Annotated in this window: 52 protein-coding genes (1 of these 52 only partly in view); 29 read left to right on the plus strand and 23 right to left on the minus strand. The window is 49.0% G+C overall.

Annotation, left to right across the window (positions count from 1 at the left end):
* Window positions 1–109 precede the first annotated feature (109 nt).
* The 7 genes from QZ375_RS01855 (at window position 110) to QZ375_RS01885 (ending at window position 8,898) form a co-directional block, all read left to right on the plus strand.
* The gene (locus QZ375_RS01855; protein ID WP_295214361.1) at window positions 110–1,219 is read left to right on the plus strand and encodes a dockerin type I domain-containing protein; all 1,110 of its coding nucleotides are present in this window, start codon (window positions 110–112) and stop codon (window positions 1,217–1,219) included.
* A 176-nt stretch (window positions 1,220–1,395) separates the two neighbouring features.
* Window positions 1,396–2,535 (plus strand): exonuclease SbcCD subunit D, encoded by a 1,140-nt coding sequence (locus QZ375_RS01860; RefSeq protein WP_295214364.1) that lies wholly within the window; start codon window positions 1,396–1,398, stop codon window positions 2,533–2,535.
* Window positions 2,532–5,297: an SMC family ATPase gene (locus tag QZ375_RS01865; RefSeq protein ID WP_295214367.1), complete on the plus strand. Its 2,766-nt coding sequence runs from the start codon at window positions 2,532–2,534 to the stop codon at window positions 5,295–5,297. Before QZ375_RS01860 ends, QZ375_RS01865 begins: the two co-directional genes overlap by 4 nt.
* A 209-nt stretch (window positions 5,298–5,506) precedes the next feature.
* Window positions 5,507–6,271, plus strand: a complete 765-nt coding sequence (locus QZ375_RS01870; RefSeq protein ID WP_295214370.1) for an ABC transporter ATP-binding protein — start codon at window positions 5,507–5,509, stop codon at window positions 6,269–6,271.
* Window positions 6,268–8,277, plus strand: a complete 2,010-nt coding sequence (locus tag QZ375_RS01875; RefSeq protein WP_295214372.1) for an FtsX-like permease family protein — start codon at window positions 6,268–6,270, stop codon at window positions 8,275–8,277. Before QZ375_RS01870 ends, QZ375_RS01875 begins: the two co-directional genes overlap by 4 nt.
* A gap of 12 nt (window positions 8,278–8,289) precedes the next feature.
* A complete protein-coding gene (locus QZ375_RS01880) occupies window positions 8,290–8,427 on the plus strand; it encodes a hypothetical protein (protein WP_295214375.1) in 138 nt (45 codons plus the stop codon).
* Between the two features lie 6 nt (window positions 8,428–8,433).
* The gene (locus QZ375_RS01885) at window positions 8,434–8,898 is read left to right on the plus strand and encodes a hypothetical protein (protein ID WP_295214377.1); all 465 of its coding nucleotides are present in this window, start codon (window positions 8,434–8,436) and stop codon (window positions 8,896–8,898) included.
* 65 nt (window positions 8,899–8,963) lie between these two features.
* Here the strand turns inward: QZ375_RS01885 and QZ375_RS01890 are convergent, their stop codons facing one another.
* The 8 genes from QZ375_RS01890 to QZ375_RS01925 form a co-directional block, all read right to left on the minus strand.
* Complete coding sequence (locus QZ375_RS01890; protein WP_295214380.1) at window positions 8,964–10,028, minus strand: hypothetical protein; 1,065 nt, start codon at window positions 10,026–10,028, stop codon at window positions 8,964–8,966.
* A 25-nt stretch (window positions 10,029–10,053) separates the two neighbouring features.
* Window positions 10,054–10,950 (minus strand): trypsin-like serine protease, encoded by an 897-nt coding sequence (locus QZ375_RS01895; RefSeq protein ID WP_295214383.1) that lies wholly within the window; start codon window positions 10,948–10,950, stop codon window positions 10,054–10,056.
* Between the two features lie 19 nt (window positions 10,951–10,969).
* A complete protein-coding gene (locus tag QZ375_RS01900) occupies window positions 10,970–11,263 on the minus strand; it encodes a dockerin type I repeat-containing protein (protein ID WP_295214386.1) in 294 nt (97 codons plus the stop codon).
* A 145-nt stretch (window positions 11,264–11,408) separates the two neighbouring features.
* Window positions 11,409–12,401 carry a sensor histidine kinase gene (locus tag QZ375_RS01905; protein ID WP_295214389.1) on the minus strand — a complete coding sequence of 331 codons (993 nt, stop codon included), beginning with the start codon at window positions 12,399–12,401 and terminating at the stop codon, window positions 11,409–11,411.
* 56 nt (window positions 12,402–12,457) lie between these two features.
* Window positions 12,458–13,129, minus strand: a complete 672-nt coding sequence (locus QZ375_RS01910; protein WP_295214392.1) for a response regulator transcription factor — start codon at window positions 13,127–13,129, stop codon at window positions 12,458–12,460.
* 10 nt (window positions 13,130–13,139) lie between these two features.
* The gene (locus QZ375_RS01915) at window positions 13,140–13,952 is read right to left on the minus strand and encodes a DUF4253 domain-containing protein (protein ID WP_295214395.1); all 813 of its coding nucleotides are present in this window, start codon (window positions 13,950–13,952) and stop codon (window positions 13,140–13,142) included.
* Window positions 13,953–14,023: 71 nt separating this feature from the next.
* Window positions 14,024–14,695, minus strand: coding sequence for a tRNA (N6-threonylcarbamoyladenosine(37)-N6)-methyltransferase TrmO (tsaA, locus tag QZ375_RS01920; protein ID WP_295214398.1), 672 nt, complete (start codon window positions 14,693–14,695; stop codon window positions 14,024–14,026).
* A 109-nt stretch (window positions 14,696–14,804) separates the two neighbouring features.
* Window positions 14,805–15,485: a CHAP domain-containing protein gene (locus QZ375_RS01925; protein WP_295214401.1), complete on the minus strand. Its 681-nt coding sequence runs from the start codon at window positions 15,483–15,485 to the stop codon at window positions 14,805–14,807.
* Between the two features lie 171 nt (window positions 15,486–15,656).
* Between QZ375_RS01925 and QZ375_RS14225 the strand changes: the two genes are divergently transcribed.
* On the plus strand, window positions 15,657–16,007 hold the full coding sequence (locus QZ375_RS14225; RefSeq protein WP_365728022.1) for a helix-turn-helix transcriptional regulator: 351 nt from the start codon (window positions 15,657–15,659) through the stop codon (window positions 16,005–16,007).
* A 145-nt stretch (window positions 16,008–16,152) separates the two neighbouring features.
* The gene (eno, locus tag QZ375_RS01935) at window positions 16,153–17,454 is read left to right on the plus strand and encodes a phosphopyruvate hydratase (RefSeq protein WP_295214403.1); all 1,302 of its coding nucleotides are present in this window, start codon (window positions 16,153–16,155) and stop codon (window positions 17,452–17,454) included.
* A gap of 268 nt (window positions 17,455–17,722) precedes the next feature.
* Here eno and QZ375_RS01940 read toward each other — a convergent pair whose 3' ends face one another.
* The 5 genes from QZ375_RS01940 to QZ375_RS01960 form a co-directional block, all read right to left on the minus strand.
* Window positions 17,723–19,555 carry an ABC transporter ATP-binding protein gene (locus tag QZ375_RS01940; RefSeq protein WP_295214406.1) on the minus strand — a complete coding sequence of 611 codons (1,833 nt, stop codon included), beginning with the start codon at window positions 19,553–19,555 and terminating at the stop codon, window positions 17,723–17,725.
* Window positions 19,545–21,878 carry an ABC transporter ATP-binding protein gene (locus QZ375_RS01945; protein ID WP_295214410.1) on the minus strand — a complete coding sequence of 778 codons (2,334 nt, stop codon included), beginning with the start codon at window positions 21,876–21,878 and terminating at the stop codon, window positions 19,545–19,547. The genes QZ375_RS01940 and QZ375_RS01945 overlap by 11 nt, the downstream gene beginning before the upstream one ends.
* Window positions 21,871–22,332 (minus strand): MarR family transcriptional regulator, encoded by a 462-nt coding sequence (locus QZ375_RS01950; protein WP_295214413.1) that lies wholly within the window; start codon window positions 22,330–22,332, stop codon window positions 21,871–21,873. Before QZ375_RS01950 ends, QZ375_RS01945 begins: the two co-directional genes overlap by 8 nt.
* 172 nt (window positions 22,333–22,504) lie before the next feature.
* Complete coding sequence (locus QZ375_RS01955) at window positions 22,505–23,095, minus strand: putative ABC transporter permease (RefSeq protein WP_295214418.1); 591 nt, start codon at window positions 23,093–23,095, stop codon at window positions 22,505–22,507.
* 4 nt (window positions 23,096–23,099) lie between these two features.
* The gene (locus tag QZ375_RS01960) at window positions 23,100–23,600 is read right to left on the minus strand and encodes an HD domain-containing protein (RefSeq protein ID WP_295214423.1); all 501 of its coding nucleotides are present in this window, start codon (window positions 23,598–23,600) and stop codon (window positions 23,100–23,102) included.
* A 319-nt stretch (window positions 23,601–23,919) separates the two neighbouring features.
* On the opposite strand from QZ375_RS01960, the gene QZ375_RS14230 reads away from it, so the two are divergent.
* Entirely contained in the window at window positions 23,920–25,356 is a 1,437-nt protein-coding gene (locus QZ375_RS14230; RefSeq protein WP_365728029.1) for a glucosaminidase domain-containing protein, read from the plus strand.
* A 78-nt stretch (window positions 25,357–25,434) separates the two neighbouring features.
* Here QZ375_RS14230 and QZ375_RS01975 read toward each other — a convergent pair whose 3' ends face one another.
* Together QZ375_RS01975 and QZ375_RS01980 are read right to left on the minus strand one after the other, a co-directional pair.
* Window positions 25,435–26,919 (minus strand): PH domain-containing protein, encoded by a 1,485-nt coding sequence (locus QZ375_RS01975; protein WP_295214428.1) that lies wholly within the window; start codon window positions 26,917–26,919, stop codon window positions 25,435–25,437.
* Between the two features lie 47 nt (window positions 26,920–26,966).
* Entirely contained in the window at window positions 26,967–27,434 is a 468-nt protein-coding gene (locus tag QZ375_RS01980) for a hypothetical protein (protein WP_295214431.1), read from the minus strand.
* A gap of 269 nt (window positions 27,435–27,703) precedes the next feature.
* Here QZ375_RS01980 and QZ375_RS01985 point away from each other — a divergent pair, with 269 nt between their 5' ends.
* From QZ375_RS01985 to QZ375_RS02045, 13 genes are all read left to right on the plus strand, one after another.
* Window positions 27,704–29,068, plus strand: coding sequence for an amino acid carrier protein (locus QZ375_RS01985; protein WP_295214434.1), 1,365 nt, complete (start codon window positions 27,704–27,706; stop codon window positions 29,066–29,068).
* A gap of 696 nt (window positions 29,069–29,764) precedes the next feature.
* Window positions 29,765–31,606, plus strand: a complete 1,842-nt coding sequence (locus tag QZ375_RS01990) for a ribonuclease J (protein ID WP_295214437.1) — start codon at window positions 29,765–29,767, stop codon at window positions 31,604–31,606.
* A gap of 24 nt (window positions 31,607–31,630) precedes the next feature.
* Window positions 31,631–33,598 carry a DHH family phosphoesterase gene (locus QZ375_RS01995; RefSeq protein ID WP_295214440.1) on the plus strand — a complete coding sequence of 656 codons (1,968 nt, stop codon included), beginning with the start codon at window positions 31,631–31,633 and terminating at the stop codon, window positions 33,596–33,598.
* A 40-nt stretch (window positions 33,599–33,638) separates the two neighbouring features.
* Window positions 33,639–34,085, plus strand: a complete 447-nt coding sequence (rplI, locus tag QZ375_RS02000) for a 50S ribosomal protein L9 (RefSeq protein WP_295214444.1) — start codon at window positions 33,639–33,641, stop codon at window positions 34,083–34,085.
* A gap of 86 nt (window positions 34,086–34,171) precedes the next feature.
* Complete coding sequence (locus QZ375_RS02005) at window positions 34,172–34,810, plus strand: hypothetical protein (RefSeq protein WP_295214447.1); 639 nt, start codon at window positions 34,172–34,174, stop codon at window positions 34,808–34,810.
* Between the two features lie 16 nt (window positions 34,811–34,826).
* Window positions 34,827–36,170, plus strand: coding sequence for a replicative DNA helicase (gene dnaB, locus QZ375_RS02010; protein WP_295214450.1), 1,344 nt, complete (start codon window positions 34,827–34,829; stop codon window positions 36,168–36,170).
* Window positions 36,160–37,518 (plus strand): tRNA lysidine(34) synthetase TilS, encoded by a 1,359-nt coding sequence (gene tilS, locus QZ375_RS02015; protein WP_295214453.1) that lies wholly within the window; start codon window positions 36,160–36,162, stop codon window positions 37,516–37,518. The genes dnaB and tilS overlap by 11 nt, the downstream gene beginning before the upstream one ends.
* On the plus strand, window positions 37,511–38,065 hold the full coding sequence (gene hpt / locus QZ375_RS02020; protein ID WP_365728036.1) for a hypoxanthine phosphoribosyltransferase: 555 nt from the start codon (window positions 37,511–37,513) through the stop codon (window positions 38,063–38,065). The genes tilS and hpt overlap by 8 nt, the downstream gene beginning before the upstream one ends.
* A gap of 45 nt (window positions 38,066–38,110) precedes the next feature.
* Complete coding sequence (gene ftsH, locus QZ375_RS02025) at window positions 38,111–40,096, plus strand: ATP-dependent zinc metalloprotease FtsH (protein WP_295214460.1); 1,986 nt, start codon at window positions 38,111–38,113, stop codon at window positions 40,094–40,096.
* Between the two features lie 140 nt (window positions 40,097–40,236).
* On the plus strand, window positions 40,237–41,265 hold the full coding sequence (locus QZ375_RS02030; RefSeq protein WP_295214464.1) for a leucine-rich repeat protein: 1,029 nt from the start codon (window positions 40,237–40,239) through the stop codon (window positions 41,263–41,265).
* Complete coding sequence (locus QZ375_RS02035; RefSeq protein WP_295214467.1) at window positions 41,266–41,388, plus strand: hypothetical protein; 123 nt, start codon at window positions 41,266–41,268, stop codon at window positions 41,386–41,388.
* A gap of 221 nt (window positions 41,389–41,609) precedes the next feature.
* Window positions 41,610–42,104, plus strand: coding sequence for an S-ribosylhomocysteine lyase (locus QZ375_RS02040; protein WP_295214471.1), 495 nt, complete (start codon window positions 41,610–41,612; stop codon window positions 42,102–42,104).
* A 67-nt stretch (window positions 42,105–42,171) separates the two neighbouring features.
* Window positions 42,172–43,935, plus strand: coding sequence for a hypothetical protein (locus QZ375_RS02045; protein ID WP_295214473.1), 1,764 nt, complete (start codon window positions 42,172–42,174; stop codon window positions 43,933–43,935).
* Between the two features lie 60 nt (window positions 43,936–43,995).
* Here the strand turns inward: QZ375_RS02045 and QZ375_RS02050 are convergent, their stop codons facing one another.
* Together QZ375_RS02050 and QZ375_RS02055 are read right to left on the minus strand one after the other, a co-directional pair.
* Window positions 43,996–44,724 carry an MBL fold metallo-hydrolase gene (locus QZ375_RS02050; RefSeq protein WP_295214476.1) on the minus strand — a complete coding sequence of 243 codons (729 nt, stop codon included), beginning with the start codon at window positions 44,722–44,724 and terminating at the stop codon, window positions 43,996–43,998.
* A gap of 26 nt (window positions 44,725–44,750) precedes the next feature.
* A complete protein-coding gene (locus QZ375_RS02055) occupies window positions 44,751–45,515 on the minus strand; it encodes a YdcF family protein (RefSeq protein WP_295214480.1) in 765 nt (254 codons plus the stop codon).
* Window positions 45,516–45,739: 224 nt separating this feature from the next.
* On the opposite strand from QZ375_RS02055, the gene QZ375_RS02060 reads away from it, so the two are divergent.
* A complete protein-coding gene (locus tag QZ375_RS02060) occupies window positions 45,740–46,939 on the plus strand; it encodes a hypothetical protein (RefSeq protein ID WP_295214482.1) in 1,200 nt (399 codons plus the stop codon).
* 152 nt (window positions 46,940–47,091) lie between these two features.
* Here QZ375_RS02060 and QZ375_RS02065 read toward each other — a convergent pair whose 3' ends face one another.
* The 3 genes from QZ375_RS02065 to QZ375_RS02075 form a co-directional block, all read right to left on the minus strand.
* On the minus strand, window positions 47,092–47,937 hold the full coding sequence (locus QZ375_RS02065; RefSeq protein ID WP_295214484.1) for a metal ABC transporter permease: 846 nt from the start codon (window positions 47,935–47,937) through the stop codon (window positions 47,092–47,094).
* A 2-nt stretch (window positions 47,938–47,939) separates the two neighbouring features.
* Window positions 47,940–48,647, minus strand: a complete 708-nt coding sequence (locus QZ375_RS02070; RefSeq protein ID WP_295214487.1) for a metal ABC transporter ATP-binding protein — start codon at window positions 48,645–48,647, stop codon at window positions 47,940–47,942.
* A gap of 88 nt (window positions 48,648–48,735) precedes the next feature.
* Window positions 48,736–49,743, minus strand: coding sequence for a metal ABC transporter substrate-binding protein (locus tag QZ375_RS02075; RefSeq protein ID WP_295214494.1), 1,008 nt, complete (start codon window positions 49,741–49,743; stop codon window positions 48,736–48,738).
* 502 nt (window positions 49,744–50,245) lie between these two features.
* Here QZ375_RS02075 and QZ375_RS02080 point away from each other — a divergent pair.
* From QZ375_RS02080 to QZ375_RS02100, 5 genes are read left to right on the plus strand one after another with little or no spacing between them, the layout of a single operon-like run.
* A complete protein-coding gene (locus QZ375_RS02080; protein ID WP_295214497.1) occupies window positions 50,246–50,647 on the plus strand; it encodes a GntR family transcriptional regulator in 402 nt (133 codons plus the stop codon).
* Window positions 50,644–51,573, plus strand: a complete 930-nt coding sequence (locus tag QZ375_RS02085; protein ID WP_295214500.1) for an ABC transporter ATP-binding protein — start codon at window positions 50,644–50,646, stop codon at window positions 51,571–51,573. Before QZ375_RS02080 ends, QZ375_RS02085 begins: the two co-directional genes overlap by 4 nt.
* The gene (locus tag QZ375_RS02090) at window positions 51,560–51,718 is read left to right on the plus strand and encodes a hypothetical protein (RefSeq protein WP_295214503.1); all 159 of its coding nucleotides are present in this window, start codon (window positions 51,560–51,562) and stop codon (window positions 51,716–51,718) included. Before QZ375_RS02085 ends, QZ375_RS02090 begins: the two co-directional genes overlap by 14 nt.
* Window positions 51,715–53,847, plus strand: a complete 2,133-nt coding sequence (locus tag QZ375_RS02095) for a hypothetical protein (protein WP_295214506.1) — start codon at window positions 51,715–51,717, stop codon at window positions 53,845–53,847. The genes QZ375_RS02090 and QZ375_RS02095 overlap by 4 nt, the downstream gene beginning before the upstream one ends.
* A gap of 24 nt (window positions 53,848–53,871) precedes the next feature.
* The gene (locus tag QZ375_RS02100) at window positions 53,872–54,537 is read left to right on the plus strand and encodes a M15 family metallopeptidase (RefSeq protein ID WP_295214510.1); all 666 of its coding nucleotides are present in this window, start codon (window positions 53,872–53,874) and stop codon (window positions 54,535–54,537) included.
* 368 nt (window positions 54,538–54,905) lie between these two features.
* Here QZ375_RS02100 and QZ375_RS02105 read toward each other — a convergent pair whose 3' ends face one another.
* The 3 genes from QZ375_RS02105 to QZ375_RS02115 form a co-directional block, all read right to left on the minus strand.
* Window positions 54,906–56,192 carry an O-acetylhomoserine aminocarboxypropyltransferase/cysteine synthase family protein gene (locus QZ375_RS02105; protein WP_295214514.1) on the minus strand — a complete coding sequence of 429 codons (1,287 nt, stop codon included), beginning with the start codon at window positions 56,190–56,192 and terminating at the stop codon, window positions 54,906–54,908.
* A gap of 107 nt (window positions 56,193–56,299) precedes the next feature.
* Complete coding sequence (locus QZ375_RS02110) at window positions 56,300–57,250, minus strand: lysylphosphatidylglycerol synthase domain-containing protein (RefSeq protein WP_295214519.1); 951 nt, start codon at window positions 57,248–57,250, stop codon at window positions 56,300–56,302.
* 64 nt (window positions 57,251–57,314) lie between these two features.
* Window positions 57,315–57,671: the 3' end of a hypothetical protein gene (locus tag QZ375_RS02115; protein ID WP_295214523.1), read on the minus strand. The gene runs 714 nt beyond the window's last position; the window shows 357 of its 1,071 coding nt (coding positions 715–1,071); the start codon falls outside the window, past its right edge; its stop codon occupies window positions 57,315–57,317.

The following is a 57,671-nucleotide window of genomic DNA, read 5'->3' on the forward strand; positions in this document are numbered from 1 at the left end:
GATGCTGATGATGCTTATCTGATGCTGAAATATTACGCTGCAAAATCCGTGGGCAGCGATGCACAGTGGAGTGATATTTTGCAATAATTTTATGGAAAGGGTGATTTTTATGAAAAGAAGAAAGAGAACATTCACAGCCCTGAGCACCGCTGCGATTCTGACAAGTGTGTGCAGTATGCCCACATTTGTAGCTGGGATTCTGGCAGAGGGGAAGCCGATCCCACAGCTTCTGGAGGAAATGGCGCAGGATACAGATTCGTATTTTCTGCAAACATCCGCCGGCATGTATCATTACCTCACGGAGAATGACTTCTATGCCATTGAACTTACAAAGAAATACTATACGATCCAGTTGGAACAGGGTACTTCTCTCCCGGAGGATGCAGTAACACAGCTGGGAAAAGCACTTTATAAATACGGCAGTACAGATCCGGTTTCCTTGACAGAGGGCGCACCGAACATCACCAATCATTATGTGAATGATGCTTCACTGGAAGATTTGGGAGATGGAACGTATCAGCTGACACTTTCGAAGTATTGTGAAGTGGATGAAGTTGCGCTTATTACTTATTTGCAGACTATTCCCGGATTTGCGTCTATCACCTATGGTGCTGCCGGATATGAATTGACAGATAGCAGTCTTAACCTGGACTATGATTTTGAGGGAAGTGAAAAGCGTCCGGCGGACGGCACTTCGATCACATTGGATATCCAGACAGCAGAGAATGCTGCTTTGACAACGGGAGATTTTGAGGAAAGTCTGGGTGTGGTTTCTGTGGAAATGGTAAACAATAGTACCGAGTACAGAATATCCTTCGATTCGGCACTGTATCAAAGGATGACACGGGGCGAAAGGCTTCAACTAATAAAACAGATAGAAGCAATGGAACAGGTGAAAACAGTGGATCTTCACTGCCAGATGAATGAGCTTGCCTATGCTGTGGTGAACGAGCCAATCGACAACGGCGCCATTCCTTACATCACCCGAGGTGACTGCGATGAGAATGAGACCATTAACGCCAATGACGCTTACCTTGCTCTCCGGCACTATGCCGCAGGGTCTGTAGGCAATGCGTCTGTTCTCTCTGACCGGAATCGTTCTGCCGCAGATATCAACGGAAACGGCAAAGTGGATGCTGATGATGCTTATCTGATGCTGAAATATTACGCTGCAAAATCCGTGGGCAACAGCGCTCAGTGGAGTGATATTTTGCAATAAAAGAATACACCATAGCGCAAAGATGGGCGGATCCGATGGCTTCGGGTTCGCTCGCTTTTATTGGTTCTTCTATAAACACTGCAATGGACAATTTGGCTTCTCCACCCTTGCCTTTTTCCTTGCTTCATGGTATAATACAGATAAACTTTCGACCTTTTTCAAAAGGAGGGATTTCTATGAAGCTTATCCACCTGTCTGACCTCCATCTGGGGAAACGGCTCAACGAGATTTCCTTGCTGGAAGATCAGCGTTACATATTAGAAGAGATCTGCCAGATTCTTCGTCAGGAACACCCTGACGCTGTCATCATTGCCGGAGATGTTTACGACAAATCCATCCCTTCCGCAGAATCCGTGCAGTTGTTCGACCGTTTTCTCTCCCGGCTCGCCGCCATGGAACTGACCGTACTGCTTATTAGCGGTAACCACGATTCCCCAGAGCGTGTTTCTTTCGGTGCGAGCCTCATGCAGCGCAGTCGGGTTTATATTGCCCCTGTATTTGACGGCACCATTTCTCCTGTCATCCTTCATGACCAGTACGGCGAAGTGCGGTGTTATCTCCTGCCCTTTGTCCGTCCTGCCCACGTCCGTGCTCATTATCCTGACGAGGAGATCAATAGCTATGAGGATGCCATCCGTACAGTGCTGGCGCATATTCCTCTGGATCAGACGGTGCGCAATATCTTGGTGACCCACCAGTTTGTGGCCGGTGCCTCCCTGTGCGAAGCCCAGGAACGAGAGATCGGCGGTACAGATCAGGTCAGCGCTGCCCTCTTTTCCGATTTCGACTATACCGCCTTGGGGCATATCCACCGTCCCCAGTCCATCGGCACTGATACCATCCGCTACTGCGGTTCGCCTTTGCAATATTCCCTGTCAGAAATAGGCTATGCAAAATCCATTACCGCAGTGGGACTTGAGGAAAAAGGAAGCGTTTCCATCCGGGAAGTTCCTCTGAAACCGCTTCGGGCACTGCGGGAGATCTGCGGTACTTATCTGGAACTGACGGAGAAAAAGAATTACGAAAATACCAATACCGATGATTATTTGCATATCATCCTCACGGATGAAGAAGATGTCCCCGACGCCATCGGCAAGCTGCGCATGATCTATCCCAATCTCATGAAACTGGACTATGACAATCAGCGAACCCGAACCAGCCAGCAGATCACTGGTGCGGACGATGTACAGGAGCAGAAGCCCTTCGACCTATTTGCTGCATTATATGAACAACAAAACAACCAGCCCATGAGCGAGACCCAGCAGAAATTTTTGCAGAAGCTCATTGACGAGATCTGGGAGGAGGAAGACGCATGAGACCCATTCGCCTGACCATGTCCGCATTCGGTCCCTATGCGGGAGAAGTCCAGCTGGAACTGGAACAGCTGGGTACTCACGGACTCTATCTCATTACGGGGGACACCGGCGCCGGAAAGACTACTATTTTTGACGCCATTACCTTTGCCCTTTACGGCGAAGCCAGCGGCGAAAACCGGGAAAGCTCCATGATGCGCTCCAAATATGCTCTGCCGGAAACACCTACTTTTGTGGAACTGGAATTTCTCTACAGCGGCAAGCGGTATCGTATCCGCCGCAACCCAGAATATCTCCGCCCGGCAAAGCGTGGCGGCGGTACTACAATGGAAAAAGCCGATGCCGTTCTGGAATACCCGGACGGACATGCTGTTACCAAAACAAGGGAAGTCACTGCCGCTGTCCGGGAGATCATGGGCATCGACCGCAGCCAGTTCACCCAGATCGCCATGATTGCCCAGGGGGATTTCCTGAAACTTCTCCTGGCATCTACCGAAGAGCGAAAAAGTATCTTCCGCCAGATCTTCCAGACTGGACGCTATCAGAAATTACAGGAACGGCTTCGCAGTACACACAGTGCTTTACAGTCTCGGTATCAGGAATGCAAGCGTGCCATGGGACAATATTTGCAGCAGGTACAGCCTCCGGAAGATCCGGCACAGGCGGCAACTCTGGTGCTGGCACAACAGGATAGCCTGCCCCTGAGTGAGGCAATTGAACTGATTACATGTATGCTCCAGACCGATCAGGCGGCACAATCTGCACTGAAACAACAGGCGGATGCTCTGCAAAAATCCCATGCAAAAGCCATTGGACAGCTGACATGGGCAAAAGAACTGGAACAGATACAGGTCTCCCTTCGTGCTGAAATCTATGAGCGCCGTCAGCTTCTGGAAAAGCAAGCGCAGCAGCAGGCGAAATTACAGGCAGCACAGCAGGCATTAGAGAAAAACGCTGCCATTCCCGGACAGATCACACAGATCACCCAACAGCTGCCCCAATATGACGCATTAGAACAGAAAAATCGGCAGTTTCGGAAAAAACAGCACCAGTTTCAGGCACTGGAAAGCACCGTACAGCAGCTGAAAGCGCAGCAAGCGCAGATGCAGCAGAAGCTGACCCTTGCCCGTGAGGAATTGAAATCCCTTGCAGAAGCTGGCACACAGTATGAAAAATATAATGCCCGGTATCAGAGTACCGCAGAACAGCTGGAGCGGTTGGAAAATCTGCGCCGGGAAATACAGTCCCGTCAGACTGCGGCGGCAGAACTGGAAAGGGCACAGGAAGATTACGTAAGGAAATCCGGAAAAGCACAGGCGTTCCGGGAGGAATTTACCGCCCAGAACCGTGCATTTCTGGATGAACAGGCAGGCATTCTCGCTGCATCCTTGCAGGACGGCGTCCCTTGTCCCGTATGCGGTGCCACATCGCACCCTCATCCGGCAACTACCTCTGCACAGGCGCCCAGCGAAGCGGAATTGCAGCGGTTACGGGAAAAGAGTGACCAGGCACAACAGCAGGCTGCGGAGGCGAGTGCAGAAGCAGGACGGCTTCGGGGGACGGAAGAAGCCCTGGCGCAGCAGATTGCCCAGATGGCAGCGGCATTGTTGGGAGAGCTTGTTCCCGATGATTTGCCCACAGCGGTATCCCAGAAACAGACTGCGATACAGGCAGAGCGTACCCGGCTGGAACAGGAAATGCAGCTGGAACAGCGCCGCATGAAGCGGAAAGCTGTTTTATCCCGGCAGATCCCGGAACAGGAAGCCCAGCTGGAACAACTCCAACAGAAGTGCGCTGCATCAGAGCCGCAGGTCATCCGGCTGCAAACGGAACTGGAAAATGAAAAAACAACCGTAGTGCAGCTGCGCAGTTCTTTGCCCTACGCCAACCGTACCGAAGCGGAACAGGCAGCAGCTTCCCTAAAGAAAATATATGAACAATTGCAGGTGGCACAGGACAGTGCCGGAAAGCAATATCAGAAGATCGCCGACCAGATCCACACGCTGGACGGACAGATCCAGGCGCTGCAAAAACAGCTGGACGAAGCAGAGCCAATTGTGCCGGAAGAAGTGCAAAAGATGGTACAGGAATTGGAGGAAAAGCAGCGTACTCTGGAGGAAAACCAGAAGCATCTGCATTTCCGGCTGCACACCAATCGCCATGCCCTGGAACAAATTCAAGCGCAGGCGGCACAGTGCACGGAGTTGGAACAGCAGATCATGCAGATCGGTGCGCTGGCAGATACAGCAAACGGCACACTGGGCGGCAAGGAAAAGATCATGCTGGAGACCTTTGTGCAGATGACTCAGTTCGACCGAATTCTCATGCGTGCCAACACACGGCTTATGATTATGTCCGGCAACCAGTACGAGCTGAAACGCCGGACTTCGGCTGGGAATATGCGCAGCCAGAGCGGTCTGGATCTGGATGTCATTGACCATTACAACGGCTCGGAGCGCAGCGTCAAGACACTTTCCGGCGGCGAGGCATTTCAGGCGTCCCTGTCTTTGGCGCTGGGACTGTCGGACGAGATCCAGTCCAATGCTGGCGGCATACAGCTGGATACCATGTTTGTGGACGAAGGCTTTGGTGCATTGGACGAGGATGCTTTGGAACAGGCCATCCGTGCCCTCACAGGACTTGCCACTCAGAACCGGTTGGTGGGGATTATTTCCCACGTGTCGGAGCTGAAAGAAAAAGTGGACAGGCAGATTGTTGTAACAAAAGATCGCACCGGCGGTAGCCGGGTGGAGGTTATCCGATAGACATCACTATCTTACAAAAATGTAAGATTCACCACGGGAAATGTAAGCCAAATCGATGGCGGCACATTTCCCGTTTGTGGTATACTGAAGTTGTTAAAGCAATTCGGAATCGGGAGCTAGAAATGAAGAATTGCGGTTTCTGCTTTGTTACAGATTCCTCTTATCATTTTTCATTTCGAACTTCTCGTTCCAAAAAGGAGGTCATTGCAATGGCAATGTTAGAGGTATCCCATATCAAAAAAATCTATACCACCCGCTTCGGCGGCAATCAGGTGGAGGCACTCCGGGATGTGTCCTTTGTGGTGGAACAGGGGGAATATACCGCCATCATGGGGGAATCCGGTTCTGGAAAGACCACGCTGCTGAATATTCTGGCGGCACTGGATCGTCCCACCAGCGGCAGCGTTCAGTTGGATGGAAAGGATCTCACCCAGATCCGGGAATCCCAGATCGCCGCATTTCGCAGGGACAATCTGGGTTTTGTCTTTCAGGATTTCAACCTATTGGACACTTTTTCTCTGGAGGACAATGTCTACCTGCCCTTGGTGCTCATTGGCAGACCCTATGCGGAAATGCAGCAGCGGCTGGCACCCATTGCCCAGCAGCTTGGCATTACAGAACTATTGAAAAAATATCCTTATGAGGTTTCCGGCGGTCAGAAACAGCGTGCTGCTGTGGCACGTGCTTTGATCACCAATCCCAGACTGATCCTGGCGGACGAACCCACGGGTGCACTGGATTCTCGTTCTACCGACGAGCTGTTGTCTCTGTTCTCTGCCATCAACCAGTCAGGACAGACTATCGTCATGGTGACCCATTCCGTGAAAGCTGCAAGTCACGCCGGACGGGTTATGTTCATCAAGGATGGTCAGGTGTTCCATCAACTGTACCGGGGCAATGATACCAACGAACAGTTCTATCAGAGAATTTCTGCCTCTCTTGCACTTCTGACCACGGGAGGCGAGAACGCATGAAAATGAATTTGTACCCAAAGCTTGCTTGGCACGGCATTGTCAAGAATAAAAAGACCTATCTTCCTTTTCTATTGACCAGCGTTGGCATTGTCATGATGTACTATATTGTCGCCTATCTGACCTACAGCAAATCCGTTTATGAAATGCGCGGTGGTCGGAACTTGCAGATGATTTTGTCCTGGGGCATGGCGGTGACGGCAATTTTTGCAGTGATCTTCCTGTTCTACATGAATTCTTTCCTCATGCGCCGCCGCAAAACTGAGTTCGGACTGTACAACATCCTGGGTATGGGAAAGTGGAACATTGCCCGAATCCTGCTATGGCAGAACCTCATACTCTTTGTGGTCTCTCTGGTGGGCGGTCTGGGATTGGGTATCCTCTTATCCAAACTGGCAGAGCTTTGTGCCACACGAATGTTGGACAATGAAGCGGTTCTGGCATTTTCCATTGAACCTACGGCGGTACGCAATACGCTGCTGCTGACGTTGATTTGTTTTGCTCTGATCCTGCTGTATTCTCTGGGACAGATTCATGTGGCAAAGCCGGTGGAGCTGCTCCGGGGCGAAAAGGTTGGCGAAAAGCCCCCGAAAGCCCGGTGGATTCTAGCAGCGATCGGCGTGATCCTGTTGGGCATCGCCTATTATCTGGCAGTGACCACGGAAGAACCTATAGCATCGCTGAGTGTCTTTTTCATTGCCATTGTGATGGTCATCATTGCTTCTTATTTGCTGTTCATCTGCGGTTCTGTGGCACTGTGCAAAATTCTGCAAAAGAACAAACGGTATTATTATAAGACTAGTCACTTTGTTTCCGTTTCCTCTATGGCGTACCGCATGAAGCGCAACGGCGCAAGTCTCGCTTCCATCTGCATTCTGTCTACGGCGGTGCTGGTCATGATTTCCTCCTCCCTGTGCCTGCGCATCGGTGAAGAAGATATTCTGCTCAGCCGATATCCCAGAGATTTGGAGATGAATAGCTACTCTGCGGATGCAGAATATATCTCGTCCATAGACAATGCCACTGCAGAAGTTATGCATACTTATGACATAACACCGGAAAATGAAATACGCTATCAGGCGTTAAGCATCAGCGGTTTGCAGTATGGAGACAAACTCTCTATGAATCTTAGTGACAGTGGTGTTTATATTGATTATGACAATGTGATTGCTGTCGCAATTTTTACATTGGATGAATATGAAGCACTTTCGGGAAGAACGGAAACTTTGGCAGAGGGGGAAGTGTTGGCGTACATGTTCCGAGGTGAATATGATTATGATACCATCCAGCTAGGTGAACTTGCCCCTTTTCATATTAAGAAACAGGTGGACAATTTTATTGATCTTGGAAACAGCGTGGCCTCTGTCGTTTCCACGATGTATCTTGTAGTGCCGGATACAGATACAATGCAGGAGATTTATAATTACCAGAAGCAGGTATACGGCGACAATGCCTCTGAGATGGAAACCTACTATGGCTTTGACCTGGACTGCGATGAGGAAACCCAGATTGCCATTCTGGATGATATTGACAGCAGCATACAGGCGCTGCAATTGCAGGACGAAGCCTTTCCCAGAGTGGACACCGCCTGCCGTGCGAAACAGCGTTCCAATTTCTATTCTCTGTACGGCGGTCTGCTGTTTCTGGGAATCCTGTTGAGTATTGTCTTTTTGTTCGGCACGGTGCTGATCATGTACTACAAGCAGATCTCCGAGGGCTATGAGGACGCATCCCGGTTTGAGATCATGCAGAAAGTGGGCATGACGCAGAAAGAGATCCGGAAGAGTATTAACTCCCAGGTATTGACCGTCTTTGCTGCACCGCTTTTGGCGGCAGGGGTACACACGGGCTTTGCTTTTCCGCTCATACGCCGGCTGTTGATATTGTTCGGGATGACCAATACGCCGCTATTGGTAGGTGTCACAGTGGGCAGTTTTCTGGTATTTGCGTTGCTGTATGTGCTCATGTACAAACTGACCTCTCGGAGCTATTATCAGCTGGTGAAATAAATGGAGCGACTCATGCGTATGATAACCATGATAATTGGTTTTTCCCTGTTGGCAGTTGTGGCAGTTCCGCTGGGTGTGCTGCTGATTCTGGCGGCAGGCATCTGGAACGGCATGGATTGGATGCTGCAAAAGCTGACGAAAGAAAGGTGAGGGAATATGCGGTTACGAATCCTCTGGCTGCCGTTGTGCTGTATACTGCTGTGTAGTACGGGATGCAGCGGGAAAGATGCCATTTTGCATGGTTATGAAAAAGTCGTTTCTACCATGGGCGCACTGACACGCACCAAAAAATCGGACTTGATTGGAAACCGTACAGACGGCAAAGATGACTATACTGGTGCCTATGCCGCTGCTTGTAAAGCTGCACGAGGAAAAGATGTTGTATTCGGCGGCTGTGATTTACAAACACGTCAATTGAATATCACCGGTTCTGTATCTTGTCAGGCAGGAATCATACAGATTATGATAAAAAATGGAAGTGAAGAAATCTATGTCACCCCTGATGCAAAGGGAAATATTGCAGAAGAAATCACCGGAACAGGTGGTGACTGGTATCTGATCGTGGACTATGCAGACTTTACTGGAACAGTTTCTCTTTGCAGTTCCTATATAGCGTCATAAAAAACAAACCGGACAGTGCGGAAAAATCTCCGTCTGTCCGGTTTTTGATATTATGGTAAAACCATTTAGAATATGCTGTTCCAATCCGGCGCTTTCCCCACAGAAGCGGCCGCATAATAGCAGAGAATGCCATACGCATCGTCACCGTTTATCATGCCGTCGCCGTTCACATCCCCGGCGCAGAACGCAGCCGCTTCGGCAAATTCGTCAGCATCGGGTGCGGTGAGCTTTGCATCCGCTTTGCCCACGGACTGCTCTGCGTAGTAGGCAAGAACACGGTAGGCATCATCTGCATTGACAGCACCGTCACTGTCGATATCGCCGTAGGCGTCCGGGTCGGCAATGCGGGTGAGGGTGTAGGTGGTGGGGGTTGTCTCAGATGCATCACGCACAATGCATTGCGGTATTGCACAGTGCACCTTTTCCACCTGCTGTAAATCCTTGATCGTTTCAAAATACACTTTTGCTTGTTCCGCAGTTTCGCTCAATGAACCAGAAAAGCCGTTATTCACCTGAACTTCATATACGGATTGAGTATCGTTTGCTGTCTCCATTGCATCTCCCACAGAAACCACTTCTGGAATCTGAGAAAAATCCTCCAGCGTCAGCTGTACGCCAGAATCCGTATAGACAGCAAAGCCGCCCAAACCAAAGCTTGTTGTCTGAGAAACAACGCTGTTCATCTGGTATACATGCAAAACGCCGTCTGTTTCATACAATTTCTGTGGGTCAGCCACATCAGCCAGCACAACTGTATGTTCATCAAATTCCGAAAAGTCGAATGTCTGTTCTTCCCAAGGATGTATCTTAGTGACATCAAAACCGTCCTGCCCTGCCGTTTCCAATGCAACGACATTCCAATCTTCCGGCGCAGACGTACCTTCTTCTAATGTAACAGCATAATAATCTGTTGTGCGCTCTTTCCAATAGAAGCAGTTATTGTCAGCGCTGATCGTCAGATAGTCATAATCAATATCGCCTATCTGAAACGTGATCGTATCCTCTGATGCTTTCGTGATCTCTGCCCTGTCTCCATAAGCCGCAGAAACAGGCAAAGCCGAACCGAAGATGCAACAGAATGAAATCGCTGCGGCGAGTGTACTTGTAAAATACTTTCTTCCATTTTTCATAAATATCACCTTTGTCCTTTCTTACTTACCAATCGTATACACCAAGATAATCATTATTGTAGTAGAATTTCAACAAATCAGACGTCACTCTTGTTCCATAAAATCTTCCTAAAGGTTCATAAATACTTGTAAAAACACCAATCGCAGTTTTATACTCTTTCCCTAGACATGTAGTAGTTACATAAATTGGTCCACCGCTGTCACCACCACTGCCATAAGCGTTACAAAGTATCATATATGGGAACCAACGGACAAGGTCACTGACATTTCTTAAATCTTGAATTTGACCATCAGCATAATAACGTATTTGGCAATGAGCATTTGGATTAGATGCTGTATTATCTGGGAATCCACTAATCGTAACAGTTGAATTACTACTCATGAAATTATCCGTTGGAACTGCCAATGGGATTACACCGTATTGTGATAGATCTTCTTCTACATAAAGTAACGCATAATCGTATTCGCCCGAATCATATCCATCCTCATCAAATATATACTGATTAGGAACATGCACTTCTTTCGGTGTAATTGTTTTTAAAACAGCAGTGCAGTTTTCATTATATATTTTAATCCGCATAGACGAAATAAAACCATGATTATACACACAATGTGCCGCAGTTGCAATAGTATGATCATCCACAATAAAACCGCTTCCGCCCACGTCCATTAACTGCACTACTGCTACATTTTCATGATCTGGAACACGATCATCCACAGTGCCAGACCTAGAAGATACAGTTGAAACAATATCTTCTCCATACAGTGTATACGTATCACTTTCTCCTGTTGCATAGACATAATATTGATATGATCTACCATACTCCATCGCATTTACAGTATAAATTTTACCAGCCAAGCCCAATGAAATCGCAATAGTACAAAGCACCGCAGTTGCAAAAGCAATCAATTTTGTTCTCATATGATATCCCTCCTATCTTTTAATACGGTAAAGTGTTAATCGTACCGGTCAGAAACGCCAGCAAGACCTTGCTATCTACCACATCAATTACATAATTCGCATTCGTGTCTGCATTAGTCAGATTTGATAGTTCGCACATACCGTTTAAATAACGGTTCAATGCAACGTTGTCTGACAAGTTCACACTGCCGTCACAGTTAACATCGCCAATCAAATTTACAGCAGATACGGACATTGTGGGCATTGCACCAAGAATCGTACCAAGCAATGCAGCACTTGTGCAGACGGATAAAAGTCTTTTTTTGAATTTCATTTAAATTCCCTCCGATCTTTGTGAATAAGAATGTTTTCGTATACAAGTCATTCGCCGGCATTGACTTTCTGTTTACATTATATCATTTTACATTTTGTTTGTCAACACTCAACATTAAAATTCGTCAATATGCACAAAAATCATCCTATTCCATTTCCATCCGTTCCCGATGCAGATCCAGCCGCACCACAGTTCCCACGTCCACCTGGGAAGAAATTGTAATGGTATGGTTCAGATTGCGGCAGATTCGGCGGCATAGGTACAGACCTATGCCGCTGGCTTTTTTATCGGTGCGTCCGTTATAGCCCGTGTATCCTTTTTCGAAGATCCGGGGCAGATCTGCCGGCTCAATACCAATACCCGTATCCTGGATGCAGAGGATCTCGGGCTGTTCCAGAAAAATGGTGATCGTGCCGCCGGAGGGGGTATATTTCAACCCATTGGACAGCACTTGTTCCAGCACAAACAGCAGCCATTTTTTATCTGTCAGCACACTGCAATGAAGCGGTTCATATTCCAGCCGAATCTTCCGGGTAATAAATTGGGACGAAAACCGGCGTATTGCCTGATGCACGATCTTGTCCAGGTCATATTCCGCAAAGAGATAATCTGTGGAATCTGAGTCCAACCGCAGATAGCACAGTACCATTTCCACATACTGCTCTACACGCTGGAGATCTTCCAGTAACGCCCGGCTCTGGTGTGTATCCTCCGCCTGGAGATGGAGCCGCATGGCGGCAATGGGCGTTTTGATCTGATGCACCCACGCCGTATAATATTCCATCATTTCCCCATAACGCCCCTGCCAGTCTTGTTCCAGATGCTGCCGCTTGTGGAACAGATCGTGCAGCAGGATCTGATAGTCTTCTTCCAGAGGTGTGCACGCCTCCGGCAGATGTTCTAAGGTAATGCTTAGTTCTTGCTGGATCTGTTTCAGAATATGGTGCTTCTTTCGGAAATGTATATAATCCCATATCAAAAATGCAAGACAGCCAATGCCGCTCAGAAGCGCCGCATAGCCTATTGCCATGAGGGGCAGGTGGTATAAATAAAATATCAGGCAAAAGATGCCGCAGCAGAGAAGAAATACGGCAATGTTGCCTTTTTTTGTTTTGATATAATTCCAGAATAAATACATAGGGTTCTCCTGTTCAGGGGTGATTTTTGAGAAAAGCGATCATGATGCACTGCACTTCATTCCACCAGATATCCCATTCTCACTTTGGTGTGGATGAAGTCATGCAGTCCCGCCTGATCCAGCTTTTTTCGCAGTCGGTTGACGTTGACTGTCAGCGTATTTTCGTTCACAAAACTGTCTGTCTCCCAGAGCCGCTGCATCAGTGCCTCCCGGCTGACTACTTTGCCCTTGTGCTCCATGAGCATCTGTAGGATCCGGTATTCGTTTTTGGTCAGGTCAATGCGCTGTCCATGATAAGTCAGCACCGCATCGGCAATGTTCAGCATTGCCTCCCGATGTTCCAGCACAGAGACCTGTCCGCCGAAATCATAGGTGCGCCGCAGAAGTGCCTGGATCTTCGCCAGGAGCACATTCCAGTCAAAGGGCTTTGCAATAAAATCATCTCCGCCCATGTGGATCGCCATGATCAGGTTCATATTGTCCGATGCAGAGGATAAGAACACAATGGGTACTTTGGAAACCTGACGGATCTCCTGACACCAGTGATAGCCGTTATAACATGGCAGCGCAATGTCCATGAGCACCAGATGGGGCTGAAATGCGGAGAATTCCGCCAATACTTTCCGGAAATTTTCCGCCACGTGTATCTCAAAATCCCATTGTTCCAACTGATGCCGCAGTGCGTCGGCAATACTGCGGTCATCCTCTACCAGAAAAATTCGATACATACTGTTCTCCTCAATCCCACCAGAAATACCACACTGTGGACTGTTCCAGCGTTTTCGCCAGTGCCGGAACAGATTCTACGCCTTGGTACACAATATCCTCGCAAAACATGAACTGTTCCTGTGCGAGCTGTATGGCCGCTTCTCCTTCTCCCACCGGCTGCGGCACGTACAATTCCAGGGTATCATGTCCGATACAGCCTGGCACTGCGCCGTATTTCTCGTACCAATGCTTGAGAACTGCCATGGCTTCTTCTGGCATGGGACAGGCATTCCAGCCGCCGAAGGGAATCCATGCCAGAACTTCCCATGGATTTTTTGTGGGTATCTCTGCCAGGAGAACCGGTGCTTGTTTTTGCAGCATTTGCTTTAGCAGATTCATCCGCAAAGACAAAAAACGATGTGTAACCTCCATCTCTGCCGGCGCAGGTTCTGTCAGCACCTGCAATCCCTCCGGGTCATTGCTGCGCAGATCCGTTTCCCATTGTGTGAACATCTGTTCCAGCCATGCTTTACCGTCCAGCTGCGCCGGGATCTCCATATGGCTCTGTCCCTCCGGCAGATTTTCTTCCATCATCTCCAGCAGCAGATCATCGCAGATCATCAAAACCGGCGTAAAGCCCTGTTGTTTTCCCCATTTCAGTGCCTCCTGGTATGCGTCCCACATATCTTCCAGATCAATGGGATCTTCTGCCTGGGGCAATTCCGTCACGGGACATTGCAGCAAATCACTGATCTGCTGGGCAATAGTCAGCTCCGGTGTTTCTGGTGTCGGAGACGGCTGAGGCTCTTCGTTTTTGTGAAACAGATTCTTGAAAAATGACATGATAATTTTCCTTTCTGATTTATATTTCAGTCCAACATTTCATTCGTGAGCGCAGCGAACACCGCCATTCCTCATTGCAAATGTTCCACGCCACACACGGTCAGCACCTCTCCCTGGACGGTGAACTTTACTTCCAGATCGGCGAAGCGGAAACCATACACACGTTCCGGGTCATGTTGATAAGAAGGGCGTGGATCTTGGGCGAGCACCTGGGTCAGTCCCTCTTGCAAATGGGACGGCACTTGTTCCAGCCACACCGCCGGGAAAACCACTTCTAGTCCATGCGCCGCTGCATCCACAGCGAAGCCGCCCTTTGCTTCGGGATGGCTGTCAATGTGTGGCAGATAGGGCTTGATATCATAAATCGGCGTACCATTCATGAGATCTGCGCCGGAAATCACCAGAAAGGGTGCTTTGTTCCCATGGAGTACAATTTCGTCCAGCTGCACCACAGAGAGCCCCATGGGATTGGGGCGAAAGGGCGAGCGTGTGGCAAAGACGCCCATCCGGGTATTGCCGCCCAGTCTTGGCGGACGGACGGTAGGCGACCAGTTTTCACGGATAGCTTCGGAAAACTGCCAGATGAGCCAGATATGAGAGAAATCCTCCAACCCCCGGAACGCATCGGGATTACGGTACGGCGGTTCAAACACGATCCGGGAAGGAAGCTGTACTAGACCACTCTGCCGGGGAATACCAAATTTTGTGGGGAAATCGTTTTCAATGTGGGCGATAATTTTCATGGGGTGCTCCTTTTCAGTATGTTTATTTCATCATAGCATATTTTCGGGGAGATGTCCAGCAAACAGAAAAAAGCGTACCAGATCGGCACGCTCTTTGTGCGGTATTACCTTAGGTTTTCCGGCAAATAAGATTTACGATTCGTTGATATAATAGGCTTAATAAATTACCGCTATAATTCGGAACACCATATCCTACAATGTTAGAATATGTAAGAGGATAGCGATTTCTGGCAACGACATTTCCACTGGTATTTGCTTCAATTGTGTGCACATAGCCGTCAGAAACATCGGTAACAATTCCTGCATGACGATGGCTGTTGCTGGTAGAGGAATAAAAATAAATAATATCCCCACGCTGCGGCGTATAGCTTGCTCCATAATACGGACCATCGTGCCATACATCCTGGCTTTTGAAAAAATCAATCTCATCAATTGTCCCGGCAGTTCTCTTGATCACACTGCTTGAAACGCCTGCCTGTATTGCACACCAAGAGACAAAAGCCTGACACCATGCGTAATGATAAGAGCTGTCTATCTGGTATAGGTCTATATCATATTTCGTATCATTATTGTTTCCAGATGTTCTACCCTCCAGACCGCTTTCATGATAGCCAACCTGCGTTTCAGCTATAGCGACAATATCTTCCCGTTGGTTTCCAGTGTTGGTATGCGTGTTCTCATAAGCCGCACTGACCCACAATCCCGAATACATTCCCAACATCATGACTGCTGCAGCCATCATCGCAGTCCACTTCATAAACCAACGTTTCTGCCTTTGCGCTATTTTCATAAAAAATGCCACTCCTTTGAAAAATCCATCTTCCGACGTATTTCTACACTTTAAATACAACAAACGATGTATTCCCAAAATATAATACTACATTTGTTGTAAAAAATCAAGTGTCTGTCCGTGTTTGTGGTATAATTTTGGTGAAATCAATAAATGGGAGCGAGTGTTATTATGCAACATTACCAGCGGATTCGGGATCTGAGAGAGGACAGCGACCTGACGCAGGAGGCATTGTGCAAAAAGCTGTATATGCACAAAACCACGTATACCAACTATGAGCAGGGGAAACACACTGTTCCGTTGGATTTCGCTGTTTTGCTGGCGGATTTTTACGGAGTCAGTATCGACTATATTGCCGGCCGCACCAATAACCCAGGGGATAGTCACAGTCTCTCACTGCCGGATGATACCCTCAATGTGCTGGAAAAATACACTGCCCTCACAGAACGCAACAAGGGCAGACTGGAACAATTTCTGGACACATTATATGAACAGCAGGCTCAGCAAAAAGAAGCACAATGAAATTTTCCATATCATGAACAAGAAAAGCGTACTGCATCCCGACGGTATGCTTTTTTGTTGTCCTAGCATTCTGTATTTTCCTGCATATCTTTCCCAGATTCGGGCATACTCCTACTATCGCAGACATAGAAAGGAGCGTATTGCAATGAATTACTTGCAGATTGAAAAGATTGTAGGCAGAGAGATCCTGGATTCCCGTGGTAATCCAACCGTTGAGGCAGAGGTGACCCTCCTGGACGGCACAGTGGGCAGAGGCACTGCACCCAGCGGTGCCTCCACCGGGGAATTTGAAGCCCTGGAATTGCGGGACGGCGATTCTGCACGCTATCTGGGAAAGGGCGTCACCAAAGCGGCGGAGAATATCAGTACCATAATTCATGCCACCCTCCGAGGGATGGATGCCTCGGATATTTATGCGATTGATCGTGCCATGATTCAGGCGGACGGCACAAAGGATAAGTCCAATCTGGGTGCAAATGCCATTCTCGCCGTTTCTATTGCCGCCGCAAGAGCCGCATCCATTTCCTTGGATATTCCCCTATACCGGTTTCTGGGCGGCACTTCTGGGAACCGTCTGCCGGTGCCCATGATGAATATCCTCAACGGCGGTGCCCATGCAGCAAATACCGTGGATGTACAGGAATTCATGATTATGCCTGTGGGTGCACCCAGCTTCAAAGAAGCCTTGCGCTGGTGTGCGGAGGTGTTCCACGGTCTAGCATCCCTGCTGCGCTCTAGAGGTCTTGCGACTTCTGTGGGAGATGAAGGCGGTTTTGCGCCGGATCTGGCAAGTGATGAAGAAGCCATCCAGTATATTCTCATGGCAGTCCAGCAGGCAGGTTATGAGCCGGGCAGGGATTTTATGATCGCCATAGATGCCGCCGCCAGCGAATGGAAAAGCGGTAAGCCCGGAGAGTATGTGCTCCCCAAGGCGGGTACGCATTTTACGTCAGAGGAATTGATTCTCCACTGGAAGCATCTGGCGGAAAAGTACCCCATTATCTCCATTGAGGATGCTCTGGATGAAGAGGACTGGGAGGGCTGGAAAAAGCTTACCCAGGAACTGGGGGATAAGGTGCAGCTGGTAGGCGATGACCTGTTTGTGACAAATACAGAGCGCCTGGAAAAGGGAATCCGTTCTGGCTGCGGTAATTCCATTCTGATCAAACTGAACCAGATCGGTTCGGTTTCAGAGACGCTGGAGGCAATCAAAATGGCACATGCGGCAGGCTATACGGCAATTGCATCCCACCGCTCCGGCGAAACGGAGGACACAACCATTGCAGATCTGGCAGTGGCGTTAAATACCTGTCAGATCAAGACTGGCGCACCCAGCCGTTCTGAGCGTGTGGCAAAGTATAACCAGCTGCTGCGGATCGAAGAAATGCTGGGGGACAGTGCAGTGTATCCGGGCGTGAACGCATTTCATGTGAAGCGTGGTCAATAATTACAGAATATTGATGCCAAAACGGGCGAACCTGATAAAATGGGTTCGCCCGTTTTGTTATGGCAATACCACACAAAGATTGTGCGTCAGATGCGCAGTCAGATTTTTCGTCAGATGAAACAAAAAGCGGAGTGAATACTTTGTGTATTCACGAGCATTTTTGTGAAATATGACGGAAAAGATGCAAGCATATGACGTGCAAAGCCGTCAGGCGTTCTTTGTGCGGTATTGCCTTATAATTGATTTTGTATGGTGTTGCTTTTTGGATTTACGCAGTCTGTGCAAACTGTGACCGATACAGATCCGCATAGAATCCGTTCTTCGCCAGAAGCTCGTCATGAGTGCCCTGTTCGATAATGTCGCCGTCCTTCATGACCAGAATCAAGTCTGCATTGCGGATGGTGGAGAGCCGGTGGGCAATGACAAAGCTGGTTCTTCCCTCCATAAGATGATCCATTGCCTTTTGGATCTGGATCTCTGTCCGGGTGTCTACGGAAGAAGTCGCTTCGTCCAGGATCATGACCTTGTTGTCTGCCAGAATCGCCCGGGCAATGGTCAGCAGCTGCTTTTGTCCCTGGGAGACATTGCTTGCATCCTCGTTCAGCTCCATATTGTAGCCGCCTGGCAGCTGCCGGATGAAGCTGTCAGCATGAGCTGCCTTTGCAGCTGCAATGACTTCTTCGTCTGTGGCATCCAGTCTGCCGTAGCGGATGTTCTCCATAATGGTGCCCTGGAACAGCCAGGTGTCCTGTAAGACCATGCCGAATGCTTCTCGCAGATCATTTCGATTGAAGTCCTGGACATTGTGTCCATCCAGAAGAATAGCGCCGCTGTTGACATCGTAGAACCGCATGAGAAGCTTTACCATAGTGGTTTTGCCTGCACCCGTAGGTCCAACAATGGCGATCTTCTGTCCTGGCTTTACATCGGCGCTGAAATCGTGAACGATCAGCTGTTCTGGATGATAGCCAAAGGAAACGTGCTGGAAGGAGACTGTGCCGGTGATCTGTTTCGGCTGTACGGGATGTTCAGCAGTCTGTACCTCTTCTTCCTCTCCCAGAAATTCAAAGACACGTTCTGCTGCTGCTGCCATAGACTGCACCTGGTTCAGCACCTGGGCGATCTGCTGGATTGGTTGGGTGAAGTTCTTCACATATTGGATAAAGGCCTGGATGTCGCCGATGGTGATAGTACCCCGGATCGCCAGCAGACCGCCGGAAAGTGCCACAGCAGCATAGCCCAGATTGCCTACGAATACCATAATGGGGTGCATCAGACCAGACAAGAACTGAGATTTCCAGGCGGAACGGTATAGGGTGTCGTTGGTCTCCTGGAACTTCTGGATCGTCTCCTGTTCCTTGTTGTATGCCTTGATGACCGTGTGGCCGGCATAGGTCTCCTCTACCTGTCCGTTGATGTGTCCCAGATATTCCTGCTGCTGCTTGAAGTATTTCTGGGATTTCTTTACCACCAGGGAAATGAGGGCGATGGAGATGGGCAGAACGACAAGTGCGATCAGAGTCATGAGGGGCGAAATACGCAGCATCATGACCAGAACACCTATCATAGTCGCTACAGAAGTGATGATCTGTGTAATGCTCTGGTTCAGACTCTGTCCCAGAGTGTCCACATCGTTGGTGATCCGGGAGAGCACTTCGCCGTAGGTACGGCTTTCGAAGTATGCCATGGGCATCCGATTGATCTTTTCGGAGATATCCCGGCGCATCCGGTAGCACACCTTCTGGGTAACACCGGTCATGAGCCAGCCCTGAATGAAGCTGAACAGGGAACTGAACAGATACAGTCCCAGCACAAACAGCAGGATCTGTCCGATCTTGGTGAAATCAATGCCGCCAGTGCCCTGGATTTTTGCCATGAGTCCGTTGGACAGCTCTGTTGTTGCCTTACCCAGAATATCCGGACCAATCACGCTGAACACAGTGGAGAGAATGGCACACAGAATCACGACAACAACTGCTGCATGATATTTCTTGATATACACGAACAGCTTTCCGATAGAGCCTTTAAAATCCTTGGCTTTTTCCACGGGCATCTGACCGCCGCCGTGCCGGGGCATTCCATGTTTTCTTTCATTCGCCATCTGTTGTCACTCCTTCCTCGGATGTCTCTAATCCCAGTTCCTCTGCGGAGAGCTGGGATTTTGCGATCTGCTGATAAACCTCACAGTTGTGCAGCAGTTCCTCGTGAGTACCCTTTCCGACGATTTTTCCTTCTTCCAGCACCAGGATCTGGTCTGCATGGAGAATGGTACTGATACGCTGTGCTACAATAATGACCGTGCTGTCCTGTACCTGAGATGCCAGTGCTTTTCGCAGTGCTGCATCGGTTTTCAGATCCAGTGCCGAGAAGCTGTCGTCAAAGACGAACACCTTCGGCTGCTTTGCAATGGCACGGGCAATGGTCAGACGCTGTTTCTGACCGCCGGAAACATTTGTACCGCCCTGTGAAATGACGCTGTCGTATTTGTCCGGCTTTTCTTCGATAAAATCAGCCGCCTGTGCAATTTCAGCCGCCTGCCGGATCTCTGCGTCTGACGCGTCAGGACATCCGAAGCGCAGGTTCGTGGCAATGGTACCGGAGAACAGTACGCCCTTCTGGGGTACAAAGCCGATCTGCTGCCGCAGTTCCTTCAGTTCCATTTGCCGGATATCCACGCCGTCCAGGGTAATGCTTCCCTCTGTTACGTCGTACAGACGGGGGATCAGGTTCACCAGAGTGGACTTGCCGCAGCCGGTGCTGCCGATAATAGCAGTGGTTTTTCCTGGTTCTGCGGTAAAGTCCAGATCAGTCAGTGCGTCCTCTTCTGCATTGGGATAGTGGAAATGCACATGGTCAAACCGCAGCACGCCGTGTACCGGTTTTGGATTTTGAGGTTGTTCTGCTTCTTGGATGGAAGTTTCTGTTTGCAAAACTTTATCGATTCGTCCGGCAGCAACAGAAGCACGAGGCAGCATGACGGACATCATGGTCAGCATCAGGAATGACATGACGATCATCATGGAATAGGTGATGAATGCTGTCATGGAACCAACCTGCATCACACCGTCGTCGATACGGTGTGCACCGACCCATACAATGAGAATGCTCAGGCCGTACATGATCATCATCATGATGGGCATCATGAAGGTCATGACCCGGTTGACAAAGAGGTTTGTCTTGGTCAGATTACGGTTTGCCTGGTCGAAGCGTTCTTCTTCTGTTTTTTCCCGGCAGAAGGCACGAATGACCGGCAGTCCTGTCAGGATCTCACGGGAAACCAGGTTCACCCGGTCTACCAGCACTTGCATTTTCTTGAACTTTGGCATAGCAATGGACATGAGCACGCCCACGATACCCAGAATCACAAGCACAGCCAGGACAATGACCCATCCCATGCCTGCGCCGGTGTTTACGACCTTGATGATGCCGCCGATGCCCAGTACCGGAGCATACAGAAGCATCCGCAGGAAGATTGCTGTAACCATCTGCACCTGTTGAATATCATTGGTGCTTCTGGTGATCAGAGAAGCAGTGGAGAATTGATCCATCTCTGCACCGGAGAAGTGCATGACTTTGGAGAACACTTTCACTCTCAAATCACGTCCTACGCCTGCACCCACACGGGATGCCAGATAGCTGACGCCGATGGCAGTTACCATCATGACCAATGCCATGAGCAGCATTTTGCCGCCGGAAATCCACAGATAGGTTTTCTGAAGGTGATCCATATCCAGTCCGGCATCCCTGTCGCACTGTACGGCATAGGCAATGCCCATGGACTCCACAAGAGAACTGCCCATGGTATCCAGCATATCTTCCAATTGGGTGCGCATGTCGTTCAGGACAGTATCATTCATTTGACCGCTTTCCTGCATGGCAAGGAACAGGGGACGGACATCGACGCATGTGACTTCAGTCTCGTTGCCGTCTTCGTCTTCTTCCGTCCGGACGAAAGGCTTCAGTTCCACGCCCATAGATGCACCGATCTCTTCGATACTCATCTGCGCCAGCTGATCTGCGGCGGCAGGGTCGCTCTGCTGTGCCACGATCTTCCGGAAACTGTCTTCGTCTACCATGGACATCTCATAGTTGAGCAGGATGGGGATCATCAGTTCCTCATCCAGTTCGTCCAGTGTGTCTCCGCTCAGATCCTTTTGACCGCAGAGTTCGCCTTGAACCTCATATGCGTCCTCCCACTGCTTCTGTTCCTCTTCTGTCATGAAGATCTGTGCTGTATGATATTCTGTCAGCGTCATTTTTTCCGGCAGAAGATGTTCTACGCCGCTGTTCTGGATGCCCACATCGATGATATTCGAAGTGTACTGCGGCAGGGACAGGTCGCAAAACGCCTGCACAATCAGCAGCAGCAAGATCAGTAGTGCTGACTTCCAGTAAGGCTTTAGGTTTTTGAAAAGTTTACCCATTCGTTTCTGCTCCTTTCTTCATCTTTTCCAGCTGGATTTCAGCTGCTTCATATAGCCGTTCCATCAGCAGGATCAGTTGTTCCATTTCTTCTGGTGCGAACTGCTCCCGGATCCCCTGGTGGAACTGTTCCAGTACGCGGTCTGCTTCTTTAATGGTCAGCTGCCCTTCCTGGGTCAGCGTTACATAGGTATTGCGTCGGTCTTCCTGGCTCACGTCTCGTCGGATGAGTTCCAGTTCTTCCAGACTGCGCAGTGTCCGTGATACTGCCGGCTGTACCACATGCATTTCCTTTGCCACCGCAGAGACGGTGAGGCCGCCGCTGTATTTCTTTTGCAGGCAGCGTATGGTGAACAACACCATATAATCGTGCCGTGCCAGCGGCAGCAAAGTAAATACATTCAGATTGTGAAACCGGTTTGTAATGGACAGAAAGGTTTCTAACGGATCTGCCATTTTCACACCCTCTTTCCCAATTCTATAACAACGTTATCAAATAACGTTGTTTTATTATAACGTATGTTATTTTTATTGTCAACGGCTTTTCTGTCGTTTTCATGGAGCTGTCACAAAAAAAGTGCATTCCGCTGAAAAGCTGCGGAATGCACGAAAAAGTTTTATTCAATTTTTATCCGAATCGTTTCCCCAGTTCTTCCCGGACACGCCGGGAAATTTCTGCCGTATGATCCGCTTCGCCTTCCGGCAGGGAGATGAGAAGCAGTGTCCGTACGGACACAACCAGGTCTACCAGTGCCAGCAGAACGATGCCGGTCAGAAACTTATTGGAGATCCCCGGGGGAATCCGGTGAAAAACTGCCATGAGAAAAGGGTTGATCTGATATAATGCAAATGTTCCCAGCACGCCGAAAGGCAGCATGGTCTCCAGGCAGATCCTGCCATGAAGATTGAATTTCATGTCATGATAATCCCACCAGCGGGTGTGGAACAACCGTTCCATGAGCACACTGACGGTGTATTCCAGCACACTGCAAAGCAAGATGATGGAGACAAAGACATACCAGAAGCCGTGCCTTGTGTTCTGGAACAGCATGGTGATGCCTATGAGTCCGATGCCGTAGATCGGACAGCACGGTCCCAGCAGAAACCCCCGGTTTGTGATATGGCGTTCCCGTACGCCCATGTACAGGGTCTCCATGCACCATCCCAGTGTGGAATATGTAAAAAAGAGCAGAACATAGTCTGCCAGGCTCGATACCATAAAATTATACCCTCCTTTTTCGTCCTAGTGTTTTGGCATGACGCCAGAATCCTGAGACTGTCTCCAACGTAGAGCAGTACTTGTCCGCAAGGCAGACGATGATTGCCTCCCGGGAACGCGGCACAAACCGCAGCGTCAGAGGCCACATATGGGTGCGGATAATATGCTGAACTTCCGGGCTGATATGAAATCGCATCGCTGCATTCCGGCAGGCAATGCGAGGATGGGCAAAGCCGTGAAGCGTACCCTCGTCCTGGTGGGTGTGCCAGTCATACAGATAAAAATCGTGCAGTAGTGCGCCCACAATCAGGTTCTTATAGTTGATACGAAGATGCAGATGTTCTGCGATGGCGCAGCTGGCAGAAACCACAGAGAGGCAGTGCTCTAAAGTCGTGGTAGTGCCGTGCTGGATGAACTCATCCATGGAACAAACGGCGCGGTCTGATAGATAAGCAGACAGATGCGCCTGTACCTTATCCGGCTGTTTCATATTTTGTAAAGACATGTGATTCCTCCTGTTATCTTCAGACGGCACTTAAGCTTTTCTACATTATAGCTGATTTTTGTCGTATTGTCAACAAATTCGGTGTTATTTTTTTCTTATTGTTCCCGAAAAAACGTCATATTTTCTTTGAAAATTCTTACAAAATGACGAAAACACGTCTCCTCTGTCGGTAGTGTTCTGTGAGAAATTCAACGAAATTCACAAAAATGGTTGACCATCTCGAAAAAATATGGTACAATAAAAAACGAATGTGCATGGAAGGTGCCTGTTTCCAGGTGACTGATGCAGTGCAAAATCAAAGATCCTAGGAGGAATCATTTTGAAGTCTTTTCATATATTACTTTTTGCTGTTGCAGCTGGTGCAGCCCTTTGCCTGGGCGGGATGACTGCTGCAGCAGAAGAAACTGCCATGGAAACGCCTTTGGTCGCTACGGCAACCACAGACCTGGAGCCAGTGGATGCGGTGCCCGATACTTGGGTCACCAACAGTGCCGGTGCGCTGGTCTATTATGATGCGGCAGGCAACATCGTTACAGGAGAAGCTGTTATTGACGGCGAGACTTATCTTTTTGCACCGGATGGCACGCTTCGTACCGGATGGCAGACTGTGGGTGGTGTGCGGCGGTATTATGAACCGGAAACGGGGATTGCCCGGACAGGCTGGATCCGCTATGGAGAAGGGTACTATTATATAGATGCAGATGCCGGAAAGCTCATAGGCACTCAAACGGGGCTTGTGACGCTACAAGGAGAGGAAACAGATGCGGACACCTTGTTTCTGCTGGATGAACATGGCGAATTGCAACTGGGATTCTTTACGGACGAAAGCGGATGCCGCTATTATTCCGGAGAAACCGGCGCGGCAGCTGTGGGCGATGTGCAGATCGATGGTACATGGTATCAGTTCGGAGCAGACGGCGTGCAGGCCACCGGCTGGACAGAAATTGGCGGCAAGACATATTATTTTGATCCCAGAACCGGAAACAGTCTCACGGGGCTGTGCCGGATTCAAGGGGACTTGTATGAAATCACACCAGAAGGCGGCGTGCAGACAGGCTGGCAGACGGTGTCAGGTGAAGTGTATTATTTCGATCCGGATGCCGGGACGGCAGTTACCGGAATGCAGACGATTGACGGGAAAAACTGTTATTTTTATGGAGACGGCACAATGCTCTGTAATGGCAGTATTTTAATCGACGGCGTGGAATATCAAGCAGCAGCGGACGGCACTCTGACTGTTGAAAAAACTGCTGTTATGGGTACGTCACGGGCAACTGCTGCGCAAATGACCGCTTATCTGAAGTCGGTGAATCCCAATGTATCTCAGAGTGTGTTGGATATGATTCCTTATTATCTCAGCGAGGGCGAAGCAGAAGGTGTTCGGGGAGATGTGGCATTTGCACAGTCTCTTTTGGAAACGGGAAATTTCACCTTTCAGGGCTCGGCAGTGACGTTGGATCAGAATAATTTCTGCGGCATGGGCGTCACGAGCTGCGGTATGAAGGGCAATTCTTTTGCCACGCCGCAGCTGGGTATTCGTGCGCAGATCCAGCATCTGAAAGCCTATGCGGATACCGGAGACCTGGTGCAGGCGTGTGTTGACACGAGATTCCGCTATGTGCAGCGAGGTTGTGCACCTTACGTGGAATGGCTGGGCATCCAGGAAAATCCCTACGGCAAAGGCTGGGCGGCAGGTGCTGACTATGGTGCAAAAATTCTGCGGATCTTATTAGCAATTTTGAGAATGCCGAAATGAAATATGCAATGAATGTATGATTTATGATGTATAAAAAACCGGACGGTTCCTTTTGCACAGGGAACTGTCCGGCTTTTTTTATGCTTGGATGAGTGCGGCGATAATGGTTCTCGCAGCCTGTTCAGGGAGTGCCGTCAGTTTGAATCGCTGCTGCCGAGGGCCGTTACAGACCAGATAAAGATGCCCTACACCGTATTGCTTTTGCAGGGGTGTCTGTTTGAAATCTGCCCGGACAATGTGGCTTCGCTGGACGGTAATGGTGTGGAATGTGAACCATCGGCTGAAATGGAATTGAACTGTTTCACCGTCCATTGTCACATATTGCGTCATCAGGGAGACAATTCGGATCAGCAGCAGCCATACCAGAGGGATCACCAGCATGACCGAGAAAAAGCGGATCATGGAGTCGAATTCAGGCAGAAGCCGCAGCAGCAGGAATCGTACCGGGAGAATGGCACACAGTCCGATGACCGGCGGCCAGACAAATGACCAGAAAAAACGCAGGTTTGAACGGGCGATCATACGGGGATTTTTCAGGATCTGGGCGGCATGAAGTTTTTGCAGCAGCGCCTGAGAAGAACGCTTTCGCACCAGAGGGATGAGCACAGGCAGAGTGTCCCGGCGGCTTCCATAGCCCGGACAGCGGATGTGTAAGGAGACCATACCGCAGATCTTCATGATCAGGTTCTGCCGCAGGTCGGGAAAAACAATGGCAGAGTCTCGAAGATGATATCGCCGCCGGGTGAGGATCCCCATGTGGACAGAAATAAATTGACTGCCGAATCGGATACGGAATCTGGCATATCGCAAGAGATTCCGCCCGAAGGAGATCAGCCACAGTGACAGGATCACGATGCCGATGGTGATGGCAATACGAGGAACACCGTGAAATGCCGAGGAAGCTCGTTCTGTGGCATCCTCCAAAAGCTGCTGTGCCTGGAACTGCTCCAGCAGATCCGATGTGATCCTGCCGCCTTCGAAAAAGAGGGCAGCAATGTACAGGGCGCCGGAAAAGCTGCTGGAAAACAGTGCCGAAAAGAGCAGCACACGCCATGCCGGGGTGTGATATGCCACGGCCTTGGAACTGTCGTTTTGCAGTACGGGAATATGCTGCCGCATATGGTGCAGATCCCGGAGATAGAGGATCAGTTTCATGTCTGCCTCGGGGACAGCGCCGGACGCTGTGCTGATCTGTAACCGGACGGCACGGATGGGGCGCAGATAAAAGGAGTGTTCTTCCACAGTGCAGGTGATGCGCTCCAAAGGGATCTCCGTGCCCCTTTGCAGCAGCAGACCGCTTTGAGAGTGAATGGAGACTTCGTCAAAGTAGTAGATACAGGACTGCCACCGCAGCGTACCGATCCCCAGGATCAACAAGGCAATGAGCAAGTCAAACCATGTACCGGCGCCCCAGTCAATAAGATTTTGCAGGGAAAAGGGGTAAAAACGCAGACTGCGCAGTAGGGGGAAAATCAACAGCCAAAGGTTCTTGGCGCTGTAGCGCAGGATCTTGATAGGATGCTCCCGATAAATGGTGACATCCGGCGGTGCATTTATCGACATGCGTTCCTCCTTTCCGACGGTTGTTTTGTGTGAATATGCACGCTGGGTCAGACTTTTTTTGGCTGCGTCTGACCATTCTGATACACTGTTCTTTGCAGGAATGCCTGGATCTCTGCTGCATCAGACTTGCTCAAAAATGCAAGAAAAACTGTACCGCCGTATGCATGCAGAGGAATGAAATTCATGCCGGTCTTGTGGGAACCTGGTATCCGAAAGATGCTGCTGAACTGGAGCGCCTGGGTGCGCATGGTCTGTTCCTGAATGAAGAAAATGCCGCAGCGTTTGGTGATATGGGTGTCAGAGACCGTATAGGAAACGGTGCAGAACCACATGGGCAGAAGCAGCGTGGAAAGCAGTATCGCTGCTGCCGCAAAAATAATTGTCAGTGTCCAGAGCATCCAATGGGGCAGAAAAGCAAGAAAATACCACACCAGAATGATCAGAACAACGGCAAGAATGGGTGTTGCAATTTGTAATGTATACTGCGCATGGCGATCGGCATTGTACTGTTTCATGCGTTCCTCCTGAGGGCATACTTTTCTATGTCACTATCATATAATAATATATCAATATTATACCTTATGAATGCGGATACGTCAAGAAAAAATGTGCGAGAATTTTGATTGAATGAGGAATGAGGAGTTAGGAATTAGGAATGGCGGTGTTCGCTTCGCTCACAAATAAAAAACACTATGGTTTACATTTTTTAATGTATCGCCGTAGGCGATACCATCATTCTTCATTCCTAACACCTCATTCCTAATTTTAAAACGGGGAGATTGTTATGCTGGAACGAATTGCATCTATGGTCTGGGGGACGGGTCTGTTGGTACTTTTGCTGGGGACAGGACTGTGGCTGAGTCTGCGCAGCCACTTTTTTCAACTGCGCAGCTGGAAAACCATTCTTCACGAAACGTTCGGCGGTCTGCGCCGGGGTTCTGGCGAGACAAAAGACGGCACGCCTGCCTTGACGCAGTTCCAGACTTTTTCCGCAGCATTGGCGGCGGCGATGGGTACGGGGAATGTCATTGGCGTGGCAACTGCCCTATGCATCGGCGGCCCGGGAGCAATTTTCTGGATGTGGATCTCGGCTCTGCTGGGCATGATGCTGACTTATACGGAAAATGTATTGGCAATGCGCTATGCCCGTGAATTGCCGGATGGTACTCGTGTGGGCGGCCCTATGGCGTATCTGCGCTATGGTCTGGGCAGCCGGACGCTGGCGGCGCTGTATGCAGTTTTTTGTATCGCTGCATCTTTGGGGATGGGCAATATGACCCAAAGCAGTGCCATTTCTGCGTTGGCAGAGGAGGCATTTTCTGTGCCGCCTCTTGCAGTGGGGATTATTGTAGCGGTTTTGCTGGGCTGTATTTTGCTTCGTGGGGTGCGAGGTGTGGGCAGCGTGATTCAGTGGCTCATGCCTTTGCTGTCAGCGGCGTATATGCTGTCTGCACTGGCAGTGATCGTTTTGCATGGAGAGGCTTTGCCCCAGGCATTTCAGTCGATATTTCGGGGCGCATTTGGGCTTGATGCAGTGGGCGGTGGCATTTCTGGTGCATTGCTTCGGGAGGCAGTGCGGACGGGTCTGCGCCATGGGGTATTTTCTAACGAAGCCGGTCTGGGAAGCAGCGCTCTGGTTCATGCTGGGGGATGCTCACGGGATGCGTCTCTTCAAGGCATGTGGAGCATGGTAGAGGTAGCACTGGATACCCTGGTATGCTGTACACTGACAGCTCTGGCAGTGCTTACCAGCGGTGCTATGGAACAGGCAGAGGATGCCGGAGGAATGATTACAGCAGCATTTTCCGGCATCTTCGGCGGTGCTTCGCCTCAAATCATGGCAATTATGACAGCACTTTTTGCCTTCTGTACCCTTATCGGCTGGTGCTGCTGCGGGGAACAGGCAGTACACTATCTCTGGGGCACACGGGGACTTCAGCCCTATCGCATTTTATTCTGTCTGGCTGCCGGTGTCGGCGCTGTAGTCTCTCTGGGGGCAGTGTGGGCTGTCTCAGATATTGCCAATGGACTCATGGCGATTCCCAATCTTCTGGGGCTTCTTTTGCTGTCGGGAAAGGGAACGCCGCATTGTGCCGAAAAAAAGAAGGTTTCTGGCGGTTTTGTAGAAATTCCGGAGTGTGAGTCGTGAATAATTGTCCAAAAAGCAAATTTTTCTCAAATTCCATTGACATTGAATTCAGGAAATCGTATAATAAAACTATGTATTGCTGTACGTGAAAGTGGAATTGCAGAAACAGAACGCATTTTTATAGGGCGAAGATTGTTTCTGCATCGGAATTTATTGTATGAGAATGCTGCCTGCTGTGCGGACGTTTTATTGCCGGTAGGCCGTATTTTATATTTTATACATACGGGAATGCTGTATTCTTGCGTGATACAGTAAGAGTCTGTTCAGTATCTGGGCGTGCGCAGATTGCACAGTCAGATTTTTTGGGAGATGAAGTGAAAAACGGAGGAAATCCTTTGTGGATTTCCGAGTATTTTCGCAAAATCCCCCAGAAAAGATGCAAGCAAGATGCGTGCGAAAAGATGCTGAACAGGCTCTAAGAACCGGTGAAATCCAGGGCGATGTGTACAGGATGTGCTGTGTACAATGGCTGTCCCCGAAGAGAATGGAACGATGCAAATTCGGTGTGAACGACCGGAAAACAGGGACTGCTGCACGAAAAAGCACGGAATTGCAGAACGATCAAACAATGCACGAACCTTGTTAAAAAGAGAATACGGATCTTTTGGGAAAGCGATAGAAAGAACTTTGGAGATCTGTAGGAATACTGCAAATTGACACTGCCATCGCCAATTGGAAGAAAGCGAGGATATTTGATTGGCTACAGAAAAGGAACAGGTACGTGAACCACGCAACGGTTCACAGACAAGAAAGAGAAATTATGGTGCAAGACTGCGTCAGCAGAGCGGTGAACGGAAAAACGCCGGCGGATACCGCAGCAATGGCAGCCGTGGCGGTGCAGCACAGCAGACAAAAACACCAAAACGGGAACAGCAGAAGCGTACACCGGTACGGATCATACCTTTAGGCGGTCTGAATGAGATCGGAAAGAATATGACTGTGTTCGAGTGCAGCAATGACATGTTCATTCTAGACTGCGGATTGGCATTCCCGGATATGGACATGCCGGGTGTCGATATTGTCATTCCGGATTTCACCTATGTGGAGGGAAACAAGGACCGTGTGCGTGGTATTGTCATTACCCATGGTCATGAGGATCATATCGGCGGTCTGGCATATCTTCTGAAAAAAATGAATGTGCCCATTTACGGCACCCGCATGACCCTGGGGCTCATCCGGGGCAAGCTGGAGGAACATGGTCTCCTCAAGCAGGCGAAGCTCATTGAAGTTGAACCACGGAAAACTGTAAAAATGGGCTGTATGGCAGTGGAATTCATCAAGGTGAACCACTCTATCCCCGGCGCAGTGGGTATGGCGATCCATACCCCGGCAGGCATTATTGTGCATACCGGTGACTTCAAGGTGGACTTTTCACCGATTGACGATGAAATCATTGATCTGGCACGTTTCGGCGAGTTGGGCAGCCGCGGCGTTCTGGCACTTATGGCAGATTCTACTAATGCAGAACGGACAGGGTTTACTTGCTCTGAGCGCACCGTAGGCGGCTCCTTTGAGAAATTGTTCAAACGTGCTGAGGGACGGCGTATCATCATTGCGACATTTTCATCTAATGTGCATCGTGTACAGCAGATTATTGACCAGGCAGAGCACTACGGCAGAAAGGTTGCCGTATTCGGGCGCAGCATGATCCATGTCATTGAAACAGCTACAGAACTGGGCTATTTGACGGTACCCAAGGGTATGATCATTGACATTGACGAAATGAGCCGTTATCCTGACGAGAAGATTGTTCTTGTGACAACAGGAAGCCAGGGTGAGCCGCTTTCGGCACTGACACGGATGGCCATGAACAGCCACAAAAAGGTGTCCATTACGCCCAATGACTTTATTATTATTTCGGCAAAACCCATTCCGGGCAACGAAAAATATGTGACTCGTGTGGTCAACGAATTGATGAAATCTGGGGCAGAGGTGATCTATGAGTCTATGTACGAGGTGCATGTCTCCGGTCACGCCTGTCAGGAAGAACTGAAACTCATTCAGGCACTGACAAAGCCCAAGTTCTTCATCCCGGTGCACGGTGAATATAAGCATCTGGTGAAACATGCGGAAATTGCGAAATCTATGGGAATGCCGGAAGAGCGCATCCTGATCTCCAGTATTGGTGATGTGATCGAAACAGACGGTCAGACCATGCGTGTGGTATCTCAGGTGCCCGCAGGTCGTGTTATGGTAGACGGTCTGGGTGTAGGTGACGTTGGCTCTATCGTACTTCGTGATAGAAAGCATCTGGCGCAGGATGGTCTGATCATTGTGGTGATCGGCATTGAGCGCATGTCGAATACGCTGGTTGCCGGCCCGGATATTATCTCCCGCGGATTTGTCTATGTCCGGGAATCGGAAGAGCTTATGGACGAGGCACGCCGTGTGATGGTAAAGGTGCTGGACGGATGCAGCGCCCACGATCTGAAGGAGTGGGGCACGCTGAAAACCAAGCTGCGTGACGTTCTGTCTGACTTTATCTATGAAAAGACCAAGCGCCGTCCCATGATTCTACCCATTATTATGGAAGTATAACAGAAAATCCGAGGAGAATGCAGCATGAAACGAAAATATGGGGTAATCATCGCCACAGGGATCTTGTGGTTCATCAGCGTTCTGGTACCGCTGTTTTTGGCGGTGCTCAGGCGGATGCCCCAGCGGTGGCTGGCGACACAGTTCCTGGTGATTTTGCTGCTCAGTATTGTACTTTGTGCAGAGTGGTTCTGGCTGCGCCGTGCAGAACGGCAGCAGACCACAGCTGTCCGCGGAGAGATCGAAGGAGCTGGTATGGCAGCGCTTCAGAGCTTGGGTGTGCCAGTGATCCTGACATCCCACAGTGGAGAAATTGTCTGGTGTAACGATATGTTCCGTAGTCGTTTTGTGCCCAATCGTTCTGTTCTGGGACGATCGGTGCAGGATGTGATCCATCTGAATCTAGCTGCGTTGGGACAGAATCGGGATCTGCTTATGGAGCACAACGGCTTGAGCTATCGGGTGCACGCTGTTCCCAGTGTGCAGAATCAGCAGGAATTCATTGCTGTGCAGTTCTTGGAAATCACCGATATTTTGCGGCTGCAAAATGAAAATACCAATTCCAGACCTTGTGTCATGCTGCTGGTCATCGATAGCTATGACGATTTGCTGCAATACGCTAAGGAAAGTGAAAAAGCGCAGGTTTCTGCTGAGGTGGAGCGTGTGCTGGAAAACTTTATGCAGGGTACAGATGGCGTGATCCGCAAGGTGGAGAACGATCTGTTCTATGCGGTCATGGAGTCCCGGCATCTGCATGAGATCATGAACAACCGCTTTCATGTGTTGGACGAGGCACGGCAGATCCGGGTCAATGATCGGATGCATATTACTTTTTCCATTGGTGTAGGAGACGGTGCAGCTTCGCTGGCAGAGAGTGAAAAGTTTGCCCGGCAGTCTCTGGATATGGCACTGGGACGCGGCGGCGATCAGGCGGCAGTCAAGACGGAAAATGGGTTCTGTTTCTTCGGCGGCGCTTCTAAGGGCGTGGAGAAGAAGTCCAAGACCAAGATTCGTTCCATTGCCCTGGCGCTTCAGGAACTCATAGAGAATTCCGATCAGGTATTTCTCATGGGACACCGTTTCGGTGATCTGGACTCCATTGGTTCGGCGTGCGGACTTGCCGGTGCAGTGTGGCTTATGCAGAAGCCGGCGTATGTGGTAGTACACCAGCAGAGTTGCCTTGCCACTCAGCTGATTCAGCGGATGAAGCAGTGCAGCGACAGCCCCTGTTTCATCGAACCCATGGATGCCCTGGCGCAGGTGACAGAGAACAGTCTGCTCATTGTGGTGGATACCCACAACAAGGATATTCTGGAAAGTCTGGACTTGTACCATGCGGCACGGTATGTGGTGGTTATTGACCATCACCGAAAAAACGTCAATTTCATCGAAAATGCGGTGATTTTTCACCACGAACCCTACGCTTCATCGGCGTCGGAGATGGTGACGGAGATCATACAGTATTTCCGTCTCGATACGGAGATATCGGCGGCATATGCCGATGCGCTTCTGGCAGGCATTATGCTGGATACAAAAAATTTCGTCATGCGCACTGGTGTGCGTACTTTTGAAGCGGCGGCATATTTGCGGAAGATCGGTGCAGATACCATTCAGGTAAAAACGCTGTTTTCCAATACCATTTCCGCCTATTCCATGCGGTCGCAGATTGTTTCCCATGCAGAATTGTACCGCAACAACGCCATTTCCGTAGTGAAAATGCAGGGGCAGGACATGCGTGTGATTGCTTCTCAGGCGGCAGACGAACTGCTGAGCATTCAGGGGGTGGAGGCATCCTTTGTGCTGTATCTGGAGGAACACGGCGTGAGTATTTCTGCACGCTCTATGGGAAATGTCAATGTCCAGGTGATCATGGAACAGCTGGGCGGCGGTGGTCACCAGACTATGGCTGCGGCACAGCTGCCGAAGTGTACCATTCAGGAGGCAAAGGAACAGCTGCTGCTGATCCTGGAGGCGCAGGAAATGCAGAAAAATTAGGGATGCTAAATTCTCGTTTTATATAGAAAGGATGATCACAATGAAGGTTATTTTTACACAGGATGTGAAGGGCTCCGGCAAAAAGGGCGAGGTCAAGAATGTGTCTGACGGTTATGCACGGAATATGCTGCTGAAGAAAGGACTTGCAGTAGAGGCAACGGCAAAGAATCTGTCAGAACTGGCAGGCAAGCAGTCCTCTGTGGCACACAAGATCGATGTGGAAAAGCAGAATGCCCAGGAGACAGCGGATAAGCTGAGCGGTAAGACTGTAAAGGCTGTGGCGAAGGCAGGAAATGGCGGCAGACTGTTTGGTGCAGTGACTGCGGCACAGATCGCTGAGTGCATTGAAGCGCAGTATCAGTGCAAGATCGACAAGAAAAAGATCAGCCTGAAGTCAGATATCAAGAATTTCGGCACTTATGAGGCGGAGATTCGTCTGTATGCCGGCATTACGGCAAAGGTGACGGTGGAAGTTGTCGAGGGGTAAGTGATCTCTTGGAAATGGATGGAATGCGGGTCGTGGTTGCGTCCCGCATTCATTATTCTATGGATTTGGGGAAAGAGGTTTAGAATATGGCAGCAACGATAAAACTTGTTATTTATGTGATAGTGTTGATTGCAATATTACTTGTGTATCGCCAATATAAAAAAAGACAAAAGAATGCAAAAGCCACGTTGCTTCTGATTTTTTCTGTTAGTGCTCTAGTTGCTCTTTATTCCTTGCGGTTGGAAAATCTGGTGCTGTCTTATGAATCTCCGCAAAGTGCTTTTTTAAATAGTGGCTGTCATGGTACCATGCAGAAGATTGTGGATACAGAGGATTCTACATTTATAATCTATAATCAGAGTGGTGGAGAATCATATCTTTTTCTTACAAAGCAAAATGGTAGATGGAAAGTGCCGTTGAACAGGAAAACGCCGCTTATCGCCGCAGTAAATCCCAATATTTTGGTGTCAGTGTGCAAGGAAGATGATGTTCAAAATTGTTACATTGCATTGACGGTAATGGATGAGAGAAAAGTGAATGTTTCAGATAACAAAAGCACTGTGTTCGAACAATATAGCGAAAGCATGTATACTCAAAAATATGTAGCCTTTGTGGAAAATGTGGATGAAACATACTGTATTCAGGTGAACAATTTAGAAATATATCTGAATATACTTATGCCTTCGTTATTTTCTGCTCCGGCAAAAGGAACAATTATATCATAATACAGGAGGTTATGTTATGGCAGAATATATGCCTAACGAAAGTGCAGAACTGCCCTACAGTCTGGAGGCAGAACAAACCATTCTCGGTGCAATTCTAATTGATTCTGCTGTGCTGCCAGTGGTACTGGAAACCATTCGTTCGGAGTGCTTTTTCAATGAACAGCACCGGACGCTGTTCCAGATCATTATGCAGATGTTTACATCCGGAGAAAAAGCCGATGTCATTACCGTACTCAATGCTGCCGTAGAACAGGGTGTGTTTGAGACGGCAGCGGAGGGCAGAACTTATCTGGCGGCACTCATCAATATCGTGCCGTCTACAGCCAATATTGAAAGCTATTGCCACATTGTGGCGGAGAAATATTACATCCGTTGCCTTGCCTTTGCCGCAAGAGGCATTTTGCAGGATATCCAGTCCGGGGCACAGAATGCCCAGACTCTGATGGATGCTGCGGAACAGCGTATTTTTGACATTCGTCAGGGTAGGGATGTCCAGGGTCTGGTGAAGATCGGCGATGCGATCTGCGAAGCGTATGACCGTATCGGTAAGATCTCCGGTCCGGATAAGGAAAAATATTTGGGCGCAAAAACTGGCTTCAAATACCTGGACACCGTGACTTCCGGTCTGAATAAGTCTGACCTGATCCTGATCGCTGCCCGTCCGGGTATGGGTAAAACGTCCTTCGCCCTGAATATTGCCACCAATGTGGCACGGCACAGTGAAAAGGAAGTCGCCGTATTCTCCTTGGAAATGTCCAAGGAACAGCTTGCCACACGTATGCTCTCTACGGAAGCACTGGTGGATTCCAACAAGCTGCGAAACGGCTTCCTCACTAACGAGGACTGGGTACGCCTTGCCACAAGTGCCGGCGTGCTCAGCGGTCTGCCCATGTTCATTGACGATACGGCAAGCGTGACAGTGCAGCAGATCAAGGCAAAGCTTCGCCGGATGAAAAATCTCGGTCTGGTAGTGATTGACTATCTCCAGCTTATGGGTTCTACCCTGAAAACGGATAATCGTGTGCTGGTCATTTCGGAAATCACCCGTCAGCTGAAAATTATGGCGAAAGAACTGGATATTCCGGTCATTGTGTTATCGCAGCTTTCCCGTGGCCCAGAGAGCCGTACCGATAAGCGTCCGATGTTGTCCGATCTGCGTGAATCCGGTTCTATCGAACAGGATGCGGATATTGTTATGTTTCTCTATCGTGACGCTTATTATAATAAGGACAGTCCTACCCCCAATGTGTCTGAGTGTATCGTGGCAAAAAATCGTCATGGCGAAACCGGCACTATTCAGCTGGTATGGGATGGTCAGTTCACACGATTCTCCAATGCGGAGATGCGAAATGAAGGCTGAGTCTCTGCCCCGGCAGGTGTTGGCGCAGTTTCGGGCATTGGAATGCGTGCAGCCGGGTGACACGGTATGCTGTGCCCTTTCCGGTGGAGCGGACAGCGTCTGTCTGCTCCGGTGTCTACTGGAATTGCAGGAGGAACTAGGAGTTTCTGTGACGGCAGTTCACGTAGATCACCAGCTGCGTGGAACGGAAAGCGACAGGGATCGGCAGTTCTGTGGGCAACTCTGTGCATCGCTGGGGGTGTCTCTGGAAGAATACACTGTGGATGTGGAAACACGTGCCTGGCAGGAACACCTTTCCACGGAGCTTGCCGCCCGGCAGTGCCGCTATGAAGCCTTTTCGCAGGTGCAGGCGGACTGGATCGCCACGGCGCACACGGCTTCGGATAATCTGGAAACTCTGCTGCATCGCCTGATCCGGGGCAGCAGTCTCCATGGACTGACAGCCATTCCGCCGAAAAACGGCAGGATACTCCGACCGCTGCTGACAACGACCAGGGAACAGGTGGAGGCATATCTTGCGGAACTGGGGCAAACATATGTGACAGACAGCACTAATCTGACAAATCTGTATACACGCAACCGGATCCGGCACAGAATCGTTCCGGAGCTGAAACAACTCAACCCTTCTGTGGAACGCACCGCAGCGCACACCATCACTAGTCTATGCCGGGAGGATGACTACATGACACAGCAGACAACGGCGGCATATGCACAATGCCATACCAGTGCGGACATGTTGGAACATCTGGAGCAGATACACCCTGCACTGCAAACGCGTTGTCTGGCAATGCTGTTGGAGGAGCATGGACTTTCTTATGATGCGGCTCTGTTGGAACGTCTCATGGCATTGGCGGTGTATGGGGGCAGGTGGAACTTGTCCCGGCGTGTTTATGCGGCGGCAAAACCGGGCATCCTTTGGATAGAGACAGCACCGCCAGAACCGCTGGGGGAAAAGGCACTGCTGAAATTGGGAGAAAATCAAATTTTTCCGGGTTTTATCCTGTACGCTTCTCTGATAGAAGCAGAAAATCATGAGAAAGTAGAAAATGTTCACGGAAAATTTGCAAATAGTTGCCTGGATTATGATAAAATAAAGGGTAACATCTTCCTGCGTCTGCGACAGCCCGGGGAACGGATTCGTCTGCCCGGCAGAGCCTTTACTTCGTCCCTAAAAAAAGTCATTCAGGCACAAGTGCCCCAAGGACGCCGGAAGACCCTGCATATTCTAGCAGATGATGACGGGATCGTATTTGCGGAGTATATTGGTGCAGCCGACCGTGCAGTTCCCGATGAGAATACACGGCGGCTTCTGGTCGTAGAAATCAGAGAGGAGCAGAATGATGCCTGAGCTGGAAGCGAATATTGTGCAAGTGCTGCTGACCAAAGTGCAGATACAGACACGGGTGCAGGAACTAGGCGCACAGTTGGCATCAGATTATGCGGACAAAATGCCGCTGTTTGTGTGTCTGCTGAAAGGTTCTAGTATCTTTTTTGCCGACCTCGTACGTGCAGTGACGATTCCTCTGGAACTGGACTTTATGCGAGCATCCAGCTATGGAGACAGCATGGTCACTTCTGGTCATGTACAGTTTGAAGTACCGTTGTCCCAAACTCTGACAGGACGGCATGTGGTGCTGGTGGAGGACATTCTGGACACGGGCACGACGCTTCATGCAGTGCTTCCGGTACTGGAAGCACAGAAACCGGCTTCGCTGGCAGTCTGCACGCTGTTGGATAAACCAGAACGGCGAAAATTTGAGGTGTCGTTGGCATATCGCGGCTTTTCCATTCCTGACGCTTTTGTGGTGGGATATGGACTGGATTATGCAGGACTTTATCGTAATTTGCCGTATATCGGGATTTATGAAAATTCTGAGGAACAACAAATGCATTGAGAAAAAGGCGCAGAGATCGCCGAAACAGAATGGAGTGAATGTGATTTGACACCAAAGAGAGGCAGAGGCATCGGAACTTATCTTGTGATCGTATTGCTGCTCATTGCAGCCCTGGTCTTTTTGCTGCCGAATTTGAAGGGCAACGTCAAGACACCGGAATATTCTGAGATCATCCAGCATTTTGATGATTATGATGTCAAGGAATATACCCTGGATCTGGGATCCGGCGAACTGGAGATGGTGCTGCAGAATGACGAGAAAATTGCATATGAAGTGCCGAATGTCCAGATTTTCCTGGAGGATACCCAGTATTACCGGGAGAAGTATAACGCCAGAAACGAAGTACCTCTGAAAGAGGATTTCTATAAAATCAAGGATACTTCCTGGCTGCTGACGATTATTCCCACAGTGATCCTTGTGATCCTGATGATTATCCTGTTTGCATTTATGATGCGACAGGCAAACGGCGGCGGAAAGTACACTACATTCGGAAAGGCGAATATCAAGAACCAGATGAACACCCGGAAGGCTACCTTTGCGGATGTTGCCGGTGCGGATGAGGAAAAGCACGAGCTGGAAGAAATCGTGGACTTTTTGAAAAATCCCCGGAAATATGCGGAGTTGGGTGCAAGAATCCCCAAGGGCGTATTGCTCATGGGACCGCCCGGAACCGGTAAGACGTTGCTGGCAAGAGCCGTCGCCGGAGAAGCAGGCTGTCCGTTCTTCTCCATTTCCGGTTCGGATTTTGTGGAAATGTTCGTGGGCGTAGGTGCATCCCGTGTGCGTGACCTGTTCGAACAGGCGAAGAAGAATGCACCGTCCATTATCTTCATAGACGAGATTGACGCTGTGGGTCGGCACCGTGGTACGGGCATCGGTGGCGGACATGATGAACGGGAACAGACCCTGAACCAGTTGCTGGTAGAGATGGATGGTTTTACCGGAAAGGACAATGTCATTGTTATTGCGGCAACCAACCGCCGGGATATACTTGATCCGGCACTGCTGCGTCCGGGACGGTTTGACCGCCAGATCGTGGTGGGCTATCCCGATGTCAAGGGTCGTGAAGCCATTCTGAAAGTACACACAAAATCCAAGAGCGTTGGCCCTGATGTGGATCTGTCCACCATTGCGAAGTCCACTGTGGGCTTTACGGGTGCGGATCTGGAGAATCTGGTCAACGAAGCCTGCCTGCTGGCGGCACGGAAGAATAAAAAGGCGATCACCATGGAGGAAATCCAGGAATCGACCATCAAGGTCATTGCCGGCCCGGAGAAGAAATCTCACAAGGTGACGGAAAAGGAAAAGCGTCTGACAGCATTCCATGAGGCAGGTCACGCCGTCTGCACGTACTACTGCGATCACCAGGATAAGGTGCACCAGGTATCCATCATCCCTCGTGGCATGGCTGGGGGATATACCATGTCCCTGCCGGAACAGGACAAGAGCTTTGTCTCCAAAAAGGAGATGGAGGAGAATATCATCACACTGCTGGGCGGCCGTGTTGCGGAGCAGCTGGTACTGGAGGACATCTCCACCGGTGCATCCAACGACCTGGAGCGTGCCACATCCACGGCACGGAGCATGGTGACACGTTATGGTTTCAGCGAGAAGATGGGACCTGTGGTTTACGGCAACGACCAGAGTGAAGTGTTCCTGGGACGGGATCTGGGTTCGTCCAGAGACTATTCTGACCGTGTGGCAGCGGAGATTGACGACGAAGTGCGTTCCATCATTGAAAAGGCGTACGACAAGGCAAAGGAAATTTTGCAGGCGCACATGGATCAGCTCCATCTGCTGGCGAAGTATTTGATGCTTCATGAGAAGATCGAACGGGAAGATTTCGAGGTGCTCATGCGCGGCGAGATGGACCCGGCGATGTTCGAGGATACACCGGCAGAACCGGAGGAAACCGCACCGGAGACGGCGCAGCCGGCAGAGCCTGCGGTGGAAACCACTGAGGCAGAGCTGCAAACAAAGACGGAACCGGCGGCAGATATGCTGGAGAATCCGGAGAAAAAGGAAGAATAATGGAAAAGGCTGCTGTGCTTGGAATGAGTATGGCAGTCTTTTTGTTTGAACTTTGTTCACACTATTAAATGTGATTTGTGATATAATGGAAGAAAGTGACGAATGTGTGCGATCATTCGGAATAAAAAGGAGAACTTGATATGGGTAGTTGGAAACGGGTATTGGCGGCGGTTGCTGCTGGGGTGATTTTTGCGGTGAGTGTACCATGGACTGTCAGTGCGGTGGAAGCCTTAGAAACCGGTACATATGGTGATTTGACGTATATGGTACTTGAGGATGGAACTGTTGCGATCACGGACTGTGATGAAAGTGTGAAGGAAGTAAAAATCCCGGCGGAAATTGATGGGATGGCAGTGACCGGCATAGGTTGGCGTACATTTTTTGGCTGTAAAAGTCTGACTACTGTCATCATTCCAGACAGTGTGACCATCATAGGAAATTGTGCGTTTGAGTGGTGCACCAGTCTGACTGAAATTACAATTCCAGACAGTGTGACCAGCATTGGAGATTATGCGTTTTTTGAGTGCGACAGTTTGACTGGGATTACTATTCCAGATGGTGTGACCAGCATTGGAAGGGGTGCGTTTTCTGGATGCAATAGTTTGCCTGGGATTACCATTCCAGACAGTGTGACCAGTATTGGAGATTATGCGTTTTCAGGCTGTAACAGTTTGACTGGTATCAAGATTCCGAATGGTGTGACCAGCATTGAGACGAATACGTTTTTTGGATGTACAAGTTTGATTGAAGTTACCATCCCGGAGAGTGTGATCAGTATTGGAAATTATGCGTTTTCTAGTTGTGACAGATTGACCGATGTTTATTACAGTGGCACGGAAGAAGCGTGGAACGCAATTGAAATTGGAGAGTCTAATGAATCTCTTCTAAACGCTACAATTCATTTTAACAGCATCGAAGAAACTACTACTACAACGACAACAGAAACAATTACAGAAACAACCACTACAACAGAAGTCACAGCAACAGAAACTATTACGACAGAAGAAACGACAACAGACACCACTACGACAACAGACATCGCAGAGCTTCCCCAATCCGCTGGCGACATCGACGGCGACAATATTATTGACGCTAACGATGCCTACTATTGTCTCCTCGCCTATGCGAAAATGTCCGTGAGCGGTGATTCCGGTCTGACCGATGCATAAATGAAAGCGGCAGATGTAGACAGCAACGGCAGTATTAACGCAGATGACGCTTATTACATCCTGCTGTACTACGCAAAACAATCCGTGGGACAGGATGTCTCCTGGACGGAACTTCTCGGCTGAACTCCTGTTTCATAATACACCAAACCGGAACGGCACTGACTGCTCCGGTTTTTTGTATGGAAATCAGATTTATCACATGATAAAACTTACAAAATTGTAGGGGCGAACTGTGTTCGCCCGCAAATTTCCGAAAATCGTTTTTTGATACATACTTGACAAGTGCAATGAATGTTTGCTATAATAATATCATGGATTACTATGTAAATTCGGAGGAAATACCTATGAAACAGATCACAAGCTTTACCATTAACCATGACCACCTGAAACGGGGCATGTATATTTCTCGTGTGGACGGGGATGTGGTGACATATGACATCCGCATGAAGCTGCCCAACAACCCAGAGGGCGACTACCTGGAGGAGAATGCCCTGCATACCTTTGAACATCTTTTTGCTACCTATGTGCGCAATACACCTTTTTCCGATGACATTGTCTATGTGGGCCCCATGGGATGCCGCACCGGGTTCTATTTCCTAACACGGGATACCATCTCTGGCGCAGATGCCATTTGCCTGGTGCAGGAGACATTGCAGTTTGTTCTGGATTTTTCCGGGGAGATCCCTGGGGGAAAACGCTGGGAATGCGGCAATTATCTCGCCCATGACCTGGATGGTGCAAAGGCAGTCGCACAGGAATTTCAGCCAGTTATGGCGGATTGGTCTCCGGCGCAGCTGCAATATCCCCAGGATGTATTAAATGGTACTGCTTCAGTCTGACAGAAAGAGGGGACAGATATTGGAAAACCAGGAATTGAAAGATGTCGTGCAGGGGAAGGAGGCAATTGTGTCGAAGATTTTAGACACGCCCGATGCGGCTGATGCACCAGAAGAACCGATTGTATCGGATTCTCCGGCTGTGCCTGATGAATCAGAAGTGCCGGAGAATACACGCTCGTTTTGGAAGGATTTCGGAAAGGGTCTGACGCTTACTTTGCCGCCAATGCTGCTGTTTTTTGTGGCAGCTATTGTGGTTTATTATATTCTCTTTCCCAGCAAGGGCGAATTTCATGCGGATTGTACCGATACTATATACTGGGCAAAAGCTTCCTATGACAGCGGCAGTATTTTTAACCCGGATTTTTCCTATGCCTGTCTGCTGCCATTCGGCGGAAGTCTGCTCATGCTGATCTTCATGCCCTTTTTTGGCTTGTCTATGACGACCCATACTTTGGGTATGTTGCTGTTTTTCTTGCTGTTCCTGACGGGATTCTGTCTTATGCTCAAAGAAATGCACTGGAATTATCGTTGGATCTGCGGTGCAGCGGCAGTTTTGCTGGCTGTTGTCAGTTCCAGCGAAAAGCTGCGTGAGATCTTTTGGGGACATACGATCTATTATAGTCTGGGCATTCTCTTTTTGTTCTACGGGTTGTTCCTGCTATTTCGGCTGGAAAATCTGCTGGAGCAGAAAGTGCCTTCGGATGCTTCGAAGAAGGAACGCTCCCGGTGTATCCACGCTTGTATCACACTGATCGTATTACTAGTATTTTTCATGTTGTGCAGCACCGATCAGGTGACAGCGCTGACGATTTTTGCTCTGCCCATTCTGGCGGCAATTTTTTTGGAACGTTTGCTGGATCGCCGAACACCTCTGGTGAGTTTGAAAAATGGCAGAGTGCTGTTGCTGTTGTTGACTCTGGTTGTGATGATCTTGTGCGGCTTGATGTTGGGGCAGCATTGGGCAGGGGGCATTACCGCAGACTATGCGGATTCCTATTCCAATTATGCAGCCCAATCTACCTGGCTGGAACATGCGCAGACATTTCCGCTGGCATGGCTGAAACTGTTGGGACTGGAGGATATTCCGGGCACGCCGCTCATGAATGGGGAAAGCGTGAAAAACCTCATTCGTATGGCGGCAGCCATTCTGTTGCTGGTACTTCCCATTGTAGCGACTTGCTGTTATCCGAAGTATGAGGGAGAATCAGGCAGACAGATCCGGATTCTGATCTGGGCACACTGGATCATGACAGCGCTCATTATGGTGGGCTATATCTGTGGCTATTTATCTATGGCGAATTGGCGGCTCAGCCCCATTGTTTGCACTTCTGCCGTTGTTTCCATGGTATTTTTGCATTGGGCGATCTCCAACCGCACTTCCATGAACCGGATCGCTGGGGTTTTATGTATTCCTGTGGTTTGCTTCTGTGCACTTAGCGTATGGAATGTGGCGGCATTGCCCAAGGATTATTACAAGGAAAATACCCAGTATCAGCTGGTGGAGGTACTGAAAGAACATGGATTGACTTACGGCTACGCCACATTCTGGCACGCAAATGCCATGACTGTGATCTCGGATTCAGAAATGTTGGTTCGCAATGTGGAGGTAAATGAATATGGTGTAAGCCCGGCGGAATATCAGACGGCACAAAGCTGGTACGAAGATCAACCGGAACAAGAAGAATATTTTCTGCTGTTGGATCAGGGTGAGTACGATATGCTGTTGACTCAGGTAGATCCATTGCTGAAAAAAGCACAGAAGTCGTTTCCGGTAAGGGACGATAACGGCACAGTTTATTGGGTGCTGGTGTTCACAGAGAATATTTTTTAAAAATAATAGAAAAACCGCCTGATGTGCAAAATCATCAGGCGGTTTTTGTGCAGTGTTGTTTTATATTTCTTCTGCACGTTGTATTCGTCGGGCAAACCAGGTCAGCAGTTCTTCTTTTGTCATTGCTCTCTGGTGCGCCGGCTGGCACACAGTGAAATCCAACGGTAACAGTTCCTGCACCAGTTTTCGCAGCTTTTCCGGGCGTTCCGTCCAAACATCATCTACCAACTCCTGATAGACTGCATCTCCCAGAAATACCATGCGTTCCTCTTTTACCCAAACGATCATGGTATCTCTGGCGTGGGGACTGGTTACATGCTGTAGGACGCAGGTGCAGTTGCCCAGATCCAGGGTCATGGATTCAGAAAACGTCAGTGTGGGCAGTGCCACACGGATGGTTTCCAGCTGTGGGAAATGTGCTCGTATCCGTGGCACGCACAGACGGGGCACAATGCCCTTTTCTGCATTTTTCTCCAGTTCGTCCGGCGTCCATTGCAGTTTTGATACCATTTCCAGAGACTGGCGTGTCTGCACACAAGCAATGGACGGGATATCCAGCGCACTCAGCCCGAAACAGTGATCCCAGTGGGAATGGGTCAGGGCTACGAGGTCTGGCCGGCGAAAACCGGCTTCATCCACTGCCGCCTGAAATTCCTGCACGTGTGCAGGAGAATTCCCTGCATCCACCATAAGGGAAAACCGATCTCCCCGGATATATCCCAAAGACGGACGATCCTTCGTTTGGGAAAACCGCAGATGGTATACCCTTGGCGTCAATTGCTCCAACATAAAACACGCCTCATTCCTAATTTTTATCAACCATGCCCCAACACCAGCAGCTGAAACAATGCCATCCACTCCCGCACCCAATAGGTGGGCACATAGAGTGGATTGGTATAAGCACTGTATGCCGATGCCTCCAGCCCTGCTTTTTCCGCAAGCAGTTCGGCACGATACTGGTGAAATCCATCTGTCACGATGACAATTTCCGTGCCCAGTCTGTTTTCCTCTAGAATTTCGGCTGCATTGCGGAGATTTTCCTGGGTATCCGTAGACTGATCCTCTACCAGAATCCGTTCTTCCGCCACGCCGTGTTCCACGAGCCAGAGTTTCATGGCTTGTCCCTCTGGAATGTCCTCACCAGCGCCTTGTCCTCCGGTAACTACGCAGGAAACAGAGGGATTTTCATCCAGATATTCCAGTGCAGCCTCTAGCCGTCGGGTCAGCATGGCACTGGGTTTTGTTCCCCGTACTTTGCAGCCCAGCACCACAACAGTCTCCGGTGTTTTCGGTGTATCAGCAATTGCACGTGCCATCTGCACGGACATGATGCCGGAAAAAATCAACCCGGCAGCGACCAGTACGCCCAGTACGGACAGCCCGATCTTTCCAGGGAGATGTTCCCATATCCGGCGGAACAGTTGTCCCAGTGCATGGGGAAATAGGGTAAGTGCAATCAGAAACAGACAGCCCAATGCACCGCCGATGTTGCCGGGGTTGCAGATACGCTTAAACACCGGTGCAACAAAAAAGAACAATAAGATCAGTTCAGGGATGAGAAAAAGATATCGTATTCGCATAGGGCTCCTCCTGGATAGTATGGCGTGCTTTCTTCTTTTTATTATAGCACAGGAAAAAATCTTTGTCAATTTTCACATTTTTTCTACATAAATAATATTATATTTGACAAAACGTATACTATCTGTTATAATATGATTTGTACGGGGTTAAATTCAGACAGTACTGTATAATAAGCATTTCATATTTTTATACAGTAAACGTCAAAAAAGAAAGGATTTCTAAAATGAGAAGGTATGAAACAAGATTCTTAGATTTTTTTCAGAAGAATGTCATCTTCATCGGCTTTTTTGCTGTATCCATCCTTGGACTGCTTCTGCGGATCAAGCTTTTTCCCTTGGAAACTGCTGACTATTCCTACTTTATGAAAAGTTGGATTGATCAGTTGAAAGAGCACCCGGGCATTTCCGGCATTGGCGAAAACATCGGCGAATATAATGTGCCATACATGTTCTTTCTAGCTGTGATCGCCCGCACCCCATTCTCGGATTTATACGAGATAAAAGGCTTTTCCGTATTGTTTGACTTTATTGGTGCTTTTGCCGTAATACTGCTTCTCTCACATTTTCAGCAGACAAAGCTGTTCACAATGGAAAATCTACTCGCCTATGCAGCCATTTTGTTTACCCCTGTAGTATTTCTCAATTCAGCCTTTTGGGCACAATGCGACTTCATCTATGTCTCCATGCTGCTGTTTTGCATGTACTTTATGGTAAAGGAACGATATGCCCTCTCTATGATTTTTTTCGGCATTGCATTTGCCTTTAAATTGCAGGCGATGTTCTTCTTGCCAGTCATTCTCATTTACTATTTTGCAGCGAAAAAAATGAGAGCCTTGAACTTTCTTTGGATTCCCGTTGTTTTTATTATTGCTGCATTGCCGGCGATCTTCGCTGGAAGGGGTATTGTGGACACATTTACCATTTATACCAAGCAGACGTCAATATACGAGAATCTGACCATGGAATGCCCCAATATTTATGTATTTCTTCCTGGAGACTATGCAATATTTTCCAAAGTCGGCATTATGCTCACCATTCTGACACTGGGCATCGGTGCATGTCTGCTGATCCACAAAGGTTCAATGGATTCCAAAGAAATTGTCTTATTGGCTGTCTGGAGTACAATGGTGTGTATTTATTTCCTGCCGGCAATGCATGAACGATATGTTTTTATCGCCTGCATTTTCAGTATTGTCTGGGCATTCCTATATCATAAGGACTGGTGGATTGCGGTTGGTATCAATCTGGTTTGCTTCCTAAGCAGTGTTACCTATTTATTTAAGGTCACAATCTTCGACTTAAAATACCTGGCTGTGGCAAATCTAGTATTCCTCATTGCGATTACGATCCGACTGTTTGCAAGGCTTGATACAGAATCTGTCAAGGTGATGGCTTACGCAGACAACAGTAAAGGTCAAAACTAATATTACCTATGATATCCGCCGATCTGACCGCTTTGGTGGTCAAATGTCGTCTCATACAATCCCTTACATTGACTGCATCGGCTAGACTTTTATCTTCCATATACAAAACGGGCGGACACAAACTCCACGTGTTCGCCCATTTCATTTTTATATCACTTCCGCCGCACCAGCGCACCTACGCCGCAGCATCCTAGGAATACCGCCAGATCCACTGCCACAATGGTTGCACCCACAGGTGTGGATGCCAGAATGGAGATCAGCAGGCCGCCTACAGCGCATACCATTGAGATCACCGCTGCACACACGATCACGCCACGGAAACTCCGGAACAGACGCATTGCCGACAGCGCTGGGAAAACAATTAACGCCGAGGTCAGCAGAGATCCCACCAGATTCATAGCAAGAACAATGATGACCGCCGTGACGACTGCAATGAGAAAATTATACATTTTCGCACGGATACCCGTTGCCGCAGCAAATGTCTCGTCAAAAGTCACTGCAAAAATCTTGTGATAGCACAAGAAAAAAATTGCCATAACGACCACAGACATGGCCACACAGATCCACACATCTGTTTCCGACAGCGTCAGAATCAGCGTAGATCCGAACAGGGTACTGCATACATCTCCGGAAACATTCGCCGAAGCGGAAAACAGATTCTGCACCAGATAGCCTATGGCAAGGGCGCTTACTGAAAGCATGGCAATCGCAGCATCCCCCTTGATCTTTGCACTTTGGTTGGCACACAGCAGCAGCACTGCACATACCACCGTCACCGGCATAACCAGAATCATCTCGTTGTTCAGCCGTAACACTGTGGCAATTGCCAGGGCACCGAACGCCACATGGGACAGCCCATCGCCAATGACAGAAAACCGTTTCAGCACCAGTGTCACGCCTAGAAGCGAAGAACAGAGGGCAATGAGCACTCCGGCAATCAGCGCATACTGTACGAATGTAAAGGATAGATAGCCTGTCAGTTGTTCCCAAAGTCCCATATTCACACCGTCCCTTCCCCGGTATATGCCTGCCCGATCTTGCTTTTGAGATAGTCCGCTTTTGTCCCGAAAAACAGCGGCGTTTTGCTGATGTGCAGCACATGGGTGGCATACCGCACCGCCGCTTCCATATCATGGGAGACCATGAGTACGGTAATGCCGTCCTGCTGGTTTAGCTGCTGGATCAACTCATACAGCTCCGTTTGTGCTTTGGGATCTAGTCCTGTCACCGGTTCATCCAACAGCAGCATTTTTTGCGTCGCACCCAGTGCCCGTGCCAGAAGTACACGCTGCTGCTGTCCGCCGGATAGTTCCCGATAACACCGCTTTGCCAGGTGGGCAATTCCCAGACGTTCCATATTTTCCTGGGCAAGCTGTTTTTCCTGTTTTGTGTAAAAGGGTCGGAATCCGCTGCGGTTCAGACAGCCTGAACGGACGATCTCCTGCACTGACGCCGGAAAATCCCGCTGCACTGCTGTCTGTTGGGGCAAATAGCCGATCTCATCGGGCTGCAAGCCGTCACCGGTTTCGATTTTCCCTGCCATGGGTGCTTTCAGCCGGAGCAGCGCCTTGATGAGCGTACTTTTTCCGGAACCGTTTTCCCCTACAATATACAAATAATCCCCGGCATTTACCGAGAAGGACAGATGTTCTGTCACCGGCACCCCCTCATATCCTAGAGTCAGGTCGGTACAAGTCAACTGTGCCATATCTTTCACCATACTTTCTATTTGAAATTAGGAGTTAGGGATGAGGAATGGTGGTATCTCCTGTGGCGATAAATGAAAAAGAGGATTTTCATTCCACTGTCAATGCCTTCTGCAATACTTCCAGATTTTCCTCCATTCGTGACAAATAGGTCACGCCGTGATCCAGTTCCTCCTGCGTCACAGATTGCAAAGAGTTGAGTACCAATATTTCTGCGTTAGAATCTGCATTTTCCAGCACCGTTCGGGCAAGGGATTGGTCATTGCCTTCTGTGGTCAGAATGCAAGGCAGTTCCAATTCCTCCAATTTCCGGGTCAGAAAGACGATGGTCTCAAAGCTTGCCTCCGTCTCTGCGGAACAGCCCGGAAATGCCGCATAATATGTTAGGTTATAATCCTCTGCCAGATAGCGGAAGGGGAACCGATCTGCCACCAGAATGGTGCTGCGCACAGCGTCCGCCATCATCTCCTGATATTTCCCATCCAGTGTCTGTAATTCACTGATATAGGCAGCACAGTTTTCCCGATATTGCGCCGCATGTGCCGGATCTGCTTCACAAAGGGCATCCCGGATGGCTTCGCAGGCAGGCTGTGCCCGACGCAGGGAGAGCCAGACATGCTCGTCCAGTTCTTCATCCTCTTCGTGGTCGTGATCTTCGTCCTCGTGTTCTTCATGATCATCATGTTCGTGATGGTGGTGTTCCTCTTCCTGCATTCCCTCCACGATCACTTCCTCGTTGGCGTCAGCCGCCTCCATCATGGAAACGATCTGGACAGTGTCATTTTCCGCTGTTTCCAGCACATCCGTCACCCATTGATCCGACGCACCGCCCACATAGCAGAAGACATCTGCCTGGGAAATGGCGGCAATGTCCTTTACAGACGGCTGATAGCTGTGCAGATCTGTGCCGCCTTTTATCAGCAGCGTTACATCCACCCCGGCTGCATCGCCGACGATCCGGCGTGTCCAGTCATATTCCGGAAAGATCGTGCAGACCACTTGCAGTTGTCCTACAGTTTCCACATCCTCGCCGCAGCCCGTCAGCAGAAAACACCACCCCAGGCATACGGCAAGCATAAGCGCCAATTTTCGTTTCATATGATTCCTTTCATGAGAGCCTGTTTCGTATCTTTTCCCACGCACCTTTTTGGTGAATTTTGTTGTTTTCTGCGTTAAAAATTCTTGCCGGACGAAAGCCAGCCTGCGAATTTTTGCCTTGAAATCAACGAAAATTCACTCAAAAATCTACGCAGAAAAAGTTACGAAACAGACTCTAGGGCAGAAAAACAGGGGCACATCGTGTCCCCCCGTTCGGCTCGAATATGAAAATGGTTTTCATATTCATATTATAGCAGATTTGATATGAGATGTCAAGAGATTTTTTATGCGAACAAAAAATAGATTCTCGTGGGGGACAACGTAGGAATGTTTCTATGATTGCAAAAAATTTTCCAATACCCCTTGACAACGTCTTTTGGATATGCTATACTTTATGTGTTTCATGAAGTGTACAACACTTATAACGCATACAACGCATAAAGATTATGCTGAAACTGAATTGGATCACATCATACATCAGAACAGGAATGGAGGTCTTGCCATGTTTCAAATTGATCCCATGTCACGAGAGCCTGTCTATGAGCAAATCATTGCACAGGTAGAACGTTTTATTTTGACAGATGTGCTGCTGCCGGGCAGTCAGATTCCGTCGGTGCGAAATGTTTCTATGACAAATTCTATCAATCCCCGTACCATTTTAAAGGCATATACAGATTTGGACGCCCGAGGGCTGATCCAATCTGTACCGGGAAAAGGCTATTTTGTCTGTACAGACGCACAAGAGAAACTGCTACAGAAAGGACGTGCGAAGATGAAGGATCTGACAGAACTACTCACAGAGCTGGCGATTGCCGGCGTGACCAAAGAGGAAATCAGTGCCTGTGTGGAACAGGCCTATGCAGATGCTGAAAAGCAGCACCAACAGGGAGGGACTATAGTATGATCGAAGTAAAAAATCTCACAAAGCGGTTTCAGGATTTCACTGCATTGGAAAATGTCACCTGTACCATCGGTTCTGGCTGTATCTATGGCATGGTCGGCTCTAACGGTGCCGGAAAATCCACATTTTTGCGTGCCCTTACCGGTGTATACCAGCCGGACGGCGGACGGATCCTTATTGATGGAATGCCCGTCTGGGACGATCCTGCGGTAAAGCGCCGCATTGCTTATGTGCCTGATGAGTTGTATTTTCTCTCCGGTGCCAATCTGAACCGCATGGAGCGGATGTACCGCAATACATACCCGGATTTTGACCCGGAACAGTTCCGAAAGCTTTGCAGCCAGTTTCAGTTGCCCCGAAACAAGTCTTTGGGACAGTTCTCCAAGGGTATGCGCCGTCAGGCGGCAACCATTCTGGCACTGTCCTGCAAGCCGGATTATCTCTTTTTCGACGAGACCTTTGATGGTCTGGATCCGGTCATGCGGAATTTTGTCAAGCGGCTCATTTGTGAGGATGTTCTGGAGCGCGGTGCTTCGGCAATTATCACATCTCATTCTCTTCGAGAGCTGGAAGATATCTGCGACCAGTTGGCACTGCTCCATAAGGGTGGTCTAGTGCTGGAAAGCGACATCGAAAACCTCAAGACTTCACAGTTCAAGATCCAGATCGCATTCCGGGAGGAATATGACAAGTCCAAGTTCGACGGCATCCAGATCTCTCACTTTGAAAAGAGCGGCAGCGTGGCAAATATGATCGTAGGCGGTGACCGTGACGATATTGTGGATAAACTTCGTGCCATGCAGCCGATACTCCTGGATGTGTTGCCTCTGTCTCTGGAGGAGATCTTCACTTATGAAATGGAAACGCTGGGCTATACATTCCAGATTGACGAAATGAACGAGGAGGGTGCTGCAAATGCAAAATCTTGAGAAACGCTATTCTTACCGGCACCAGGACAGACGGGAAATGCGGCATCAGCTGCTGACCAATCTGATTATTTTGCTGCTGGTACTGGGATTGGGGACAGTTTGTGCAGTGACCTATTTTCATGCAAGAGGAGGATTAGTAAGATGAATAAAAAGCAATCAACATTTTCCCTGGGACTGCTGCGGGAAGGATTCCGGCAGTGCCAGATGATCGGCATTCTCGCTATGGTTGTCATGGTACTGGGTGCTCTGTTTATACCCATTGGTCATGTGATCAGTGTGAGAAATGAACCCTATTATGTTACAGAAGCATGGAATGCCTGGAGTGCAAATCCGCTAATACTTCTGGTATTGTTGGTCGCACCGCTGATGACTTTGGTACTGTTCCACTTCCTGGACAGCCGTGCTGCTTCGGATCTGTATCACGCCATGCCCCACAAGCGCATTACTCTTTATCTCAACTATGCTGGGGCAATTCTCCTGTGGATCGTATTATTGATAGCAGTGAGCACGGCAGTATCTCTGATTTCTTGTGCGATCACGCATCAGTACATCACTTTGTTATATGATACTCTTTTGCCCTATCTGTGCAGTATTTTTCTGATGTGTGCCCTGATGATCTCTGGCATTCTCATTGCCATGAGCCTGACGGGAACGGTATTCACAAACGTACTGTTTTCAGCGATCTTGTTGTTTCTGCCTCGGCTTTGTATGTCTTTCCTAAGTGCAACTGTTACGGGCAATATGCCCTTTATGCTCGGTTCAGGCGAATCTGACAGTTTTTTTCGCAGCAGCAACAACCTGTTGATCTCTCTGCTCGCCGGATTATATGGCATCAGCTCCAGCGATGACATTATTAGTGTATTCAAGCCAGGTTGGCAGGCGCTTGTCTATACGCTGCTTCTGGCACTGATCTACTTCGCCATTGGCGCATGGCTGTTTTGCCGTCGCCGCAGTGAAGCTGCTGGACAGTCGGCCCCCAGCCGGATGCTCCAGAATGTCTACCGTATTGTGGTAACTATGACCTATTGTGTCTTTGTCACTGGGGCACTGCACTCTTGTCTGCACGATGGTGTAGACGGTGTAAACGGTGAGGACTTGTTTACATTCTTGATCCTATACATCATTGCGCTCCTGATCTATTTTACTTACGAGCTGATCACCACAAAAAAATGGCGCAATCTGCTCCGGTCAATGCCGGGTCTGGCAGTGTTGGTTGTCCTGAACGGCGGTATTCTGCTGGGGATGCATGTGGCAGAGAAAAAGATCCTGGATCAGCGTCCGGCAGTGCAGGAGATCGAAAGTGTTTCCTTCCGCAACAGTAATGACGGCAGCTCTGTTTACGAGGGGGCATATCTGGGATATGGAGAGTACGTGGATCTGACGAGCCAGAAGATCGAGATCACCGATCCCACAGTCATTTCTCTGGTATCCTACTATCTGAATGAGAACATTGAGACATGGGAAAAGGGAGAGAATTCCTACTATAACAAATATTACAACCATTCCGGCACAAGTGCATATACAGACTATGCTGTCACCATCCGCACCAAGGATGATACGTTGTATCGTTCTGTTATGATCCCGAATTCCGAGGCTGGTGCTCTCATGGAATCCTTGCAGAGCAACGAGGAATTTGTTAAGGCATGGATGACACCGCCGGAGCCAGTAGAAAATACGCTATACATGGAAACATATGTAGGTGATGGAGAGATTGGCGTAGAAGCTCTGTATGACTCCTATGTAGAAGAACTGAAAACCGTTCCCTTTGAGAAGTTCTATGAAAAACAGACGACAAATGCAAACTATGCAGTAAGTTTTGCTTATACCTTCCGTGCAAACGGCGATAATCTGACGATCAGCTGTCCGATTTATGCAGATCTGATGCCGAAAACACTTCAGAAATACTATGACATGCTCTACGATGCACAGGCGGATTCCCGTGACACATTCTTCCATAATGCCGACATCAACGCTTCTCTGAACATCAGTGCCTATGGCAGAACGGTCAATGGTTCTTACAAATACGCTGACTGTTATGATGATGCAGACAACATGCCGCTCAGTGAATTGGAAACCTACCAGCTGCTTCTGAAATATGCAGAGGACAGACCTGTTCAGGCTGGCGAAGCGTATGCTGAGATCTTGATCTATCCCTATGTGACTGACGAAGAGGAATACAGTGAAAATTATATTATGCTGCCGCTGAAGGATGCTTTCTTCACAGATACACAGGTGAATGAAAACTTTAACACTGGAAGTTATGATGAGTACTGATGTGCTGGGCGAATGGACTGACATATGAAACAAGGTATGATCCGGAAGATACTTGCGCTTTTCCTTGGACTGCTGTTGATCGGAATTGCCGGTTGGTACATGATTGGAAGATTGCATTCTGATTCTCATTATGTACAGCGCAGGAATACCGCATGGAACTTAATATTGGTTAACGAATGGAATCCTATTCCGAAAGAATATGAGGTAAATCTGCTGGAACTATCCAACGGAAGGCAGATCGATGAAAGAATCTATCCTGATTTGCAGGCAATGTTTGATGCTGCCCGTGCAGATGGTGTATATCCAGTAGTCGGTGAAGGATATCGTACAGAACAGGAACAGCAAGATATGATGGATGAAAAAATACAAGTCTATCAAAACGAAGGTTACTCTGAAAAAGACGCAGAAGCTCTTGCAGAAGAAGAGGTTGCTGTTCCGGGTACAAGTGAACATCAGCTGGGTCTGGCGGTGGATATCAATGCAGATACCTCACAAGGCAGTGAAAATGAGACAGTTTACTCCTGGCTGGCAGACCATGCGTGGGAATATGGCTTTATTCTACGATATCCGGCAAATAAGACAGAACTCACGGGCATTACCTATGAGCCATGGCACTATCGCTATGTAGGGAAAGAAGCCGCAGAAACCATTCATACACAAGGAATTTGCCTGGAGGAGTATCTTTCCTAATTATTTTCTGACAACTTCTTATGATAAAACTTCTTCCTTAAATCCCAAACAGAAAAAAGCACTCTTTTGCAATGGCAGAGAGTGCTTTTTTCGTGTATGAATGCTGCTGCATATCTTTTGGCTTGAAAACGTAGGGGCGAGGGCTTGCTCCCATCGGGTTTATCTGAAACCTCCAGTACATAACAACATAAAGTTTTAGATGGGCGATATTGTAGGGGCGAACTGCGTTCGCCCGCATTTTTCGGTTGGTTTCGCTGCAAGCGTCCCACCGGGACGTTTGCAAAATTTTACTTGATGAAAAAGGTTCACAAAGGGGAAAGCAGTTTTGTTTTTACTGTTACGACGTAATAGAGCGATTTGCTATAATGTTACACCTTATCCAGCGCCTGTTCCAGATCTGCAATAATGTCCTCTACATTTTCCAATCCCACAGAGATCCGGATCAGACCGCCGTCAATACCGGCAGCAACCAGCTGTTCCTCCGTGAGCTGGCGATGGGTGGCAGAAGCCGGATGCAGTACACAAGTGCGGATATCCGCTACGTGTACCTCAATAGAAGCCAAACGGAGTGCATCCATAAAGCGGACTGCCGCTTCCCTGCCGCCTTTGATGGAGATGGAGATTACGCCGCTAGTTCCATCCGGGAGATACTTTTCCGCCAGAGCATGGCACGGATCATCCGGCAGACCCGGATAGGTCACAGATGCGATCTTATCAGACGACTTCAACATCTTGGCAACTGCCATGGCATTTGCACAATACTGCCGCATCCGCACAGGCAATGTCTCCAATCCGAGGTTCAGCAAAAATGCGGAATTTGCTGCCGGATAGCAGCCGAAGTCACGCATGAGCTGCATTCTCGCCTTGATGATATATGCCATTTTTCCGAAATCTCTGGTATAGACAACGCCGTGATAGCTTTCGTCCGGTTCGGTGAAATCCGGGAACTTCCCACTGGCAGCCCAATCAAAATTACCGCTGTCAACAATGACGCCGCCGCCTTGTACTGCATGGCCATCCATGTACTTGGTGGTGGAATGTACTACAATATCTGCGCCGAATTCAAAGGGACGGCAGAGCACCGGTGTGGCGAATGTATTGTCCACGATCAGCGGAATATGATTCCGGTGTGCAATTTTGGCAAACTTTTCAATATCAAACACTGTCAATGCGGGATTGGCAATGGTTTCGCCAAAAACCAGTCTGGTATTGGGCTGGATGGCTGCTTCGATCTCTTCTTCGCTGGCGTTGGGATCTACCCAGATACACTCAATGCCGAAGCGTTTCAAAGTTACACTAAATAGGTTTACCGTACCGCCGTAAATGGTGCTTACGGAAACCAGGCTGTCTCCGGCGCTGCACAGGTTCAGAACAGACAGCAGTGAAGCAGCCTGACCGCTGGTGGTGAGCATTGCACCAACACCGCCTTCCATTGCGGTGATTTTCTGCTCTACAGCATCACAGGTGGGGTTCGCAAACCGGGAATACATGGGTTCTGTAGGCATATCAAACAATGCTGCAACATGCTCTGTGGAATCAAAGCGATAGGTTGTGCTCTGTACAATGGGCATCACACCGGGGCCACCGTTTTCGGGAGTATATCCGGCATGGAGACATTTGGTTTCAATTTTTGCATTTGGACTGCAAGGATACATGGTCAATTCCTCCTGAGTTATTTTAATAGTTCTATTATAGCATAAAAAATCATTTTCTGGTAGTGGGAATTTCAGATTGCTCCCCATAGATTTTTCCTATAGGGGGATTATACTGTGGTATGTACCGTTTTCTTTTTCCAGATGCGTTCCAGGGCAAGTCCTGTCAGGAAAGCAAACACATCACCAAAAGTGGAGATAATGCGCATCGTCACAGCATAAAGCATAATGGTATCCGTGCTCATAAAGCTGCCGCACATGAGCACCATGACAGCCTCCCGGATGCCGATGCCGCCAGGAGCGCCGGGGGTGACGAAACCGATGATCCACGAGAACAGATATGTTCCCAGAAACAGCCCCATTTTTTCTGCCGGAACGTCAAACATGAGGTATGCCGGCACAGCGTACATTGCGGTAGAGATGACGTATTGCGTCAGATAGAGCAAGAATACCACGAGGATTCGTGGGAGAATGCTGCGGCTCAGGAGTTTTCGATATTTTTCAAAGTATTTATGGAGCTGTTCCCGGAATTTCCAGCGCAGGATGACGATCGCCAGCACCAGTACCAGGATACCCACGCCCAGAACGATCAGGAAATTTTTGCGGTAGGTCACGAACAATTCCAGCATATCCCGTCCCATGAGGACGACAATCAGCAAAAGAGGCGTGAGCATACAGCAGATAATGTCCAGCATTGTGGCACACGCCACATCCACGTGGCTGATATGGAGGTCAGCGGCAAGCTGATTCCGTCCCACATATTGAAAGACGTTTCCGGGAACGTATTTCATCAGATTGGAACGTGTGTAGACCGGAAGGGCATCCCGGACGGGAATCTGGATGCCGGAGAGAATGCGGATGAACCGCAGCCACGGCATGGTCATAAAGAGCACCATTGCCGCCTGAACCAGGGTGCAGCCGCAGATCATGGCAAGGGTCTTTCCGTGGGTGAACATAGACCAGTCCACATCCATGGTGACGATTTTTTTCACCACAAAGACCATGGCAATGACAGTGATGATCGTGCCGATGAGCTTATAGTATTTTTTGAGAAATCCCATGAAACGTCCTTTCTGCGGTGTTTGCCGCCGAGTGAAGTTATTGTTTATTGTAAATATTAAAAAATCATTTAGCGAATCCGAAAATTCCACATAGCAATTTATAGGCTGTCATATATCCTATTTTTTCGTCGACCATAGAAGCGGTTATCTGACACCATTGAGCAATACGATTTTCAGCAATTTCCTTTACGCCCCAATACTCACAAAGAGTTTCTTCGCTTGCTGTTAAAATTGTTTCAACAATTAAATCTCTGTTCTTTTTGATTCTTCCAAATGCGGCAGGCATTTTCTCAAAATTGCCATTGATAGTTCGTATATCAACTTGACCGCCCGCAGAAAACTGGTCACGAATATTGGTATTGATAATTCCACAATTCGTTGCAAGCCATAGTGCATATCTCTGATATTTTTTACTATTCCC

The sequence above is a fragment of the Ruminococcus sp. genome (genome assembly GCF_019417665.1).
In the GTDB taxonomy this organism is placed as follows: Bacteria; Bacillota; Clostridia; order Oscillospirales; family Ruminococcaceae; genus Ruminococcus_C.

Bases quoted from the DNA above. Each gene is read 5' to 3' on its own strand.
- QZ375_RS02080 (WP_295214497.1), top strand. From the start codon at position 50,246: ATGTTTCAAATTGATCCCATGTCACGAGAGCCTGTCTATGAGCAAATC.
- QZ375_RS14225 (WP_365728022.1), top strand. From the start codon at position 15,657: ATGCAACATTACCAGCGGATTCGGGATCTGAGAGAGGACAGCGACCTG.
- QZ375_RS02065 (WP_295214484.1), bottom strand. From the start codon at position 47,937: ATGGGACTTTGGGAACAACTGACAGGCTATCTATCCTTTACATTCGTA.
- tsaA (WP_295214398.1), bottom strand. From the start codon at position 14,695: ATGAAAATTATCGCCCACATTGAAAACGATTTCCCCACAAAATTTGGT.
- QZ375_RS01985 (WP_295214434.1), top strand. From the start codon at position 27,704: ATGCTGGAACGAATTGCATCTATGGTCTGGGGGACGGGTCTGTTGGTA.
- eno (WP_295214403.1), top strand. From the start codon at position 16,153: ATGAATTACTTGCAGATTGAAAAGATTGTAGGCAGAGAGATCCTGGAT.
- QZ375_RS01905 (WP_295214389.1), bottom strand. From the start codon at position 12,401: ATGTATTTATTCTGGAATTATATCAAAACAAAAAAAGGCAACATTGCC.
- QZ375_RS01915 (WP_295214395.1), bottom strand. From the start codon at position 13,952: ATGTCATTTTTCAAGAATCTGTTTCACAAAAACGAAGAGCCTCAGCCG.
- QZ375_RS02075 (WP_295214494.1), bottom strand. From the start codon at position 49,743: ATGAAACGAAAATTGGCGCTTATGCTTGCCGTATGCCTGGGGTGGTGT.
- dnaB (WP_295214450.1), top strand. From the start codon at position 34,827: ATGGCAGAATATATGCCTAACGAAAGTGCAGAACTGCCCTACAGTCTG.
- QZ375_RS02085 (WP_295214500.1), top strand. From the start codon at position 50,644: ATGATCGAAGTAAAAAATCTCACAAAGCGGTTTCAGGATTTCACTGCA.
- QZ375_RS01900 (WP_295214386.1), bottom strand. From the start codon at position 11,263: ATGAAATTCAAAAAAAGACTTTTATCCGTCTGCACAAGTGCTGCATTG.
- QZ375_RS01955 (WP_295214418.1), bottom strand. From the start codon at position 23,095: ATGGTATCGAGCCTGGCAGACTATGTTCTGCTCTTTTTTACATATTCC.
- hpt (WP_365728036.1), top strand. From the start codon at position 37,511: ATGCCTGAGCTGGAAGCGAATATTGTGCAAGTGCTGCTGACCAAAGTG.
- QZ375_RS01875 (WP_295214372.1), top strand. From the start codon at position 6,268: ATGAAAATGAATTTGTACCCAAAGCTTGCTTGGCACGGCATTGTCAAG.
- QZ375_RS02005 (WP_295214447.1), top strand. From the start codon at position 34,172: ATGGCAGCAACGATAAAACTTGTTATTTATGTGATAGTGTTGATTGCA.
- QZ375_RS02060 (WP_295214482.1), top strand. From the start codon at position 45,740: ATGAGAAGGTATGAAACAAGATTCTTAGATTTTTTTCAGAAGAATGTC.
- QZ375_RS01890 (WP_295214380.1), bottom strand. From the start codon at position 10,028: ATGAAAAATGGAAGAAAGTATTTTACAAGTACACTCGCCGCAGCGATT.
- QZ375_RS02040 (WP_295214471.1), top strand. From the start codon at position 41,610: ATGAAACAGATCACAAGCTTTACCATTAACCATGACCACCTGAAACGG.
- QZ375_RS01960 (WP_295214423.1), bottom strand. From the start codon at position 23,600: ATGTCTTTACAAAATATGAAACAGCCGGATAAGGTACAGGCGCATCTG.
- tilS (WP_295214453.1), top strand. From the start codon at position 36,160: ATGAAGGCTGAGTCTCTGCCCCGGCAGGTGTTGGCGCAGTTTCGGGCA.
- QZ375_RS02090 (WP_295214503.1), top strand. From the start codon at position 51,560: ATGCAAAATCTTGAGAAACGCTATTCTTACCGGCACCAGGACAGACGG.
- QZ375_RS02100 (WP_295214510.1), top strand. From the start codon at position 53,872: ATGAAACAAGGTATGATCCGGAAGATACTTGCGCTTTTCCTTGGACTG.
- QZ375_RS02055 (WP_295214480.1), bottom strand. From the start codon at position 45,515: ATGCGAATACGATATCTTTTTCTCATCCCTGAACTGATCTTATTGTTC.
- QZ375_RS01925 (WP_295214401.1), bottom strand. From the start codon at position 15,485: ATGAAAATAGCGCAAAGGCAGAAACGTTGGTTTATGAAGTGGACTGCG.
- rplI (WP_295214444.1), top strand. From the start codon at position 33,639: ATGAAGGTTATTTTTACACAGGATGTGAAGGGCTCCGGCAAAAAGGGC.
- QZ375_RS01940 (WP_295214406.1), bottom strand. From the start codon at position 19,555: ATGGCGAATGAAAGAAAACATGGAATGCCCCGGCACGGCGGCGGTCAG.
- QZ375_RS01880 (WP_295214375.1), top strand. From the start codon at position 8,290: ATGCGTATGATAACCATGATAATTGGTTTTTCCCTGTTGGCAGTTGTG.
- QZ375_RS01860 (WP_295214364.1), top strand. From the start codon at position 1,396: ATGAAGCTTATCCACCTGTCTGACCTCCATCTGGGGAAACGGCTCAAC.
- QZ375_RS01910 (WP_295214392.1), bottom strand. From the start codon at position 13,129: ATGTATCGAATTTTTCTGGTAGAGGATGACCGCAGTATTGCCGACGCA.
- QZ375_RS01975 (WP_295214428.1), bottom strand. From the start codon at position 26,919: ATGTCGATAAATGCACCGCCGGATGTCACCATTTATCGGGAGCATCCT.
- QZ375_RS01870 (WP_295214370.1), top strand. From the start codon at position 5,507: ATGGCAATGTTAGAGGTATCCCATATCAAAAAAATCTATACCACCCGC.
- QZ375_RS01945 (WP_295214410.1), bottom strand. From the start codon at position 21,878: ATGGGTAAACTTTTCAAAAACCTAAAGCCTTACTGGAAGTCAGCACTA.
- QZ375_RS01865 (WP_295214367.1), top strand. From the start codon at position 2,532: ATGAGACCCATTCGCCTGACCATGTCCGCATTCGGTCCCTATGCGGGA.
- QZ375_RS01995 (WP_295214440.1), top strand. From the start codon at position 31,631: ATGAAACGAAAATATGGGGTAATCATCGCCACAGGGATCTTGTGGTTC.
- QZ375_RS01980 (WP_295214431.1), bottom strand. From the start codon at position 27,434: ATGAAACAGTACAATGCCGATCGCCATGCGCAGTATACATTACAAATT.
- QZ375_RS01855 (WP_295214361.1), top strand. From the start codon at position 110: ATGAAAAGAAGAAAGAGAACATTCACAGCCCTGAGCACCGCTGCGATT.
- QZ375_RS02035 (WP_295214467.1), top strand. From the start codon at position 41,266: ATGAAAGCGGCAGATGTAGACAGCAACGGCAGTATTAACGCAGATGAC.
- QZ375_RS01950 (WP_295214413.1), bottom strand. From the start codon at position 22,332: ATGGCAGATCCGTTAGAAACCTTTCTGTCCATTACAAACCGGTTTCAC.
- QZ375_RS02095 (WP_295214506.1), top strand. From the start codon at position 51,715: ATGAATAAAAAGCAATCAACATTTTCCCTGGGACTGCTGCGGGAAGGA.
- QZ375_RS02110 (WP_295214519.1), bottom strand. From the start codon at position 57,250: ATGGGATTTCTCAAAAAATACTATAAGCTCATCGGCACGATCATCACT.
- QZ375_RS01895 (WP_295214383.1), bottom strand. From the start codon at position 10,950: ATGAGAACAAAATTGATTGCTTTTGCAACTGCGGTGCTTTGTACTATT.
- QZ375_RS02030 (WP_295214464.1), top strand. From the start codon at position 40,237: ATGGGTAGTTGGAAACGGGTATTGGCGGCGGTTGCTGCTGGGGTGATT.
- QZ375_RS01885 (WP_295214377.1), top strand. From the start codon at position 8,434: ATGCGGTTACGAATCCTCTGGCTGCCGTTGTGCTGTATACTGCTGTGT.
- QZ375_RS02070 (WP_295214487.1), bottom strand. From the start codon at position 48,647: ATGGCACAGTTGACTTGTACCGACCTGACTCTAGGATATGAGGGGGTG.
- QZ375_RS02105 (WP_295214514.1), bottom strand. From the start codon at position 56,192: ATGTATCCTTGCAGTCCAAATGCAAAAATTGAAACCAAATGTCTCCAT.
- QZ375_RS02050 (WP_295214476.1), bottom strand. From the start codon at position 44,724: ATGTTGGAGCAATTGACGCCAAGGGTATACCATCTGCGGTTTTCCCAA.